This is a genomic window from Elizabethkingia occulta, from assembly GCF_002023715.1.
Taxonomy (GTDB): domain Bacteria; phylum Bacteroidota; class Bacteroidia; order Flavobacteriales; family Weeksellaceae; genus Elizabethkingia; species Elizabethkingia occulta.
The window spans coordinates 288,356-344,880 of sequence record NZ_MAHX01000005.1 but is presented as its reverse complement, the minus strand read 5'-3'; the positions used below and the strand labels follow the sequence as shown (position 1 = coordinate 344,880).

Here is a 56,525-nt window from a genome sequence, read left to right as displayed (position 1 = left end):
TAATGCAAGTCCAGCTATTTCTACCAATTCAATATCATGATATTTTAGAAAATCAGTAAGACCTGTTTTCATAAAGTGATTGTTGTCCTGGAATGCGCTATAGCTATCAATTTCAGGGTTTTTGCCTTTCTGAATAATATGTGTTGCCTTGGCACGATTTAATGCAGGGTGAAATTCTACACCAGAAGTTCCCTGTACACAGTGGTCAGGCCACATAAACTGAGGAATACCGTTTAATATAATTGTTTCGCCTATATTTCTGCTGTTGTTAGAAGCAAAGCTTTTATGGTTGGCTGGATGAAAGTCTTGTGTTAAGACAATTTGGTCGTACTGATCGCTGTCCATAAGGCCGTTGATGTATGGAATAATTTCGCTGGCTCCAGGTACAGCTAAAGAGCCTCCTTCACAGAAATCATTTTGTACATCTACTATAATTAATGCTTTTTTCATTTTGATGATTTAATTAACAAATTTATGGTAAATTTGATAGATAAACGAATTGCATGGATTTAGAGCAGAAAAAATATCCCATCGGAAGATTTCAGAAACCTGTGGAATTTGATGAAGGTAAAATAAAGGACTGGATTACAGTTATAAAGGAATTTCCTAATAAAGTAAAAGAGCTGACACAAAATATGTCCGATGAACAATTGGATACTCCATATAGAGAAAATGGCTGGACAGTACGACAAGTAGTACACCATTGTGCAGATTCTCATATAAATTCCTTTACAAGATTCAAGTTAGCGCTTACCGAAGATAAACCGGTTATAAAACCTTATATGGAAAATTTGTGGGCAGAATTAAGTGACACAAAACATCTGGCTATAGATTCATCATTATCCATATTGGAAGGCCTACATCATCGTTGGACGGTTTTGTTGGAAAGTATGACCACCGAGGATTATCACAGAATATTTGTGCATCCTGAGCATAATAATGAGATTACGCTCTATACAGCACTGGCAACCTATGATTGGCATTGTAACCATCATTTAGGGCATATACAATTAACATTACAAAAGTAAAATGGGAATATTTGATTTATTTAAAAATAAAGAAGAACTAAGGAATAGTCCGTGGCTTACCATAGAATCATCTGAAGATTTGGATAAGGTTGTTGAGGAGTCTAAGCATTCCAAAGTGGCAATTTTTAAACATTCTACAAGCTGTTTTATCAGTAAAATGGTTCTAAGAAATTTTGAAGCAGATCTTAACAAACATGCCCCGGAAGGATACAAGTTCTATTATTTGGATTTGTTGCGTTTCAGACCTATTTCCAATCAGATTGCCGAACAATTTATGATAAGACATGAAAGTCCGCAGATCATTGTATTGGAAAATGGAGCTGCCATCTACAAGGCTTCACATGAGAATATAAACCTGGAATTACTACCTTAGAAGAATGATAACAGAAAATTTTTCAAAATATATTCAACAGCTTTTTGGCATTCAGGATCAGCAGGTTTCGGTTTGCGAGAATCTCATAAAGCTAAAAACAGTTCCAAAAGGAAGAGTACTTGTGAGAGCAGGTGAAATTAATAAAGAACTTTATTTTGTAGAGCAGGGGCTTCTCCGTCAGTTTTTTACGGATAAAAACGGAAAAGAACATGTATTGTACTTTGCACCGGAAAACTGGCTGCTAGGGGACAGAAATAGTTCTTATTTCGGACTTGCTACAGACTTTACAATAGAGGCTGTGGAAGATACTGTTGTTGTAATCCTGGAACCTGAATTTTTTATTAATCTGAGTAAGGAGTACAAAGATGCGATTGAAAAATCTGAATTTTTGCTGCACCGTCACATTCGTCAGCTCCAGAAAAGAGTATCACAATTATTAGGTGCTACTGCAGAAGAGCGATATCTGGATTTTATTACGACTTATCCGAACCTTATGATGAGAGTTCCTCAGTGGATGATCGCTTCATATCTGGGGATAACCCCGGAAAGTCTTAGCCGTGTCCGAAGAGAACTGGCCAAAAAGAACTTTCTTCCCGGATAATTAGAAGGCTACAATTAATATCTAGTATCACAAAAATGAAAAAAATAACACTTCTGTTAGTTGTATGTGCAGGATTGCTTAGTGCTCAGAAACTAACTTCAAATGAAATTTCTATTATAAAACAGGGAGATATTCATACTGCATTACCTGTTTATAACGTAAGTGAGCCTGGACATAGTAAAACACTGCTTGGTATGTCTGCAGATATTGATCCAAAAGATCCGAATACGGCTATTCTGGTTGAACGGATGAAACTATCCCTGCTTTCTACAGGCAGCGGAGTTGGTATTGCTGCCCCTCAGGTAGGAATTAACCGAAAAATAATTTGGGTTCAGCGTTTTGATAAAGAAGGCAAGCCACTGGAATATTTTCTGAATCCTGTAATTCTGTGGAAATCACAATTGCAAAACCTTGGACCTGAAGGGGATTTGTCAATTACCGATTTCAGAGACCAATTCTACAGAAGCAAAGTTATACAGTTGGAATATTCGGATTTGAAAGGTAAAAAGCATACCGAAATAGTAGAAGGTTTTACTGCAGTTATTTTTCAGCATGAAATAGACCATCTTTCAGGTATTTTGATATCTGATAAAAAAGAAAAAGAAAAGAATGATCTTTATGAGAGAGCAGATGCTTTCATTAAAATAAAATAATAACATTTAAATTGATTATAAAATGGAAATAAAACACAAAAGAGAAGTATCAAAAGGAGTATTTGAAGCTATTGAATACGACAGAGTTGTTGGACTAATGACATACTCGGTAGCCGGAGAAGATAAAATTATTATTGATCATACCGAAGTGGACGAAGCCTTCGGAGGAAGAGGAATAGGGAAGCAGTTGGTAAATGCTGGTGTAGATTATGCACGTGAGAATAATATTAAAATAATACCATTGTGTCCATACGCAAACAGAGTTCTGCATAGTTCCGATGAGTACAAAGATATTTTAGCTTAGACTAAATGGATTTTTACTATCAGGAAAAGGCAGTTAAGGGTTTTAGCATGCAGCTGGAAACCATAGAACTTTCCTGGTGGTTCTACCTTATTACAGGGCTTGTTTCTATTGGACTAGCCCATAATTTTTTAAGGCTATCTCAGAAAGAGGTAACCAGACTTAATTATTTTTTTTCGCTGTCTTATGCATCAGCAGTCAGCTATATTGTGATTTTATTTACTGTTATTCTGACAGGAGCAGCTGTAAAGCAGATAGGTCATGAATTCTCTCTTCCGAAATATTCTGCTAAAGTAATTGATCCATCTTACAGGGTAGGTGTACGTGAAAAGAACCTGGGAGTTTCTGAATACAGACCTTTAGTAGGTTTTGCAGATAAGAATAACCAGATCATCAATATTCCGCTGAATATGGCTTCTGAAGAACGCTTTTCTGAAGGATCTTCTGTAAAAGTAGGTTATAAAGAAGGGATGAATTATGCTTATGCCTTCAATCCAAAGCGATATATCATCTATTTTGGAGAATTAGTATTCATGGCAGTCTTTTATTCCGGTTTACTTTTTATTCTTGGATATGGTCTGCGAAATCAGTATCTGAAAGATAAAGCGGCACTATTTGCAACAGTAATCTTTGGATACCTTGTTATTCCCGGGATGATGATTTTTATGGCATTATTGATGACAAAAGCCATGCTCGGTAAACTGGCCGGTGAATCGGATCTTAGCTGGGGAGGTTTCTTTATTTGCCTGTTTTTTGTTATTATACTGGTATTTAGTATTTATGGTTACTTCATATTTATTTTTAAGTCAACTCCCGCTGATTTATCAGGAAAAGTAAGGCAAAAGAAAAAGCCAGCTAAAAGCTGACTTTAATTATTGTTTAGAAGACCATTTCCGGGACATTCTCATCTGCATAAAGCTTTCCGGCTGTTGCTGCCTTTATTTCTTCCATACTTACCCCAGGAGCTCTTTCCAAAATTTTGAATCCGCCCTCAGGAAGTACTTCGTAAACACCAAGCTCTGTAACAATCTTCTTAATACATTTTACACCTGTTAATGGCAATGTACATTCTTGTAATAGCTTACTCTCACCATTTTTGTTTACCTGTTGCATTGCTACGATAATATTTTTCGCAGAAGCTACAAGGTCCATAGCGCCACCCATACCTTTTACCATCTTACCTGGAATTTTCCAATTGGCAATATCTCCGTTCTCTGAAACTTCCATAGCACCAAGAATAGTCAGATCTACTTTCTGTGCTCTGATCATTCCAAAGCTCAGTGCCGAGTCGAAAACAGCAGACCCGGGAAGGGTAGTGATGGTTTGTTTACCAGCGTTAATAAGATCCGGATCTTCTTCTCCTTCAAAAGGAAAAGGCCCCATACCTAATAAACCGTTCTCAGATTGTAACACAACATTTACACCTTCTGGAATATAGTTGGCCACCAATGTAGGAATCCCAATACCCAGATTAACATAACTGTTATTTTTTATTTCTCTTGCAATACGTTGTGCAATTTGTTCTTTTGTTAACATCTTTAATAATTTGAAAATTTGGCAATTTGGAAATTTGAAAATACATGTTTTCAGGATTTCTTTGAAGTTGCAATAATCTTTGTTAAGATACTGATTATTGATGTTAATTCTTCAAATAAATCCGAAGTAGGGCTTATTAAATGTGGAGATTCTTTACAAAGTAACAACCAGTATTCAAGTTCATCTGCTTCTTTTGCTGCAATCTTCATTTTGTGGATGAAGTCAGCTTTGCTTTCAGCATTTTGAGCCTCTCTTATATTGGCTCCTTGATGTTCCACTCCTGAATATTTGGCTGGCTAAGGAATATTTTTTTGCTGTTTCGATTTTGCTGGAAAAGTCAATGATTTTCAAAGCGAAACGGAATGATTTAGCAACAATAATATTTTCCTTATCATTTCTCATTAGCCCATTTTCAAATTTTCAAATCATTATTACTATTTTTTTCTTACCGTTCTTTGTTCAATTCTTTTTTCATAGTGATCCCCCTGGAATATTCTGTGAACATAAATTCCAGGAGTATGAATTTCATCGGGGTTAAGTTCTCCGACTTCAACCAACTCTTCAACTTCAGCAATAGTTATTTTACCTGCCATAGCCATTACAGGATTAAAGTTTCTTGAGGTAGAACGGAAAATAAGATTTCCGGCAGTATCACCTTTCCAGGCTTTTACAATTGCAAAATCCGCATCGAAAGCATATTCCAGTAAATAATCCTTACCATCGAAGTTGCGTACTTCTTTACCTTCAGCAACCTCAGTACCTACACCTGCAGGGGTATAGACCGCCGGCATTCCGTATCCTGCAGCCATACAGCGTGTAGCCAATGTACCCTGTGGGATCAGTTCTACTTCAAGTTCACCACTAAGCAACTGACGTTCAAATTCTGCATTTTCACCTACATAAGAAGAAATCATCTTCTTGATTTGTCTTTTATGAAGAAGTAAGCCAAGTCCAAAATCATCGACTCCGGCATTGTTAGAAATACAGGTAAGGTCTTTCACTTCCTTTTTTACTAATTCTGCAATACAGTTTTCAGGAATTCCGCAGAGACCGAAACCTCCAAGCATAATGGTCATGCCGTCCTGGATCCCGTCGCAGGCTTCCTGTACATTTTTAACAGTTTTATTAATCATTATTAGATTTATTTTTAGGGTTGATTTAGTAATACTTAAGATTCATATCAGGTTTTATCTTCAGTAATGTTTCATAAATAAGCTGAATCACATTCCCGACATCTTCTTTACTTACCATTTCTACAGTGGTATGCATGTATCGTAAAGGTAATGAAATTAATGCAGAAGGAACACCACCATTGGAATGAGCAAAAGCATCTGTATCTGTACCTGTTGCACGGCTGGCTGCGGCTCTCTGGAAAGGTATTTTTTTCTTTTTAGCTGTATCGATAATTAATTCGCGGATAGTATGATGTACACTTGGAGCAAAGAAAACGACAGGTCCGTTACCACATTTTTGATCACCTTCTTTTTTCTTTTCAATCATCGGAGTTGTCGTGTCATGGGTTACATCTGTAACAATAGCAATGTTTGGCTTTATGGTATCTGCAATCATTTCTGCACCATATAAACCTACTTCTTCCTGTACAGAGTTGGTAATGTATAATCCGAATGGCAATTTCTTTTTGTTTTCCTGAAGAAGTCTTGCTACTTCTGCGATCATAAATCCACCGATACGATTGTCCAGTGCTCTGCAGACAAAATACCTGTCATTGAGCTCAAAGAAAGTGTCTGGATAGGTAATCATACAACCTACAAAGATTCCAAGGTCTTCTACTTCCTGCTTGGAAGTAGCGCCACAGTCGATAAAGATATTGTCCAGTTTTGGTGTTGGTTCATTCTGATTTGCACGGGTATGAATAGCCGGCCATCCGAATACCCCTTTTACAACACCTTTCTCTCCATGAATATCTACTACCTTGGACGGTGCAATTACCTGATCGGAACCTCCGTTACGGATAACATAGATAAAGCCTTCGTCGGTAATATAGTTAACGTACCATGATATTTCATCAGCATGTGCTTCTATAACCACTTTGAATTCAGCTTCAGGATTTATAATTCCGTATGCAGTACCGTAGTTGTCGACTTCAATTTTGTCTACATAGGGTTTGATATATTCAGTCCAGGCTTTTTGTCCATTGTGTTCGAAACCTGTTGGAGATGAAGTGTTTAGGTAATTTTCTAAAAATTTAATAGAGGTCTTATTGAATTTCATGTATTAAGGTATGATTTTTGTTATACGTCATTACTCGTAAAATTATGAAAAAATATAGAATTTTTAGTCTGATTTGTTTCTTTATGGCAATTTTGGCATATAGTCAGAAGGTCGATACTATAGCAACTATAGGTGAATTGAAAGATGAGAGAAACGTCAAGATGCAGGTCGATAAAGACGGTCGCAAATACTATTGGGACGATAAATTACAAGCAAAAATATATACAGAAGATAATGGAGATAAGCTCATCGAAATGGATGAGATAAAGCTAGTTAATAAGCCTCATTTCAATAATCAGTTAGATAGAAATTATTTTGAATTTCTGAATAAGAAGCTTTTTAGAGTTTACCCATTATTTGTAAATGCTTTGGAGCAATATAGAAGTCTACAAGCTGATCTTGAAAAGGTAAATGAAGATGACAGAAGATCTTATGCCAGAAAAAGACAAAATGAATTAGCAGACCGTTATGAAGCAAAGTTAAGAGATCTTACTACGACAGAAGGTCAGGTTTTTGCCAAATTGATGAACAGAGCAACTGGTAAAACTGTATTTACAATTATCAGGGATTTAAGAGGTGGATGGAGTGCTTTCTGGTGGAATCTGAAAGGTAAAGCTGCAGATATTGAGTTGAAGAAAGAATATAATCCTTATTTGAACAGAGATGACGAATTTATTGAATCTCTGCTGCAATCCAATTGGAACTACGGATATTTGACTCCTTATCCCGGTTATAAAGATTTTAAAGTAAAGAAGTCGGTTGACTAAACTTATATACAAGCCTTTCATTTTTGAAAGGCTTTTCTTTTATATCTTTGCCAGCATAAATAATAATAGATAATTGTATGAAACGAATTTTAACAAGGCTGCTTTTTTGTGCATTTGCACTAAGCTCAATGCAAGCATTTGCGTGGGGACTTACAGGGCACCGTATTATTGCAGAGATTGCGGAGAATCATCTTAATGGTAAAGCGAGAAGACATCTTAAGCATATCTTTGGAAAAGAAAGACTGGCTTATTGGGCAAACTGGCCGGACTTTATCAAATCCGATACAACAGGTGTGTGGAAATCCACATCTACATGGCATTATGTAAATATAGACCCTCAGCCGGACTTTAAAGCTTTTAAAGAGAATCTTGAAGCACAGGCAGGACCTACAATGTATACCCAGATTAAAACACTTTCTGAGCAGATTAAAAATAAAAACACATCTGATAAAGACCGAAAAATTGCTTTAATGTTCCTTATTCACATCGTTGGTGATATGGCGCAACCAATGCATACGGGCAGAGCTGGAGATCTTGGAGGTAACAAGATTGACGTTATATATTTCGGTAAAAAGACCAATCTTCACAGTGTTTGGGATAGTGATTTGATCGATTCACAAAAATACAGCTATACTGAATTTGCTAAACTTATAGATATTAAAACTAAAGATGAAGTAAAAAAAGTACAAAGCGGAACTGTAGCAGACTGGATTTACGAAACACATAAACTGGCCAATAATATCTACGCAAATACTCCTTCCGGATCTAATCTTAGCTACGGATATGGTTATAAATACGACGGACTTTTAGAGCAGCAGCTGGTAAACGGAGGTCTTAGACTTGCTAAATTACTGAACGACTTATTTTAAAAGTTTCGTCTGAAGCTTTTCAAAAACCAAATGGTCTATGGGAAGCGGAAAAGGATTAGAAGCCGAAATGGGTAACCATTCGGCTTTTTCTATTTCTGTATCTATAATTCTGAAATTTTCCGGATCCGTAATTTTCACAAGATAGTATACTGTAAGAAGCTGTTCATTGCTTCTGAATCTGGACTGCATAAAGCCCTCCTGGGTATAGAAATGCTCCAGGATCTCTATTTTCACATTGAGTTCTTCCATAAATTCACGGTGAAGACATTCGGTGACTCCTTCACCGAATTCCAATCCCCCTCCGGGTAGTTTTATCAGTTTTTCTCCAGCGTAACTTTCAAAAAGCGTTAATATTTTCTGATCTTCTATGCATAAAGCATATACCCGTATATTGAATCTATCTATTTTTTCCATGCGTTAATCATTTCTCGTTTACCCTTTGGTCCTTCCAGTTTCTCAACTTCAAAGTTAAGTCCTTTTAGGATACGTTGTAAACTTCCTTTGGAAGAATAGGTAGTGAACAAACCTCCCGATGCCATTTTTTCAGCAACCATTTTTACCAAAGGCTCTTCCCAAAGATCAGGTTGCACACGTGCACCAAAGCAATCGAAGTACACCAAGTCTATAGGTGGCATTTCAATATCTTTAATATTATAAAAGTCTTCTTCCACTTTCTGAAGAAAGAAATCTTTTTCAATATTTTCTGATTTTCCCCAATCTGTACAGTGAATTGTGGTGAAAGCCTTCTTTACAATTTCATTTTCAAAGAATTTATCGTACTCCAGACTGGTTGCTTCTTCCAGTTTCAGTGGATATTTTTCTAAGGAGTAGTAATTAATTTTATGACAAATATCAGTTTTTAAATATTCATCTAATGTTACTAAAACGTTAAGTCCTGTTCCAAAACCAAGCTCTAGAATATTAATTTCATATTTTTTTAATCTGTTTATTCCGTTTTTAATAAACACGTGTTTGGCTTCCTGTAATGCACCATGATGAGAGTGGTAGGTTTCATCTAAGCTACTAACGTGCAGTGTTTTACTTCCGTCTTGCGTAGTTTTCAGACTTCTGAGCATGAATATTTTTTATCAAAGATAATTAAATTTCGGCTATTTGAAAAAATTGTTATATTTGTAATAATAATCTTTAAAAAATTAAAAATGATAATTCAGAAAACTTCGGCATCAAGAATCGATACTTTCGATAAAGACAATTTTTCATTCGGAACAACTTTTACAGACCATATGGTTATATGTGAATACGAGGATGGAAAATGGGGAGATGTAAGAGTTATGCCTTATGGTCCATTTCCTTTTACTCCAGCTATGATGGGTGTAAACTATGGACAGGCTTGCTTTGAAGGTATGAAAGCCTATAAAGACAAAGATGGAGATGTTTTCCTTTTCCGCCCGGAGAAAAACTTTGAAAGAATTAATAAATCTGCTAAGCGTTTAGCAATGCCAGAGGTAACTGAAGAAATGTTCCTTAAAGGACTTGAAGCTCTTATGGATATAGACAGAGCATGGATTCCTCAGGGAGAAGGATTTTCATTATACATCAGACCACTTATTTTCGCTACAGAAGAGGCGTTAAAGGCACGTAAGTCTGAAAAATATATGTTCGCAATTATAGCAACCCCGGCTAAAGCTTATTATACAGCTCCGGTATCTGTATTGATTTCTGATTTTTATTCAAGAGCTGCTAACGGCGGGGTGGGATCTGCAAAAGCTGCAGGTAACTATGCAGGTGCTTTTTATCCAACAGATCTGGCTAATGAGCAAGGATATGAGCAGATTATCTGGACAGATGATGCTACACACAGTTATTTTGAAGAAAGTGGTACGATGAATGTTTTTGTACGTGTAGGAGATACAATCTATACACCACCGACATCAGAAAGAATTCTGGATGGTGTAACACGTGACAGTTTTATCCAGTTAGCTAAGAAAAGAGGAATTGAAGTTGTTGTAGATAAAGTACCTGTAGACTTTGTAATTAATGCTCACAAAGAAGGAACATTAAAAGAAATTTGGGGTGTGGGTACTGCAGTTGTAACCAGCCAGTTTGAAGCTATTGGTTACCAGGGAGAAAAATTAATGCTTCCTAAACTTTCTGATGAAGAAAGTTATGCTGCAAGCCTTAAAAATGAATTAGTAGGAATCCAGTCTAACTTACTTGAAGATCCTTTCGGATGGAGAGTATTGGTAGCCGAAGGAGTAGCTGAAGAAGCCTAATAATAAATTACTATAAATGATAAAAAAATCTTCCGATTCCGGAAGATTTTTTTATCATTTATATGAGAAGATTTAAATTATTTTTTTTTAAACATGTGATCTATACTGTATGGATATTTTTTTTGCACAGCCAGTAAGAAAGTTCCCGCACATCCTACCCATACAGAATAATCCAGTGGCGCTTTGACTCCGAATGCTATTGTCATTGATAGAGCAAAAATGAGTAAAAGCATTCCAGATCCATAAGATGCAATTCTTATTTTATAGCCAATAATCAACATTCCAGAAAATAATATTTCCAAAGAGGTGGCTATATAGGCAGAGACAACACTTAAGGTCTCAGAAAGGAAAAAAGTGAGTTTTCTGGTGTAAATCTCAAAATTTCCCCAATTTCCCCATGTTGAGTTATTTCCCCAGAAACCGAATCTGTCCGCTACTGCAGAAAGCATTGTTACGGATAAAGTTATTCTTAGAAATAATTGTTGAAACTGATTTTTCATTTTCTTCTTTTTATGATATGGCAAAGTTCAGTTTTATATTTCGTAACCTTCTTAAACTGTTTTAAGAATATAGTACAAATGATATTTTAACTAAATGTATTTTATTTAGTATCAATTTAATATTAAAACAACAAGATAATAAATGTTTTAGCTTTATTTTTCATTTACTTTGTGGTTTTTATTATGTATAGTATACTTTATGTTATAAAAATTGTAATATAAATATATATGAATGCTTTTTTACAACTTGGAAGATTACAAATTAAATGAATATGATAAAACAACAATTATTTGGAGCGGGACGTATTATTGGAATGTCTGTCCTTGCTCTGTGGCTTACATCATGCAGAAGTGCCGAAACAGAAAGTAATATTACTGGCGGAACAGCTTCTGTAAAAATTAATCTCCAGGGAAGTACATACGAAAATGATTCTGAAGTAAAGCCAACTGCTTCTGCTGATCATAAAAATACAACTGTATTGACGGAGACAACTCAGGTACAGGAAATACCCTTCAGTGACAGATACAGTCTGCTGGCAACTTTTACAAAAGAATCTTTAACGCAGGCTGCTTCTTTCCAGGCTTCCTCTGGGAAGAATAATTTGATGGCCGCAACTGAATCTAAATCTCAGCAATTGGCAGATAATATAATGTACAAGATTGTAGTATATGATGCCAGTGGCAGATATGTAACAGATCGTAATTTTGTCCGGGGTAAAGAAGATAATATTTCCGTTACACCTGCTCTTAATCTTAATGGAGGTCAAAATTATACTTTTATAGCGTACTCGGTGAATAGTGCCACTGGGGTCCCGGATATATCAATCAGTTCAAGATTATCGGGAGCTTTTCTGTTAGTTATGGATATCGAAGACTTTATGTATTTTAGAAAAGATACTCCTGTTTCTGGAGAGGGTACAAATTATCTTAATGTTGTTTTAAAACATAAAACCAGTCAGGTTACATTAACGATGGATTCTTCATTAACCGGAAATAATATATCGGATATTTCTGCCTACTTCTCTCCTCATTATCCTAATACAGGTATATTATTGTCTAATGGCAGCTTACAGTATCCTCCTGGAACACAAGTGAACAAGAGTATTTCGTTTTCGGGGCTGGGAACTAATATAATTAGCGGTGGAATATCAAAGTTAAGTGCAGATACTACAACTGCCGAACTTACTATTGCTACTATGACTATAGGTGGAGTAACACAGACAAATCTAAAAATTCCAAATATTAAAATTATACCAGGTTTAAGGTATAATCTGAATATTCAGGTAAAGCCTAGATTGTAATTGTCAGAAAATACTTTAGAAAATAAAAGTGCAGAGGCTATGAAAGAATATAATTGAAATATAAAAAAGACTTACTATATTTTTTTATTAATTTGAGATGATTTAAAAGTAGTATTATAATCAGTGCTGTTTAAATAAAAAATAAAATACAATAATGAATAATCCACCAGATGATATTTTTCCTTTATCCGTTAAGGAAGCCCTTATCGGGTTTTACAAGTTCAACCGGCTAAATCTGTCTAAAGACTTTTCATCTCATTGTGTGAGAGTTTATATAGGTTGTATTTTGGCGCCTGTTCCAAATATAAGTGCAAGGCGGAAGTATTTAAAATTCCACGATATACATCATATTATAACAGAATATGGTATAGATAGAATCGGAGAAAGCGAAGTTAGTGCATGGGAATTGGGATCGAGAAGCTGCCGGAAGCCTATAGTTTCTGTAATGAATCTTTTCGCACTATCAACGGGCTTTATTTTGAGTCCAGCTAAAGTTACTAGTGCCTTTTATAGAGGGTGTAGAAGTAGAAACCTTTATTATATGGCAGAGTCAGTATCTGAGGCTGAAATCGACGCTATAGATTTTACTGATATAAAATCCGGGCACCTTGAAATAAAACAAAATATTAAATATAAGTTTCTGAGACAGGTTGAATTCTCGGGGTATTTATTTATATCGATGTTAATACATGTCTTTATGCTAATTGCAGGTAAAGCATTATTAATTGCCGAGAGTATCAAAAAGAAAATACAAAAAAGAAATAAGTAGATGGTGCTTATACCTAATACACACCTTATAGATTTTCGAAATCTATAAGGTGTTATTATTTATTTTCTTCCCCATATCATTCGGTCATTATCCGAAATATCTTTTAACAGGTGTGCTTCGGACAATTTATTTTTGTATAGTTTCAATGTTTCGGGTCCTAGTTTCTGATTAATTTCCAGAAAAATATAACCTCCATCTGCAAGCTTATTATCTGTGTCATTAGCAATCTTACGATAAAAAGCTAATACGTCATTTTGTGGTGCAAACAATGCCATCATAGGCTCAAAATCTTTTACACTATTTTCTATATCAACCTCCTCTTCAGTGCCAATATAAGGTGGATTGCTGATGATGACATCAAAAACTTCTGATAACTCTGTATTCAGATAATCTTGTTGAATAAAATGAATATTGACGTTGTGTAGTACTGCATTTTTCTTTACCATTTCCAGCGCTTTTTTGGAATAATCCAACGCATAGACATTTGCTTGTTTAAGGTGCTTGGCAATGGTGATAGCAATACAGCCGGAACCTGTTCCAATATCCAGAATTTTTAATTTTTTATCAGCAGGAAGTTTTTCTAAAATAAGTTCAATAAGTTCTTCTGTTTCCGGACGCGGAATCAGGACATTTTCATTGACGAAAAACTCTTCACCATAAAAATAAGCTTTACCAAGTATTTGCTGATAAGGTTTGCCTGATTTTAGCTCTTCCAATGCCTGAGTAAACTGTAACTTCTGTGCCTCCTCAACTTCCTGATCGGCATACATCTTTAGCTGAATACTGTTATACTGTAGATATTCTTCAGCAAAGTAGGTGAACAGTTTTTGGATTTCATTTTCCGAATATAGTAATGTCAGCTCTTTTGAATAAAGCTGTTGTAATTCCTGAATTTTCAATGCCTATCGGGTAAAAATAAAATGATGTTCGGTAGATAGCTTGTCATTGAAGAGATAACCTTCCAGATTAAATGCCTTTACATCGTCCAGTTTTTCAATATTGTTCAGTGCACAGAATCTTGATACAAGTCCTCGTGCGTGTTTGGTATAAACAACAATGTTTTTATTCTTCCCATCTCTTTCTTCATAGAAATCGAACTCTATAACGGGAGCTTTTAATTTCTTTTTGTTTACAACCTTTGAATATTCATTGCTGGCAAGATTCAGAACGAAGTCTTTTGCTTTAAGCTGATGATTGATTTCATCCGTAACTTTATCTGCCCAGAAGTCATAAAGGTTTTTATAGTTTTCAAAGCTGAAGCCGCAGCCCATTTCCAGCCTGTACAGCATTATTTTGTCCGAAGGTTTCAATAAACCGTAAAGTCCGGATAGCATCCTTAAATTTTTTTGCAGAAAGTCAACAGCATTTTTATCCAGTGTTTTTACATCTAAACCGCGATATACTTCACCTGCAAATGCAAACATAGCAGAAGTAGAGTTTTTGGTAGTAGGTTTTGGTGTCCAGTTTTGGTTTCTTTCCCAGTTTTCGTTGGCCAGCTTATCTGAAATATGCATAAGATCCTTAATGAATTTAGGATCTTTTTCTTTTAAATATTTCTGGATGTGTGCTGCCTCTTCTATAAACTTGGGTGTGCTGGCCTTTAGCATATCGGTTTTATTATCGATATTCATAAGCTTAGCCGGAGAAATAAGTATCTTCATGTTTGTCTTTAATCTTCAAAATTTCCTTTCCCTTCTCTTACAACTTCAGGGATGCCCTGTGTAAGGTCTACTATTGTAGATGCTTTGTTATCACCATATCCTGAATCTATAACAATGTCTACAAGATGATCATATTTTTCAGCTATTAACTCCGGATCGGTGGTGTATTCTATCACATCATCGTCATCTTTAATAGAAGTAGAAGCGATAGGATGTCCCAGTTTGGAAACAATAAGTTGTGGAATAGGATGATCCGGAACCCGGATTCCTATGGTTTTTTGCCCTTTATAGGCTAAGGGTAAGGTTTTGTTGGCTTCCAGAATAAATGTGAAAGGACCAGGTAAATAGTGCTTTAATAATCTGAATGTGGCCGTATCTATAGGTCTGGTAAATTCAGACAGATGGCTAAGATCATTACAGATAATGGAAAAATGAGCCTTTTCTAATTTAACTCCTTTTATCTGTGCCAGCTTCTCCATAGCTTTTATATCAAAGATATTGCAGCCCAAAGCATAGACAGTATCCGAAGGATAAATAATAAGGCCACCATTATCCAGGGTTTTTACAACTTCCTGAATAAGATTTTCCTGTGGATTTTCCGGATAAATTCTTAAAATTTTTGCCATGTAACAAAGTTAAGCATTTTTATTTCTCAAAAAGATAGCTCTTTTATTAAGAATATGTATTATTTCCTGTGTTTTCATCAATCATAGTACCTGTTTTTATGGGGAATTTCCTAATTTTAGCACTTTGTTAAAACTAATAGTGTTATAATATGAAATTAAAATTCATTCTCTCATCTGTATTGGTGGCGGGATCGGTCTGTACATTTGCGCAGAAGAAACCATTAGACCATTCAGTATACGATGGCTGGCAGTCAGTTGGCAGCCGGAAGATTTCTAATGACGGAAAATGGGTCGGGTACAATATTGATCCGCAGGAAGGAAATTCAAAATTGTATTTATCTTCTCCAAAATCTAAAAACTCACTTGAATTCCCAAGAGGCAGTAAACTATCTTTCACCAGCGATTCTAAATTTGCTTTATTCTCCATCAAGCCTTTCTTTAAAGATATTAAGGCTGTAAAGGATAAAAAGATGAAGAAAGATAAACTGGCAAAAGATACATTAGGTATTGTTAATCTGTCTACTCAGAAGATTGAAAAAATACCAAATGTACAATCCTTTAAATCTCCGGAAAAGGGAGGCGCATGGATGGCTTATCTGATGGAGAACATGAAAGATAAGACGGCTACACCAGATGCTAAAGACGATGATGCAGATGACAAGAAAGATGATGACGCGAATACAAAGCCATCTGATCTTATTCTTGTAAATCTTTTGACGGGAAAGAAAACTACGTATGAAAATGTAGTCCGTTATCAGTTTAGTGAAAACGGAAAACAGTTGATCTTTGTAACTCAGAAACCTGAAGATAAAGACAAGGATAAAAAGGACAACAAGAAGCCTGAAAAGAAAGATAAGTCTGCTCCTGTTAAATATGCTTTGCAAACAGTAAATTGGGTAGATGTTGAAAAAGGGACTGTTAACAAGCTGACAGAAGGCGAAGGTAATTTCTCTCAACTAACGTTTGATGAGTTAGGAAATAAGCTGGCTTTCATCGGAACCCTATCTGCTAAAAATGACCTGGTAAAAGATTATCAGCTGTACTATTTCTCTCAAAATGCAAAGAATACAGTTGTAAATAATAAGCATACTAGTTTGCCTAAAGGCTGGGTTGTTTCTGAAAACAGAGCGCCAATATTCAGTAAAAACGGAAAACAGCTTTATTTCGGGATAGCACCGAAGCCAATTGCAAAGGATACGACATTAATAGCTAATGATCATGCAGTGGTAGATGTATGGAATTATAAAGATGATTATATACAGACAACTCAGTTGAAAAATATGGGTAAAGATCTGAAAAAATCTTTCGGAGCAGTATTCCAAACAGACAAGCCAGAGGTATTCCGCAGTTTAGGTGATGATAACACAGATACGATAAGATTGGTTAATGAAGGTAATGCTTCTTATGTTTTAGGTTCTTCTAATAAAGGATCCAGAATCCAGTCACAATGGGAGGGAGCGGATAGAAAAACCTATTATCTTATTGATAACATCAACGGAAATACTACGGAAGTTGTAAAAGAGCTGAATGGTAATGCTGTTGCATCTCCTCTGGGAAAATACATCGTTTACTTTGACAGAGAGAAAGGAAATTGGTACAGTTATAGTGTGGCGACAAAAGTTACAACTCAGCTGAATAAGAACCTGAGTGTTTCTTTCACAGATGAAGAATTTGATATGCCGGATAAGCCGTATGCTTATGGGATAGCTTCATGGACAGATAATGATGAATCTGTTATTATCAAAGATCGCTATGACCTTTGGGAATTCTTCTTAAACGGTAAGAAAGCGCCAAGAAATATTACTAATTCTTATGGAAGAGCACATAAGATTACTTTTGATACTTATAATCTTGATAAGGATATAAAAAGCCTGAACAGGAAGAAGTCAATGTATATTTCGGCTTTTAACAATGTTACAAAAGCAGATGGTATTTACGAAACTTCAATATTATCGGGTAAAGATCCTAAAGAAGTATATATAGGGGATGTCTGGGGCTTTAAAACATTAGTGAAGGCTAAAGATGCAGACGAGTATATCTTTACTAAAGAATCTTATGTAAAGTCTCCTAACTTGTTTGCTACTTCAGATTTTAAAGAGCAAATTCAGCTTTCTGATACAAACCCTCAACAAGCTCAGTATAACTGGGGAACAGATGAACTTGTTAACTGGACAACACCAAAAGGCTATCAGTCTACAGGTGTTCTGTTCAAGCCGGAAAATTTTGATCCGAATAAGAAATATCCTATGATTGTTTATTTCTACGAGAAATTGTCTGAGAATTTAAACAGATATGTAGCTCCGGCTCCAACGCCATCACGTCTGAATATTTCTTATTTTGTAAGCAACGGGTATTTAGTATTTACACCGGATATATCCTATAATGAGGATGGACATCCTGGAAGATTCGCGGTAGAATATATTAATTCCGGGGTAGAGTACCTGAAGAAAAATCCTTGGGTAGACGGACAACACATCGGTATACAAGGGCAAAGTTGGGGCGGTTATCAGGTAACTCACCTTATTACTCAAACCGATATGTATGCTGCTGCGTGGGCTGGGGCTCCTGTAGCAAATATGACTTCGGCTTATGGTGGAATTCGTTGGGGATCCGGAATGAACAGACAGTTCCAATATGAAAAATCTCAAAGTAGAATAGGGAAGTCTCTATGGGAAGCAAGAGATTTATATATTGAAAACTCTCCTTTATTCCATTTCGATAAAGTAAATACACCTGTAGTGGTAATGGCAAATGACAAAGATGGTGCAGTGCCATGGTATCAGGGAATTGAAATGTTTACAGCATTAAGAAGATTAGGTAAACCGGTATGGATGCTTAATTATAATGGTGACGATCATAATCTGATCAAACGTCAGAACAGAAAAGATATTCAGATTAGAGAACAGCAGTTCTTCGATTATTACCTGAAAGGAGCAAAAGCTCCTGCATGGATGACGAAAGGTATTCCTGCAACAATGAAAGGTAAAGACTGGGGATTTGATCTGACAGATGAAAAGCCTTAATTAAAGGATTAAATAATATAAGAAAAGCTCCGATTTATATCGGAGCTTTTTATTGTGACGTTTAAATCGTTCTAAACTATATGATACAAAAAAAGAGAACTCATTTGAGTTCTCTTTTTATTTAGTAGCGGGGACACGACTCGAACGTGCGACCTTCGGGTTATGAGCCCGACGAGCTACCTACTGCTCCACCCCGCGATATTGTACTGCAAATATATAACGTTTTTTTCGAACTGGCAAGTATTAATCGATGTTTTATAGAAAAGCTTTCATTTCATCCTCAATACCAGTACGTAACGCCATCAATTTTTTTGCATAATCTTCCAATTGAAGCTCATGTTCTGTTTCCGGTTTCCATTGTGGCACCTTTATTTTGTTTCCATTTTCGTCTACAGCAACAAAAACAATGATACAATGTGTCTTCTTTTCATACTTTTTGGAGGTAACAGCTTTTGAAAAAACATCGATCATGATATGCATACTAGAAGAACCTGTATAAATAACCTTTGCATTAATCTTGATGAGTTCACCAATCTTTATAGGTTTCAGAAAGCGTATTCCACCGACATATACTGTTACAGCATAACTTCCGCACCAATTACTGGCACAGGCGTAGCCAACCTGGTCTATCCATTTCATTACACTACCGCCATGTACTTTGCCGCCGAAATTAACATCTGTGGGTTCTGAGATAAACTGAAACGTTGTTGGTGTATTATGCATGATTTAATAAGATTTATAAAGTAATAAAAATAGGTATATTTACGCTCATTTGGACATAATGAATGATAGAAAGTTCAAATGCACTCAATTAATATTAAAATAAATCCAAATACACCAAATAAGAACTAAATAACATATGAAACGTATATTCTTTACATTAATTGGGATCTTTTATGCAGGTATAACTTTTTCTCAAGTTAAAAATACTGAATCAGTAAATAAAATTGAAGCGACTGCTGATAAGCCGGCAGAACCTTTTATAAAAGAGATCAGAGATATTGTAAAACTAAACTCTCTTTTTAGAGAAAAGCTCAACTGGAATGATATTGATGGAAATATCAAAACACTTTCGGTTGGAATGAAAACAACAAACGATACAAAGCCAGTAATAGATTATATAATATCTGAACTTAGAAAAGTAGGAGACAAACATTCTTTTTTTATGTCTGTAGCTGCCACAACAAATTATTCCAGCCCGACAAAAAAATTAGAAGGAGCAACCAGTAAGTTATTGCCAGGTGATATTGGCTATATTAATGTTCCGCAATTCGGTTCTGTAAATGATTCTGCAATGACTGTGTATGCACAAAATATCCAGAATCAGATCAAAGATCTGGATATTAAAAATAATATAAAAGGCTGGATAATTGACTTCAGAAAAAATACGGGAGGTAATATGTATCCAATGATTACAGGATTGGGACCGCTTTTAGATAAAGGAACACTTGGTTATTTTGTTAGTAATAATAAAAAGAATCCATGGAAGCTTATGGAAAAAGAAGGGAAGGTGTGGAGTAATAATGCTTATGTTCCCAATGCATACAAACTAAAGAAAAGACCCGAGAGAATTGCTTTACTTGTAGGAGGGAGAACTGCAAGTAGTGGAGAGTTTACTGTTGTCTCTTTTATAGGTCAGGACAATACCAAATTATTTGGACAGCCTACAGCTGGATATACTACCGGAAACAGAACTTTTGTATTATCAAATGGCTCATCTTTGATGTTGTCCATTAGTAATGCTGCGGATCGTGATAAAAAGGATCATATAGGTTCTATCAATCCAGATGTATTAGTAGATCAGTCTACGAGTGTGGATGCAGATATAGAAGCTGCCAGTAAATGGATTCTGGGTTTTTAATAAATAATTATTTGTAATCCCGGCTTTTATTTCTCTCTTAAAGATGGTATTTTTGAATATTATATAAGAAATATACAAATGAAAAAAGTCTTCTACCTGAAAACATGTGGTACGTGTAAGAAAATTATGGCTGAGTTCAATCTGGATGGCTGGGAACTTAGAGAAATAAAATCGGCTCCTGTTACGGAATCGGAATTGGCAGAAATGTATAAACTGACTAATTCATATGAAGCACTATTCAGTAAGAAATCGACTCAGATTAAAGCCAGAGAAATATATGTTAAAAACCTTAAAGAAGAAGACTTTAAAGAATTAATTCTGGACCATTATAGTTTTCTGAAAAGACCAGTGTTTATTACGGGTAAAGAAATCTTTGCTGGCAGTGATAAGTCTAATCTGGAGAAGCTGCGCCAGTTCTTTTTGGCTTAGAATATAACTATACTTAGTGTTCAAAAAATTATTAAACGTCACAGATTTTTATTGTCTGTGACGTTTTTAGTTGTTAAATATCTTAATTTTATCGTTGTTACGGCATATTAACTTTAGTAAAACTTGTAATATTAGAACCTGTAGTACCTAGCCCCAATTGTCCGGAATCATTATATCCGGCAGTCCAGAAGCTGCCATCTGTTTTCATGATAACAGAGTGTTGTGCTCCTGCATTTATTAAGGCCACTTTATCGGTAACCTGAGTGAATTGATTACTATTAATTGTACTTCCTATGCCCAGTTGGCCATAGATATTAGATCCTGTGGTCCATAAGGTGTTATTCGTTTTGAGTATCATAGTGTGGCTTGTACCCAGACTTATAGCTTTTACCTGATCAGCAACCTGTACAAATTGGTTTAGCGGAGTATTGTTTCCTGTACCTAATTGACCAGCCAAATTAGCTCCTGTAGCCCAAACAGTGTTGTCTTTTTTTAGAATTACAGAATAAGTTTGGTAGCCTGTGGCTACAGCTTTTACATTATTAGTAATAAAGGCCGGATAAAGCTGATTACTGGTGTCACTTAATCCTAGCTGATAGCTGCTATTGGCTCCTGTTCCATAGACAGAACCATCCGTTTTTAGAATAAGCGTATGAGCGTAGGTAGCAGAAACAGCAGCCACATTATTGGTAACCATGGTCATAACATTGCGGTATTGCTGATTTCCAATTCCCAGCTGTCCAAACTGATTATTGCCGGTTGACCATAAAGACCCATCATTTTTAATAGCATAAGAAGAATTGACACCAGCAGCTATGGCTTTGACGTTATTTGTTATGAGAGCAGGTGTATTTAGAGTGGTGTTATTCCCGGTACCTAATTGACCGTCATAATTATAACCTGTAGCCCACAATGTGCCATCTTTTTTTAGTATTAAAGAATGTAAGCCGTTTGCGGCTACTGCCTGTACATTGTTCATTATAAATACAGGGGTATTTCGATTATTGTTGTCACCAAGACCTAATTGCCCATAGCTGTTTTGTCCTGTGCCGTACAGATTGCCTTCAGGGCTTACAAATAGGGTATGCCAGTTTCCAGAGGAAATTTGCCACTGTGCTTTTACCAACGTGTAAGAACTTCCCAGATAGGTAACTGTTATTATTCCATCACCTTCTTCAATACTAAATCCTGGTATACCCGATGGACCTTGTGGGCCTGTTGGACCGATAGGACCAGTTGGGCCCGATGGTCCGGTTGCAGGTACTGGGTTTCCTGAGGAGTCCCGCACAATCTGCCAGCTGTTTCCATTATCATAGCTTATCATCCATTGATTAGCTGTAGTATTCACCTGTAATAAAGGTGTTATACCATTTGTGCCATTACTGCCGTTACTGCCATTAGAACCGTTTTGCCCGTCTTTACCTGTAACCGGTAATTTATTACCGTTTTGTATTATAAAGTTTCCGTCCAAAGTCCAGTAGTAAAAACCGTCGGTATTTTGTTTCACTCCTATAGCCAGAGCATTTACACCATCTTTTCCATTTGTACCATTCGTACCGTTGGTTCCGTCTTTTCCATTGCTCAGGTTAATTGTAGTACCATTACTCATAGTAAGTGTATATCCTGTGGAGGTCGCTTTGTAGGATATAATACTTACATTTTGTTGCAATGCAGTGGTAATTGCTTTTAGGGCAGTAATATCAGTATTCATGAGTTTTACAGCAGCTTCCAGAGCTGCTATGCGTGCTGCCTGGCTGTCTAATTGATCTTGTTGCTGCTGTTGTTTGCGCATAATTTCATCGAAGTCTGTGCGCTGGCAGGAGGTGACAGACAGCAACAAAAACATCCATATAGAGAAAATAAATTTAGTGCTCATAATAGTATGGTATTGGTTACAAATAGTTTAATTATTATTTATTGAGTGTTTATATCGAAGCTAACGCCAATGGACGTATAAAGCATTAAATTTTCCTTCCATGCCGGATACGTAATAATCCCGTCGTATTTATCATCGTTTAACCAACTGAATGATGAGCGCAGAAACAGTCTTGTCTGTTTATTAATCCTGTAAGAGAAGCCAAGATCTCCGCCCACAGCGTAACTTAGTGATTCAGGTTTGACGCCGTTTGTTAGCTTTTGATTGGTGTTTATATTATAAATTCCCGTTGAAAAATCATTGAGAAAGAGATGGGGTGCTAGTTCCATGTTAAACTTCCCCTCATTTCTGAAAATGTTCAGAACCTGTACCGGGAATCGCACTCCATATCGGGATAAACGAACCTTACTGTAAATACCACCTAACTTATAATTCCCCTGCGTATAGCGTATGACTCCCTGGTTGTCTATAAAATCATTAGTTTGCCATTTGGAAGCACCTATCTTACCGGTCATATAATCTGTATTTACCTCAACAGCCAGCCAGTTTGTAAGTCTGTAACCGATAAATAAACCACCACCATAGCCGGGACGAAATTTTTCTCCCGTAGAAGAAAGATCTCCCCAAAATAATGGAGAACCGGCTTGCACCCCGATATAGACTTTAGACTCGGAAGGGTATTTTTCTTGGGCATATAATATTAGAGAACCAGAAAAAAATAAAACCAGAAAAAAATATATTTTGATCATAACAGAAAGGTATCTGCTAACAAAATTAATTTAGCAGAGAAGAGATGACAATACCCAAAAGCAGGTATCAGTTAGCTATGCAATTTTGTATATTTAGAGTAACTTTAATAATAATCTTACCTACCTGTTTTTGGGTAATAGATATAATCTGAAATTTTATCAACTTTACAGAATATGAAGTTGTTATACCATAAATATTTAAGTGCTGTTCTTCTGCTTTTATGTTGTTGCATAAATCAGCTGGTATATGCTTCATCTGTGAATGATACTTTAGCTGTAACAGGAATAGACAGATATCCTGTTAATAATTATTTATATTGGTTTCAGACAAAAGAAAAATTATCGGCAGATAAAGCTTATCAGTTACTAAAAAATGGAAAAGGACAAAAACTTGCTCCTGAAGTCAGTATAAATTCAGGAGTGGCCGGAAACTATTACTGGCTTACATTTACAATAAAGAATACATCCGGATCGGAGAATAATCTCTTTTATAAATTCAATTACCCTTTTCTTAATAATGTAGAAGCCTACAGGCTTACTTCATCGGGATTTAAAAGGTTTATGAAAACTGGCGCCGAATCAGAATTTGATACACGGGATTACCCTTATCATGACTTTGTTTTTCCTATTAGATTAGAAACCGGAGAGTCTGCTGTTTTTTTAATTATGGCTGAACGAATAGGAGAGCGGTTCAGTACAACTCCGGAGTTAATTAGCAATAAACTTTTTAAAGAAGAAGAGCAGCGGTTGTATATTATCATAGGTGTGATTGTCGGTATTATGTTTTTTAATACGGTAATCAATTTGTGCCTTGGAATTTCTCTGGGGGACAGAATACATTATTTGTATGCCGCTTATGTAATGGCTGCATTGTTTTGGGTACTTAGTAGTGTTGGTGCAGATTATCAGTTTCTTTTCCCCCATTGTCCGCTAATATTCAGTATATCTCAGTTTTCTGCCGGTGCAGTAACCATGATTTTGATGGCACAATTGGGTATTGCTTTTTTGGAACTGAAAAGAAATAGCATCAAGTCATATTATATACTAAACCTTTTTAAATGGCTTTTAATTTTTTCACTGATCTCAAAAATTTTATTAGATTTATGGTCTTCTGAACAACAGAAAGCAATCAAAATAACGGGTAATCTGTATCTGATTTCAATTGCCGGAATTGCTATCTCTATAATATGGGCTGCTATTTTACGGGTAAGACAGGGATTCCGGCCAGGATGGTTTTATTTGGCTGCAGTATGTTTTCTGGCAGGCAGTATTTTCAAAACCTGTTATGTTATTCTTACCACTAATGATTTATCCGTTTTGGTATCTCCACCAACAAGTATTCAGATTGGGTTAATTATAGAATCACTGATTATTTTTGCAGGTATTATTTACCGATATTCTGTTCTGAAAAAAGAGAAAAAAGAGCTGGCAATAAAACTGACAAATCAGAAACTTGAGATGACACAAAATATAATTGCTGCTCAGGAAGAAGAACGTAAAAGACTAGCGCAGGATTTGCATGATGATTTAGGAGCTACCCTTAGTACTTTATTGCTCCATATTACCAATCAGCATGATACAATAAATAATCCCTATAATGAACGGAGCATTGAAATTACACAGAAAGCATTGGCTGACCTCAGAAATATTTCTCATGATTTATTACCCAAAGATTTTTCGACAATTGGTCTATTCCAGACTTTAAAGAACAGAACCGATGAACTCAATAGTTTTGCTCTTACAAGATTCTGGCTTAATACAGACGGAGAAGATGAACAGTTGAATGAAATACAATCTGTCATATTGTACAGGATAATAAATGAATTAATTAACAATACTATAAAGCATGCAAAAGCATCTCAGGCTAATATTGACCTGATAATCGCTGATGAAAACATAACACTGATTTTTGAAGATAAGGGAATAGGCTTTAATGATCACAACAATTTTAAAGGGATAGGTTTAAAAAATATACACTCCCGCGTAGTATTTCTGGGAGGACAAATAAATACTGATCACAACAAACAAGGAACAACTGTCATTATCGTTGTTCCGTTAAAAAGCACACAGTAATGAATATTACAAACGTTATAATCGCAGATGATCATGCACTTTTTGCTGACGGGCTGGAGCAGCTTGTGTACTCTTTAGAGGGCTTCAGAGTTACAGGGAAAGTTACCGACGGCAAAATGCTTATGCAGAAATTAAATACAGTTTCTGCAGATATTATTCTGATGGATATTAATATGCCTTACTTAAACGGTATAGAAGCAGCACAAAAGGTTTTGTCTTTATATCCGAAGATAAAGATTGTATTTATCAGTATGTATTACAATCTTCAGTTGATGACCCAGGCGAAAGAAACAGGAGCTACAGGGTTTATCATGAAAGATGTTACGGCTTTAGTATTGAAAGAAGCTATTGTAAATGCCAAGAACGGAGTTCAGACCTTTTTACCTCCCGTAGCTAAAGATACTTTGCTAAATGATATGATGAAGGATCAGGATCCTTTTGTGATGCATCATAAACTGTCTCCAAGGGAAATGGATATTATACATTTGATAAAAGAGGGAAATGCAACCAAGCAAATAGCAACATTGCTTGAATTAAGCGTTTTTACGGTAGAAACTCATAGAAAAAATATCAACCGGAAACTGAAAGTCCAGAGTACAGCTGAACTTGTTGCACTCATGTATAAGTTTAATCTTTGATTTTCTGATAATAAAATACCCGGATAATTCCGGGTATTCTTATTTATGACCTTTTCAGGTTATTTATATTCCATTATACAAAAGGAAGTTTTACAACTTTTGCAGGGATATCTTTATTACGAATTCTGATGAAAATGTCAGATCCTAATTTGAAGTGAGGTTTTGCAACATAAGCTAATCCAACTCCAATTTTTTTCATTGGGGACATTGTTCCGGAAGTTACTTTACCAATAACATTACCTTCAGCATCTACTACTTCATAATCATGTCTTGGAATAGCCTTTTCCTGCATTTCAAAGCCTACAAGTTTTCTGGTAATGCCTTCTTCTTTTTGCTTTGCAAAAACTTCTTTAGAAACAAAATCTTTATCGAATTTAGTAATCCAGCCAAGGCCAGCTTCGATAGGAGAGGTTGTGTCATCGATATCATTACCATACAGACAGAATCCTTTTTCCAGTCTTAATGTATCTCTGGAAGCTAATCCGCAAGGAATCATTCCGAATTCTTCTCCAGCTTCTGTTAATGCATCCCACAATTTTACAGCATTTTCGTTTTTGAAATAAATTTCAAAACCTCCTGATCCGGTATAACCTGTATTGGAAATAATTACATCCTGAACACCAGCTACAGCACCAATAGTGAAGTTGTAGTAAGGGATATCAGTTAACTGAGTATCTGTTAACTTCTGTAAAATTTCAGTCGCTTTAGGCCCCTGAATAGCAATAAGAGACATATCATCTGATGCATTCGTCATCTTAGCGCCAAAAGTGTTGTATTTAGAAATGTGATTCCAGTCTTTATCAATATTGGAAGCATTTACTACAACAAAGTATTTCTCATCAGCAATCTTGTATACAATAAGATCATCTACAATTCCGCCATTTTCATTCGGAAGGCAAGAATATTGTGCTTTACCATCCTCTAATGTATCTACATTATTAGTGGTAACTTTTTGAAGAAGTTCCTTACTTCCCGGTCCTTCAATAAAAAATTGTCCCATGTGACTTACGTCAAACATACCGGCCTTTTCACGTACCGCAAAATGTTCTTCAGTAACTCCGGAATACTGTACAGGCATTTCGAAGCCAGCAAAAGGAACGATCTTGGCACCAAGAGAAACATGCTTGTCAAAAAGTGCTGTTCTTTTCATTTTAAAATATTATTTCGATTTATAATTTTGTTGATTGTCTATTACAGGTGGTGTCTGTACTCGTCCCAGATAATTTTAAACCATTCTGTAAAAAGTTCAGGCTTATTAGCGATCTCTTCATCCAGCTCTTCCATGGTAACGAAACGGATAGCAGATACTTCATCGGGGTTTAACTGGTATTCACCATTATAAGTTCCGATAAAAACGTGATCCAGTTCGTGCTCCCACAAGCCTTGTCCTACATCTGCCTTATAAATAAAATGGAATTTTTCTTCCAGTTCACATTTGATCCCCAATTCTTCATGAATTCTCCTTCTGGCACCGTCTAAATAAGTTTCATTTTCACGCGGATGCGAGCAACAGGCATTGGTCCATTTGTCTGGAGAGTGGTACTTAGTTGAACTTCTTTGCTGTAAAAGCATTTTGCCTTCCTGATTAAATAAAAATACTGAAAAGGCCCTGTGTAATAGCCCGTTCTGATGGGCTTGCATCTTTTCCATTACACCCAGTACATCATCGTTTGGGTTTACAAGTACAACTTTCTCTTCCATTTAGGAGCAAAAATAGCTATAATCAATTGATTTTCCTAATCAAAATATTCGTTAAACTTATAATTTTTGGATGTTTTTTTAATAAATTTGTTTGCTTGAAAACTAATATTTATTATGACGATAAAGAAAAATACACTTATCGCAGCATCAGGTTTGTTTTTGTTAACACTGAATGTTTCTTGCGGTAAAGGGGACCCAAAAGCGGCTGCGGCACAGCAGCAACAAAAACCTCAACCATACCAGTTTATAACAGTAGAACAAGGACCAGCCACAGTCTATGAAGAGTTTCCTGCACGTTTGCAGGGAAAACAAAATATTGAAATACGTCCGAAAATTGATGGATTTATAGAAGATATTTATGTAGATGAAGGTGCATATGTGAAGCAGGGACAGGCCCTCTTCAGAATCCGAAATCCACAGTATGAGCAACAGGTAAGGGTTGCAGAAGCAGCTATAAGAAGTGCACAGGCAGATGTTGCTACAGCTCAGATGCAGGTAACTAAGACCAAACCATTGGTAGATAAAGATATCATTTCCAAGTACGAACTTCAGGCAGCTCAGCTGGCATTGCAGGCAAAACAGGCTAACCTTGCACAGGCACAGGCTAATTTGACAAATGCAAGAGTTAACGAAGGTTACACAATGATTTCCAGTCCGGTAACAGGTTATGTCGGAACATTGCCATATCGTCATGGTAGTTATGTAAACAGCGCTACACAGGAGCCATTAACTACGGTATCTAATATCGGAAGTATCTATGCTTATTTTTCAGCTAACGAAAAAGAAGTATTAGAATTCCTAAAGCATTCAACAGGCGGAAGTATTACAGAAAAACTTAAGAATGCACCTAATGTTAGTTTAGTTTTATCAGATGGTAGTGAATACAAAGAAAAAGGAAGAATCGAATCTATGAGTGGTCAGGTAGATCCTCAGACCGGATCATTTATGATGCGTGCTACCTTCCCTAATGAGAATGGGCTTATCAGAAGCGGATACAGTGCTACGTTAAAGCTTCCTACCTATCTGGAGAAAGTAATTATTATTCCACAGAAAGCTACTTACGAAATGCAGGGTAAAACCTTTGCTTATATAGTAGGAGCAGACAACAAAGTAAAATCAACAGAAGTTAAAGTAGTTCGTCTTCCGGATGGTGTAAGCTATGCCGTAGAATCGGGACTGAAAGCTGGTGATAAAGTTGTTGTGGAAGGAGTTGGTATACTGAAAGACGGAACTGAAATTGTTCCTAAACAAACCAGTCTTACTGCTGTTACTCCAAAAGCTAACTAGTATTAATCATAAGGGATAACCCTTATAATCTCATTTAAAATTATGTTTAGAAAATATATAGAAAGACCGGTACTCTCTACCGTAATATCTATTATCATTGTGATATTAGGTATTTTGGGTATTGTGAGTCTGCCGGTATCTCAATATCCTGACATTGCTCCGCCTACTGTAGTGGTAAATGCCAACTATATGGGGGCAAATGCGGATGTGGTACTAAAGAGTGTTATCATTCCGCTGGAAGAGCAGATTAATGGTGTGGAAGGGATGACCTACATGTCTTCCTCAGCAACCAACGAAGGATCAGCTTCTGTTTCTGTATTCTTCAAGCAAGGGGTAAATCCTGATATTGCTGCGGTAAACGTACAAAACAGGGTTTCCCGTGCCAACAGCTTACTTCCCCGTGAAGTAACGCAAGCCGGAGTAACAGTTGTAAAAAGGCAGAGTTCCAACGTATTAATTTATACACTGAAGAGTGATAATCCACAATACGATCAGGTATTCTTACAGAACTACATCAACATCAATATTATCCCCAGAATGAAAAGGGTAAACGGGGTTGGAGATGTAACCGTATTCGGAACAAAAGATTACTCTATCAGAATCTGGTTGGATCCTGATAAAATGGCTGCTTACGGTTTGGTTCCAAGTGATATTGGTGCAGTCCTTAACGAGCAAAACATTGAAGCCGCCCCAGGTAAAATGGGAGAGCAGGGAAAACAGAGTTTTGAATACACACTAAAATATAAAGGTCGTCTTACCAGTACAGCTGAGTTTGAAGATATAGTATTAAAAGGAAATATTGGCGGACAAGTCTTAAGACTTAAAGATGTTGCCAAAATAGAATTAGGAGCTCAGGATTATTCAGGAAATACCTTTACAGACGGACAGGCAGCGATCGGAGTTGCTGTTGCACAGACAGCAGGTTCCAACGCTCAGGAAGTTATCAATGGTTGTGTAGCCGTATTAGACAATGCTTCAACATCTTTCCCTAAAGGGATTACCTATACAACAATGGTAAATGCCAATGAATTTCTGGATGCTTCAATTGATAAAGTACTTCATACTTTATTTGAAGCCTTCATCCTTGTATTCATCGTTGTATTTATATTCCTTCAGGACTGGAGATCTACATTGATTCCGGCGATTGCTGTACCAGTAGCTATTATCGGTACATTCTTCTTTCTGAATCTTTTCGGGTTTACAATTAACCTACTTACCCTGTTTGCATTAATTCTTGCAGTAGGTATTGTGGTGGATGATGCTATTGTCGTCGTCGAGGCTGTCCATTCCAAATTAGAACAAGGTGAAAAGTCGCCTAGGCGTGCAGCTATTTCTGCAATGAATGACATCTCCGGAGCTATTATCAGTATTACACTTGTAATGTCTGCCGTATTCGTACCGGTAAGTTTTATTAGTGGTTCTGCAGGGGTATTCTATAAGCAGTTTGGTTTAACATTGGCAATTTCCATTGTATTATCAGCAGTAAATGCATTAACGCTGAGTCCGGCACTTTGTGCGATATTCCTAAAGCCCCATACAGAGCATGGTGAAGGGCATAAAAAGAATATTATGCAACGTTTCTTTGCCAACTTCAATACTGCGTTCACAGCAACGACAATGAAGTATACCCATGGTGTTAGTTTCCTTTTGAGGAGAAAATGGCTTACACTGGTAGCTTTATTAGCCTTCGCAGGATTATTTGGCTGGCTGATGGTCTCTACACCAAAAGCTTTTGTGCCGAGTGAAGATATGGGTGGTATATTCTCGGATATAGCATTACCATTGGGTGCTTCACAGGAGAGAACTGAAGAAGTACTATCACAGATTGAGAAAGTAGTATCAAAAATGCCTGAAGTAGATCATATTATGAAAATTTCCGGAAGGGGGATGATTAGTGGTACAGGTAGTAACTACGGAATGGTAATTGTAAAGCTGAAACCATGGGCACAGAGAACTGGTAAAGGTGAGTCTCAGGATGCTGTACTTGGTAAATTGTATGCACAGACAGCGGGAATAAAGGATGCACGCATTATTTTCTTCGGAAGACCTACGCTTCAAGGGTTTGGTAATGCTGCAGGTTTCGAAATGCAGCTTCAGGATCAGAAAGGAGGTACAATTGATGATCTGAATAAAGTAACCAATGATTTTATCGATGCTCTAAAGAAAAGACCAGAAATACAAAATGCTTATACCTCATTTAACCCGAACTTCCCGCAATATCTTATCGATGTGGATGTCGCATCTATTAAGAATGCAGGTTATTCGGTATCAGATGTACTAAGCGTTATTCAGGGATACTTTGGTGGGGTATATGCTTCCAATATTAACCTATTCGGAAAACAATACCGTGTAATTTATCAGGCACCACCTAACCAAAGAGCAAACGTAGAAAGCTTTGATGTTATTAAAGTAAGAAGCAGTACTGGCGCTATGGCTCCTGTTAGCAGATTTGTTACCCTGAAAAGAGTATACGGGCCACAGAGTATAAGCCGTTTCAACTTATTTACATCAGTTACGGTAAATGGTACACCAAATCCGGGATATAGCTCTGGTGATGCTATCCAGGCTGTTCAGGAAGTTGCTGCACAGGTAATGCCTTCTGGTTACGGATATGAGTTCTCTGGTTTAACAAGAGAAGAGATGAGTGCAGGTAGCCAAACGGTTATCATCTTTGCACTATGTTGTATCTTCGTATACTTCCTTCTTTGTGCTCAGTACGAAAGTTATATGCTTCCGTTTGCTGTAATGTTGTCATTGCCATTCGGTTTGGCTGGAGCATTATTCTTTACCTGGATTACCGGAACATCAAATAACATTTATACTCAGATCTCCCTTATCATGCTTATCGGGCTACTGGCGAAGAATGCGATTCTTATTGTAGAATTTGCCCACGCAGCCAGATTGAAAGGATTATCAATTGGTAAAGCTGCATTGAGAGGAGCGCAACAAAGATTACGTCCGATCCTTATGACATCTTTCGCTTTTGTATTTGGTCTTATACCATTGGCTATTGCGGCAGGAGCCGGAGCAGTAGGTAACAATGCTATTGGTATTGCGGCGATCGGAGGGATGCTTTTCGGAACAATCTTCGGGGTATTCTTTATACCAGTATTATTTGTCGTATTCCAGTTCTTACACGAAAAGATTTCTATTAAGAACGAAGAAAGTGCGGATGTACCAAAACTAACAGATTAAAACATGAAAAGAATAAATAATATATGGCTTTTTGCAGGTGCTGCGTCGATGCTGGTTGTTTCATGTAAAGTAACCGATCCGTACCATAAACCTGAAATTTCAAATGAAAAGCTAAACCGATTATATGGTAAAGAAATCAATGCTCAGGATAGTTTGTCTACTGCAAACGTATCCTGGGATAAGATTTTCACGGATGCCAATCTACAGAATATTATCAGAAAAACAGTTCAGAATAATCTGGATCTGAAAATTGCAATTTCCAGAATTCAGCAATCTGACGCTTATTTCAAACAAAGTCAGATGGCCTTTTTGCCAACTATAAACGGAGGTCCGACAGCTACGATCTCAAAAAATAGTCCGGCAGCACAGGTTAATCCGCTTTTCCCTACACATCATATTGAAAACTTTCAATTAGGTATTAATACCGGTTGGGAAATCGATGTTTGGGGTAAGCTGGCTTCTGCTAAAAGAGCTGCTTATGCAACACTTTTATCCAGTGATGCATCCAAAAGAGCTGTTCAGACCCAATTGGTAGCACAGGCAGCTACGCTTTATTATCAGTTGTTGGCTTTTGACAAGCAGCTTGAAATAACCAATCAGACTATCGATATCAGAAAGAAACAACTTGAAACCATTAAGGCACTAAAAGAAGGTGCAATCTTAACGGGAGCAGATGTTGCTCAGAGTGAGGCCAATTTATATGCTGCACAGGTTTCGGTTCCGGATATTGAACTGAATATTAAAACCACCGAAAATGCGCTGTCTCTGCTGATGGGTGAGCCGCCTTTGGAAATTGAAAGAAGCAGCATAGACGGGCAAGCTGTTTACTCAGATCTGAAAACAGGAGTTCCTTTACAAATGGTAAGAAACAGACCGGATGTACAGATGGCAGAGTATAACTATCAGCAGGCATTTGAAGCTTTAAATGTGGCTAAAGCTGATGTTTTTCCTGCACTTAATATTACTGCAGCATTTGGTTTGTCTTCTTTGAAAATAAAGGATTTATTCAGAGACTCATTTATGTATTCAGCCAGTGGGGCTCTTAGCCAGGTTATTTTGGGAAAAGGAACCAAAAGAACACAGGTTAAGGTTTCTGAAACTCAGAAAGAACAGGCTTACCTTACTTATGAGAAAAGTGTGATTACAGCCGGAACTGAAGTATCTAATGCACTGTATTCGTACCAGATGGCTGTAGCTAAAGAAAACACCAGAAAGCAACAGATTGAAACACTTGCCAAGGCAGTAGATTTCAATATGGAGTTGCTAAAATATACTTCTAAAACTAATTATACCGATGTATTAACGTCTGAGCAGAATTTACTGGCAGCACAACTTGCCGGAGTAAATGATAAACTGCAACAGTTGGTGGCTTCTGCTAATTTTTACAGAGCCGTAGGAGGAGGACAATTTTAAGCGAGATATGAACGTTAAACTAAAACTATGGAACTAGAATTCAAAGACCATCTTAGCCCGATGCTGAAAGATGGAGTAATCAATTATCTTATTGATATTGACGGAACAATTACGGACGATGTCCCTAATGAGGAACCGGAGAGGATGAAAACATGTAAACCATTTCCGGATGCACTTGCAACTATCAACAGATGGTACGATGAAGGGCATCAGATTTGCTTTTTTACATCCAGAACCGAGGACTTACGGGAGATTACCGAGACATGGCTGAGAGATAATGGATTTAAGTTTCATAGTGTTCTTTTGGGCAAGCCGAGAGGTGGAAATTACCACTGGATAGATAATCACCTGGTAAAGGCTACACGCTACAAAGGAAAGTTTACAGATATGATAGAAAAGAAAGTGAAAATAAAAGTTTTTAAAGATTAATATGAAAAAGATTTTAGCCAACGACGGGCTTTCAGGGAGTGGAATAAAAAAACTAATTAATTATGGCTTTCAGGTCATCACAGATAAAGTTCCGCAAGAAGAACTAATCTCCTACATTAATACCAATCAGATGGATGTTTTATTAGTGCGCAGTGCTACAAAGGTACGCAAGGATATTATAGACAATTGCCCTTCTCTTAAGATTATTGGCAGAGGAGGGGTCGGAATGGATAATATAGATGTAGAATACGCCAGAGAAAAAGGAATAAAAGTAATTAATACTCCGGCTGCATCTTCTGAATCTGTTGCCGAGCTGGTATTTGCTCATTTATATTCCGGAATTCGTTTCCTTTATGATTCCAACAGAAAAATGCCGGATTCAGGAAATACTGAATTCGAAAAGCTTAAAAAAGCTTATGCTGGTGGTATAGAGTTGCGTGGTAAGACAATAGGAATTATTGGTATGGGCAGAATTGGTATTGAAGTAGCGAGAATTGCTCTTGGACTTCGTATGAAAGTTATTGCTGCCGATACATTTGTAGGAAAAGCAAATATCGAAGTAGATTTCTATAATGGTCAATCTATTAACGTAGATATTATTACCGAACCGATTGAACAAATATTAAAAGAAGCAGATATTATCACATTGCACGTTCCTGCGCAGAAAGGTTTTGTAATCGGGAAAGAGCAACTTGACATGATGAAAGATGGTGTAATGCTTATAAATTGTGCCAGAGGTGGTGTTATAGATGAAGAAGCGCTGATTGAAGCTTTGGATTCAGGTAAAGTACGCTTTGCCGGTCTGGATGTATTCGAAAATGAGCCAGCTCCTTCAGATAAGATATTAGCACATTCTAAGATTTCTTTGTCTCCGCATATCGGGGCAGCTACATTAGAAGCTCAGGATCGTATTGGAGAAGAATTAGCGGATCAGATCAACGAAATTCTATCTTAAATACATTCAGTATAAAAATACAAAAGGCCGGAAGTTTTCTTTCGGTCTTTTTGTTTTAAAAATTAAAAACATACAAACCTTATAGGTTTCCAAAACCTATAAGGTTTATTTAAAAGAAAGTTAGGATTTATTTGCTGTTTAAATTTTTTGAACTTTTGTATTAGTTTTATAGCCCTCACCATTAATAAAACCACACACAAAAAAGGCCGGAATATATTCCGGCCTTTCTTTATCTGATAAGAAGAATAAATTAGTTCTTCTTTAATTGATCGCGAATTTCCATCAATAACTTGTCAGTAGAAGATGGTTCTGCTGCAGGTTCGTCTGCTTGTTTCTTTTTCATTTTATTAATACTCTTGACCATTAAGAATACTACAAAAGCTAATAGTAAGAAATTGATAGCAACAGTAATAAAATTACCATAAGCAAAAATTGCTGCATCCGGAGCTATTTCTTTAGCCTTAGCCAAAGTAGCGCCTGCAGGGATGAGCTCGGAGCCTTTTCCCATTGCAAAATAAATACTGCTGAAATCAGGTTTGCCTGCAATAGCAGCAACAATTGGCATTACAAGGTCATCGATTACACTGGTAACAATTTTACCAAATGCTCCACCAATGATTACCCCTACTGCCAGATCAAAGGCATTGCCTTTAATTGCAAATTCTTTAAATTCTTTTATAAATCCCATAGTGCTTTGTTTATTATTTGTACAACAAAAGTAATGAAAAATTATTTTTCCAGTTTATTTTTTTTAGAATAAAGCATAATGGCAAAGCCTGCAAGCATAAACGGAATACTTAATACCTGTCCGGTATTAAGACCTGCAAACTGGATAAATTCATCTCCCTGAGGTTCCTTAAGGAACTCTACAAAGAATCTGATAGCCCAAAGGATAATGAAAAATAAACCAAATAACCATCCTTGCTGATATTTCTTATCAGTCTTACGGTAAAGGTACCAAAGAAGGATAAATAAAAGAACATAGCCTATAGCTTCAAATAACTGGCTAGGGTAGCGTGGTACTGTAATACCATATTCGCTGCTTTGCTGTGGGAATAGTATAGCGAAAGGAGAATTTGGGGCTACCTGCTTCCCGATAATCTCAGAGTTGAAGAAGTTACCCATTCTTACAAAAGCACCACCTAAAGCAACTACAATACCAAGCCTGTCATAAACCCAGAAAGGATTCTTTTTGATAATTTTATAGGAATAGTATAGTGTTGTAAGGATTAGGGCTATTGTAGCACCATGGCTGGCAAGACCGGAGAATCCGGTAAATTTGAATTCCGGCTTTGTCTGGATAGGCAAAAATACAGACCAGAAGTCTTGTTTGAATAATTCTGGCTGATAGAAAATGACGTGTCCTAAACGAGCTCCTAGTATGGTACCAATTAAAGTCCATGTGAAAAGAGGATCCAGATATTTCTGGTCTACACCATCTATCTTGAATATTCTCTTCATCAGGATATAACCAAATCCAAAGGCAAAAACGAACATTAAGCTGTAGAAGTGTAATGTAATAGGGCCTAACTTAAATCCTACAGAAGGATCCCATATTTTATATGGAGTTTCCAATTCAGCTTTTGCTCCTTCTTCTATGTCATTCTGTGGATTTAGAGGCTTATAGAAATATTTGTAATCCTTTGGATTACTGTTGTCTGCTGGCTGGAATTTTTTATTTAAAAGCTTGTAGCCTTTAATTTTATATTCCTCGAAAACCGGAGTAGAAGCATACTCATTTATAGAGCTGTTCAGAATAATCAGAATGTTACTGTTTTGGGTTTTCTGAGCGAAACTTCCGAAATCTCTGCCGGATGTAGTGGCAAAGATTTTCACAGGAATTTTTTTCTCTTTATTTACAATCAGTGTTCCGTCGGATAATCCGTCAGTGTGATTCTGAGAGAATAACCCCTGAGCGAACAACGCAAAAACGAATAAGTAGATTCTTAGAAGAATATTGTTCATTTATAGATAGTTTATTATTAACATTTATGTTTCTTGGGAACAGGGTCGTAGCCACTGCCGCCCCATGGATGGCAACTTAGTATTCTTTTGGCACCCAGATAACCTCCTTTAAACAGGCCGTGTATCTTTAATGCTTCAAGTGTATATTGCGAGCATGTAGGGGTATATCTGCAGTTTTTTCCCAACCATGGTGATATAGCATACTGATAAAATCTTATCAGCATAACGAAAGGGAAAATCAGTATTTTATTTAACATTCTCGACTTTAATACTCACAAAAATAGGCGAAATTTCTGTAAATTTGGAAACTTAAAGCATTAAATATTATGCTTTCTATTCTGATTTCATGAGCACAAATATCCCTTTAGCAGAAAAACTGCGACCAAAGAATTTAGATGAAGTTATCGGGCAGGAACATTTAACCGGTCCAAACGGTCCTATACGTAAAATGGTAGAGCATGATACGCTGAATTCTATTATATTCTGGGGACCTCCGGGAACAGGAAAGACAACACTTTCAGAGATTATTTCTGAGAATTCCGGAAGGAAATTTTTCAAACTTAGTGCTGTGTCCTCTGGTGTTAAAGATGTACGTGAAGTTATAGAGCAGGCCAAGCAGCAGAATCTTTTCTCAGGCAAAAGTCCAATTCTGTTTATCGATGAGATCCACAGGTTCAATAAGAGTCAGCAGGACAGTTTGTTACATGCCGTAGAGAAAGGTTGGATTGTTCTGATCGGAGCAACGACTGAAAATCCTAGCTTTGAAGTAGTCTCTGCATTGCTGTCAAGAAGCCAGGTTTATGTTTTAAAGGCTTTAGACTATGAAAAGCTTGAAGGCCTTGCAGATGTTGCTGTTGAAAGATACAATAAGGATTCCGGAACAAAATTCAGCTTAAAAGATAAAGCTGCATTTATCCAGTATTCCGGTGGTGATGCCAGAAAGCTTATTAATTCTGTCGAAATCGTACTAAATCAGTTTCTCCATAGTAAGAAGACAGAAATTGAAAATGAAGATGTACTAAGTGTCCTTCAGGAAAGTATGGCGCTCTATGATAAAAATGGAGAGCAACATTATGATATTATCTCTGCCTTTATAAAATCGATAAGAGGTTCTGATCCTAACGGAGCTGTCTATTGGTTGGCCAGAATGTTGGTAGGAGGAGAGGATATTAAATTCATTGCCCGCAGAATGCTTATTTCTGCTTCAGAAGACATAGGTTTGGCAAATCCTAATGCTCTTATTATGGCTAATAATTGTTTTCAGGCCATCAATGTCATTGGTAATCCGGAAGCGAGAATCCTTCTAAGCGAATGTGCGGTATATCTGGCAGTGTCGCCAAAGAGTAATTCGGCTTATATGGCAATTAATGATGCCATGAGCTTGGTGAAACAAACTGGAAATCTTCCGGTGCCACTACATTTGAGAAATGCACCTACCAAATTAATGAAAGAAATGGATTACGGAAAAGAATACAAATATGCTCATAGTTATGAGGGTAGTTTTGTAGATCAGGAGTTTCTACCTGAAGAGATTTCCGGAACGAAATTCTATAATCCGGGAAATAACTCTACCGAGAAGAAAATAGATGCAGAGCAGGAAAAGAAGTGGAAAGGGAAATATAAATAAATTTAGAAGTTAGAAGTACGAATTTAGAAATAAGAATATTCTTGACTTCGTACTTCTAACTTTGTCTTTCCTACTTACACTAGCTTTCCAGCATGTATTCTGAATAGTGGCCTAACGGTTTTATATTAGCACCAATACTTTCCAGTTCTTCAAACGAATTTTTAATCAATACCTCCTTCCAGGGACCATCGATATTGATGAAGAAGAAGTAGTTTCCTAAACCAGTCTTAAGGGTTCTGGATTCTATCTTGCTAAGGTTTAGTTTTCTCCATGCAAAAACAGACAATACCTGATGCAAGCCTCCGGCATGATCTTCAGGAAGTGTTATTAGAAGACTTGTTTTCTCTGTTACCTTTGGCAGTTCGGTTACCCAATCAGCTTTTTTCTTAGAAATAACGATGAAACGGGTATGATTTTGTTCAAAATCCTGAATGTTGCTATTGATGATTTTTAAACCATATAATTTTGCTGCAAACGAATTTGCTACCGCCGCAATTTTGCGTTCGGGAGTTTCTGAAACTTTTTTAGCTGCAGCAGCTGTTGATGCAAATTCCTGTTTTACTACTTCAGGATAATTCTTATTCAGAAAGTGATAAGACTGTGCAAGTGCCTGCGGATGTGAATAAATCTTCTCAATTTCTTCACTGTTATCATGAGAAGGATGAATCATAAGCTGGTGCGAGATTGGCATTACAGCTTCAGCTTCTATAACAATATTACTGGTGTCATACAGATAATCCAGAGTCATAGAAACAGTTCCTTCAATAGAGTTTTCCAAAGGAACTACAGCCTTGTCTACCAAATCATTTTTAACCGCCAGAAAACAGTCCAGAATACTGGATTGTGGAATTAGTTCTTCATTTGGAAAAATTTGGGTAGCAGTTAACTGAGTAAATGATGCTTGAGGCCCGAGGAATGCTATTTTCATAGGACAAATGTATGGATTTATCTGTTTTTTCAGAAAACTTTAGGGTAATTTATTTAACTATTTACTTTTATGTAAATCAAAATGTTTGTTTTTAATTATTTGCATCTCCTTTCTCCAAACCGTCTTCAATTTTTTCCTGTGCTTCTGCATGATCTTCAGCACTAGCATCAAATTTTTCACTCTTGTCCTGCGATCTTATGACCAAAGAAAGACTAATAGGAAAGTGATCGGAGTCAACAGATTTTTCGACTTTCATATTGACTAAACGGAAATGTGGACTAATAAAAAAGTGGTCAAGAGGCCATCTCAGAAACCAGTATTTTGCATGAAAAGTATTGTACATTCCACGGCCTCTGCGGGCATCTAATAATCCACTTGTTTTTAGGAACAGTTTTGTAGTGTGCGACCAGGCAACGTCATTCAGATCACCAAAGACAATAGCAGGTTTTGCATACTCTTTTGCCTGTTTACCTACCAGAAGAATCTCGGCATCTCTTTCAGTACTTTCTTCATTTTCCTGCGGAACCGGAGGAGTGGGATGTATACCATAAAGTCGTACCACATTGTTGTTATATTCTACATCTGCAATGATCGAAGGAATCTCTTTACTGACCAGATATTTGACTTCTGAATATAATAATTTTAACTTCGAGTAAAACAATAGACCGTAAGTGTTATCTAACGGTACTTCAATTTTATAGGTGTATTTATCTGTGGCTTTTTTCAGGCCGGTTTTCCAGTGGTTATCTGTTTCCAAAAGAAATACAATATCCGGATCTTTAGACTCAATTAGTTGACAAAGCTTTGCGTGATTGGTGTTGTCCTGATAGACATTACAAACCAATAAATTCAATGGCTTTTCTTCAGGCTTCGGAATTGTTCTGTTAATCATTTTCTTGCCTAAAAAGGTATAGGGAAGAATGAGATAAACGAGATAGAGAATACATAAAATCTGAAGTCCTAAAAGGACTTTCTGAAAATTATTAGGCTCCCGAAATATGAAAAACCAGGCTATTATAAGGATAATAAGAATAACGAATTTTTGAAATCTTGGGTAATCAAAAATCCGAAATGTCCAGTAATCATTTTTAATAAACGGAATCAGCACGCTTGCAACTGCCAATACCGATAAGATTTCTAAAATTATCTGTAATATAGCCATTGTCTATTCCGATTTCATTACCGGAGTTCGTTCCGAAATACCATTAGCATTAAAAGCTTCAATTTGGAAGTAATAAGCATCACTCTTATCGGCTCCAGTAAAGTAATATTCATTCTTACCATATACCATAATACTTCCGTATAATTTGTCCGGAGATTTACCAAAATAAATAACATAACCATCTGCCAGATCATTCTGTTTCCATTTAAACCATACGCTTCTTCTGTCAGCATTTTTTCTTGGTTCTGCACGCAGCGCAACAAAGTTTTCTACTGCCGATGGTTTTTCTCCGGTACCTTTACCAAACACCCGGAATCCACTTAAGGCAAACTTTCCGGTAGGCATTTTCAGGTTTTCCATTTTCAGAAAACGTGCTTTCACCGGAGTTTCCAACTCAACATAATCGTGCGGTACATCTTTTTGATTTTTACTTTTGTCTACAATTGTTTTCCAGGATTTTCCATCATTAGAAGCATAAATTTTATACTGATGCATCTTGTTCAGTGTTTTACCTAAAAACTCTGCATCCTGATCGGCATAATTGATCTGTATGGCGTTGACTGTAGAGATATCACCTAAATCTGTCTGGTACCATTCTCCTGCATTCCCGGTTTTTGCACTCCAATAGGTTTTAATGTCTTCATCTACTGCAAGATTTGGCTGGAATCCACCTAAAGTCGAGGAAACCTGAACGGGTTTCTGGTAATTTAGCAGCATCCATCCGGCAAAAAGTCCTTTGCTGAAGTCTTTTCCCTGTGCGTATTGTGGAAGGTAAGTAGGATAGTCACCATAGGCTGTATTGGTATACATCACATCATCTTTGTCGAATCCGGCAGGCCAGATACCCATTCTCCTTTCAAAGTTATTTTTGGTTGATATAACTATGGTAGAAATATGCCACCAGTTTTTGTAATTATCCTCAAATGTAGCTCCATGTCCGGCTCCTCTGGCAAATCCGCCAGGTTTGTAAGAAAAAGGATTATGGCTTTGGTAGGTGAAGCCCTCTAATGGTTTGTCACTTACATAAACACCATCTCCGTAACCACTGAATTCCGTTCCCGGAGCGCCATATTGCAGATAATATTTTCCATTATGCTTGGTCATCCATGCACCTTCTATAAAAGGTGGTAAAAAGGTATTGTCATTATATTCTCCAAATCTTTCCCAGCCATGTTCTGATGGTTCTAATCCTAAAAGAGGTTTTACATAACCTTCAGATTGTAATGTTTTGGTGTTAATCTCTGTTCCCAGAATAGGATAGGCATTACTGGAGCCCCAGTATAGATAAAGTTTGTCTGTATCTTCATCATAATGGAAGGCAGGATCCCATGCACCTACTTTAAATTCTTTTACGGCAATTTCCCAATTGTCTTTAGTGGGATCTGTACTTTTCCAGATAGGGAAATCAGGATTGTGGGTCGAGCCAATAACATACATAGCATCTTTCATTACAAAGACAGCCGGTGCACACAATTCGTCATATACTTTATGTTGTGGAAGAAGGAATTTACGGGAGACAAATTTCCAGTTCAGCATATCGTCACTCCACCAGTAGCCCCACTGGTTTGTAGAAAACATAAAATATTTTCCTTTGAAAGTTACAATTACAGGATCGGCAGTAGCCCTGTGTTTTCCCTGTGTTGCAAAATTAGGAATAGGCGTGTAACCATAATCTACATTTACAGGATTGGCATAGGTTTTTTGCTGGGCTTTGGATATAAATACTGAAAGTATTGCTGCGCCGAAAAGAATCTTCTTCATAAAACTAGTATATGCAATCAAAGATAAAGGAAATCAGAATAATGTAAAGTATTAAAAATGCTGATACATGAATTTTGTTGTTAAATAGAATGTTCATAAACAAAAACCGCAGGATTTTTCCTGCGGAGTAGTTCATTAAGAGTAGTAAAAAAATTAAGATTTAACTTCAGATCCCATCCCTTCACTTGAAGATTTAAACTTAAGATCGGGAAAGCTATGAATCTGATATTTATTTCTTACATCGATTTCTTTTTTCAGATTTTCATAACTTTTAGCTTCATCTATGGTCATATTTTCAAACCAATAAACTTTTAGCACATTATTCTGATCGAAAACCTGTTTAGCTTTTTCAGCATCACTGTCGGTTCTGATCACAACGCTGGCCATATAGTTAGCATTCACATCTTCGTTCAGATATACAATATAATCTGAATTACTAAATCCGGAGTTTTCCAGATCGGTCTCCAGTTTTTTGTAGTCGCGTTGATTATTAAATAATCCGGTTATGATATTAGACATGGCAAAGATTTTTTTAATCCTCTATAAAGTTATTAAAAAATATTATATAATAGTAATAAAATATTATTCAATACGTTCGTTCTTTATTTCTTCTACAATTTCAGGATTTAATAGTGTTGAAATATCCCCAAAATTGCTGAAATCCCCTTCGGCAATCTTTCTTAAAATCCGTCTCATAATTTTTCCTGAACGGGTTTTCGGAAGTGCAGATACAAATTGAATTTTGTCCAGTTTGGCAATTGGACCAATGCTATCAGCAATCAATAAGTTGATTTCTTTTTTAAGATTATCCTTATCGCGATTTTCACCAGTTTCCTTAAGGATTACATAGCCATAGAGAGCATTTCCTTTAATATCATGAGGGTAACCGACAATTGCAGATTCTGCAACTGCGGGGTGAAGGTTGATGCTGTCTTCAATTGGAGCGGTGCCCAGATTGTGCCCCGATACGATAATAACATCGTCTACACGTCCTGTAATACGGTAATAGCCAACTTCATCTCTTAATGCACCATCACCTGTAAAATACTTACCAGGGAAAGCTGAGAAATAAGTTTCTTTATAACGTTGGTGGTCTCCCCAGATTGTACGCGCGATTCCGGGCCAGGGGAATCGGATACAAAGATTACCGGTAACCTGGTTTCCGGTAATTTCGTTACGCTTATCATCCATTAGTACTGGCTGAACTCCCGGAAGTGGCAAAGTTGCGTAGGTAGGTTTAGTCGGTGTAACAAATGGGATAGGGGATATCAGAATGCCTCCAGTCTCAGTTTGCCACCAGGTATCTACAATCGGGCATTTTTTCTTTCCTACATGGTCATTGTACCAGTGCCATGCTTCATCGTTAATTGGTTCACCAACAGAACCTATAACTCTTAGGCTGCTAAGGTCATGTTTGTCCACCCATTCGGAATTTTCTTTGGCCAAAGAACGTATAGCTGTTGGCGCTGTATAGAATTGTGTTACTTTATGCTTCTCCACTACCTGCCAGAAACGGTCTGCTTCCGGATAGCTGGGAACTCCTTCGAAAATAATAGTGGTGGCACCATTACACAAAGGACCATATAATATATAAGAGTGTCCTGTAATCCAGCCTATATCTGCTGTACACCAATAAATATCATTTTCCTGATAATCGAATACATTTTTGAAAGTATAAGCAGTATATACCATATAGCCGGCACATGTATGCAGCATACCTTTAGGTTTGCCTGTTGAACCGGATGTATAAAGTATAAATAAAGGATCCTCAGCATCCATTACTTTAGTAACAAAATCTGAAGATGCTTTTTCATAATAATCATCTAACCAGAAATCTCTTCCTTCTTTCATTTTAACTTCAGTGTTGGTGCGTTTTACCACCAATACTTTATCAATGTCTGTTTCATGATTATCCAAAGCCTCATCCACAATACCTTTAAGGTCAAGTGCTTTGTTTCCTCTGTAACTGCCATCCGAACATACAATTACTTTTGCACCACAATCCTGTGCTCTGGAAGCTATAGCTGAAGAGGAGAAGCCTGCAAAAATAACAGAATGCACAGCGCCCATCTTTGCACAAGCAAGCATTGTTACTGCCAATTCCGGAATCATAGGTAAGTATATGCATACACGATCGCCTTTTTGTACTCCCATTTCAGTTAGCACATTGGCCATTTTGCATACTCTTTCATGTAAATCTTTATAGGTAATATGCTGAGCCTCTTCTTTAGGATCATTGGGTTCCCAGATTATAGCTGTTTTGTCTCCTCTTTCATTAAGGTGTCTGTCCAGACAGTTTTTGGTAATATTTAGTTTTGCATTTTTAAACCATTTGATGTCGGCCTCTTCCATATCGTATTCCAGAACCTTGCTCCATCTTTGGTACCACACGAAGTTTTCGTCAGCAATTTTGTCCCAGAATTTTTTAGGGTTTTTAATGGATTTCTTATACTGTTTAAAATACTCAGGAAGGTTGTGCACCTTATAGTTGTTACTCATGGATTATAGATTTTTGTTTTTAATCAATTCGAAGAAGAAAGTTAGTGATTTTTCAGTAATTCCAGATATAACTTTTCTGTTAATATGCCTTTCAAGCGGATAAATCTTTTATAGCCAATATTTATGATAAAATTTAACCTTTTTTAAGGAGTATTATTTGTTTAGCATTAAAATTTTGTTGTATATTTGCACCCAATGGAAACATTGCACCCTACTATACAAGTACAAAACGTGAAATTTGATGGCTTACCAGCCATAAAGATATTTATTTTTTAAAACGAAGGCTTTTTGGTCTTCGTTTTTTTTATGTTTAAACTATAGATAATATGCTAACAATAACCGAACTAAGTACAGAAAAGATTGAAAAAATTCTCGAAGAAGCTGCTGAATTTGCTAATGGTAAACAAGCTAAAATTGTAGGTGATTGCTTTTGCGCAAATATGTTCTTCGAAGACAGTACCCGTACCAAAACAAGTTTTGATATGGCTGAAAGAAAACTAGGGCTACAGGTTGTACCTTTTGAAGCAATGACAAGTTCGGTCAATAAGGGAGAAAGCTTATATGACACTGTAAAAACAATGGAATCTATAGGTGTAAACCTTGTGGTAATTCGTCATAAAGAAGATCATTACTTCGATCAGTTGGAAAATATCAATATTCCGATTATTAATGGGGGAGATGGTAAGGGAAATCATCCGAGTCAGTCAATGCTGGATTTGTTAACAATCAAGCAAGAGTTTGGAAGCTTTGAAGGATTAAAGGTTGGTATCGTAGGTGATGTAAAGCATAGCCGTGTTGCTAACTCAAATGCTCAGGCTTTAAGGAAACTGGGGGCAAGAGTTAGTTTTTCAGGTCCATCCAAATGGTTTGATGAAGGGGCTATTATCAATGGTACTTATCAACCCCTGGATGAGCTTATAAAAGATGTGGATGTACTAATGCTTCTTAGGATCCAGCATGAAAGGCATGATGATAAGATGAGCTATACAGATGCAGAATACCATAAGAGATATGGATTGACATTAGAGCGTGAGAAAACAATGAAGCCTGATGCTATTATTATGCATCCGGCTCCAATCAACAGAGGTGTTGAAATAGATGATACATTGGTAGAATGTAAACGTTCCAGAATTTTTACTCAGATGAGGAATGGTGTTTTTGCAAGGATGGCGATTTTAAAAAGCGAACTTGAAGCGAAAGGATACACATTCAAGACTATATAAAAACTAAGGAGATAATTTAATATAAAAATATAGTGTACAGCAGACATTGTACATTATACAGGAAAATAAAATGAAGAAAAAGCTAATATTAGAAAGCGGCGAAGTTTTCCACGGGGTGGGATTCGGTGCCAATGTAGACACAGAAGGAGAAGTAGTTTTTAATACCGGTATGTCCGGCTATCAGGAACTTATTTCAGACCCTTCATATTGTGGTCAGATCGTATGTATGACATATCCGTTAATTGGGAATTACGGTATCAACAGAGACGATTATGAGTCTATCGAACCTGCTATGAAAGGATTAATTGTGAAAGAAGTTTGTGATTTCCCTTCTAATTTCCGTAGCCAAATGGATCTGGATGAATTCTTTAAGCACAAAAACTTAAGCGGAATTTCCGGAATCGATACCAGAAAGCTAACGAGACTTATCCGTAGCAAAGGGGTTGTTAAAGGAAAAATCGTAGATGAGAATGCAGATGAACAAGCTGTTGTTGAAAAGCTAAAAGCAACAACATTCCCAACTAACCAGATTGAAGCTGTATCTACCAAAACCAATTATGCAAGCCCGGGACGTGGATTAAAAGTAGTTTTAGTAGACTTTGGAGCAAAACTGGGAATTCTTAGAGAACTAACTCAGAGAGATTGTGATGTAACAGTAGTATCTCAGGATATCACAGCTGAAGAAATCATGATGATTAACCCGGATGGGATTATGTTGTCTAACGGTCCTGGTGACCCGGAAGATGTACCACATGCTCTTGAAATGATCAGAGGTCTTTTAGGAAAAGTTCCAATCTTCGGAATTTGTATGGGACATCAGCTGATAAGCTTAGCTTGTGGAGCGAAGACATTCAAATTAAAATTTGGTCACAGAGGAGGAAACCACCCTGTATTAGACCTTAAAACAAATAAAGTAAGCATTACCTCTCAAAACCATGGTTATGCTGTAGATCAGGAATCTTTAAAGAATACTGATCTTGAAGAAACTCATATAGCACTAAATGACAGAACCAATGAAGGTGTAAAACACAAAATACACCCTTGCTTCTCGGTTCAGTACCACCCGGAAGCTAGCCCAGGTCCTGAAGATGCAAACTATCTATTTGATGAGTTTATCAGTATGATGTACCAATTTAAAAATGTATCAGTTTAACAATAATTAAAATGATTAATTTCGAAAACAATCCTTTAATTGAAAAGACAGTTAAATTCTCTTTAGATATTATAGAGTTCTGTGAGTTATTGGAAAGTAAAAAGAAATTTGTTATTGCTAAACAATTATTACGTTCTGGAACAAGTATTGGCGCAAATTCTTTCGAAGCGCAAAATCCATATAGTAAAAAGGATTTTGTCAATAAGATGAAATTAGCAGCCAAAGAGCTTGAAGAAACAAAATATTGGCTATATCTGTGTAAACACTCTGAACATTATCCATTCAATGAAAATTTAGAGACGCAGATTATAGAAATTGGAAAAATTATTTATAAAATTTTAAGCACAAGTTTATCAAAAGAAAATGGTGAATAAATACTGTTACACTGTTAGATTGATAGATTGTTACATTTTAAACCTATGAAAAGAAACGATATAAAAACTATTTTGGTAATTGGTTCCGGACCTATTATCATCGGACAGGCAGCAGAATTTGACTATGCAGGAACGCAGGCTTGTTTGGCACTAAAAGAAGAGGGGTACCGAGTAATATTGGTAAACTCTAACCCTGCAACAATTATGACAGATGTAGAGATCGCAGATAAAGTATATATTGAGCCTATCTCTCTGGAATTTGTAAGCAGAATTATCCGTAAAGAAAGACCAGACGCTTTACTTCCTACTTTAGGAGGTCAGACAGGTCTTAACATGGCGGTAGAACTTGAGAATTCAGGAATCCTGGAAGAATGCAAAGTAGAAGTTTTAGGAACTAAACTTTCAGCTATTAATCAGGCTGAAGATCGTGACTTGTTCCGTGAACTAATGAGAGAACTGAATGAACCAGTTCCTGAATCTGAAATTGTAACAACAATACAAGGCGCATTAGAATTTGCTCAGAATATAGGCTACCCGGTAATTGTAAGACCTGCCTTTACACTTGGAGGAACAGGAGGTGGTATTGCATCTAATGCTGCAGAGCTAAAAGAGATTACAGCTAATGGTCTTAAATACAGTCCTGTTACGCAGTGTCTTATCGAGAAATCTATTGCCGGATTCAAGGAAATAGAATACGAGGTAATGCGTGATGCAAACGACAACGCCATCGTAGTTTGTAACATGGAGAATATCGACCCGGTAGGTATCCACACCGGAGACTCTATCGTAGTTGCACCATCTCAGACATTATCCGACAGAGAATATCAGCTTCTTAGAAATGCTTCGCTGAAAATTATCCGTGCCCTTGGAATTGAGGGGGGATGTAATGTACAGTTAGCTTTAGATCCGCATTCATTCGACTACTATATTATCGAGGTTAACCCAAGAGTTAGCCGTTCATCTGCCTTAGCTTCAAAAGCAACAGGATATCCGATTGCTAAGCTTGCTGCAAAAATCGCAGTTGGTCTTACACTGGACGAAATGATGAACCCGGTTACTGGTAAAACTTATGCCTGCTTCGAACCAGCACTAGACTACGTGGTAACAAAGATTCCTCGCTTTCCTTTCGATAAATTCGAAACGGCGGACAGAAAGCTTTCTACACAGATGAAGGCAACAGGAGAGGTAATGGCTATCGGAAGAAACTTTGAAGAGTCTATTATGAAGGCTATTCGCTCTCTGGAAACAGGGCTTCAGCACTTAGGACTAAAAACTAAAGCAGCAGAAGCATTAACTCCGGCTGATATCGAAAGAAGAATTCGTGTAGCTGATGACGAGAGAATGTTCATTATAGGAGATGCTTTAAGAAGAGGTTACTCTTGGGAGCAAATTGTAGAGTGGAGCAAAATAGATAAGTTCTTTGTATGGAAATTCAAAAAGCTTATAGACTTTGAAAAAACAATTGCTGAGAATGTTAAAAATGCTGAAGTTCTAAAAGAGGCTAAGAAACTTGGATTCTCTGATGTGAACATCGCTCACCTTTGGAATGTAACTCAGGATGAAGTTTACAAATTCCGTAAGGAAAACGGAATCATCCCGGTATATAAAATGGTTGACACTTGTGCAGCAGAGTTTGAATCTGAAACACCATACTTCTACGGAACTTATGAAGAGGAAAACGAAAGTGTTGTAACAGATAAAGAAAAGATCATCGTATTAGGTTCAGGACCTATCCGTATCGGACAAGGGGTTGAATTCGATTACGCAACGGTACACTCTGTATGGGCGATTAAAGAGATGGGTTACGAAGCCATCATTATCAACAACAACCCGGAAACAGTTTCTACAGACTTCTCTATCTCGGACAAATTATACTTCGAACCATTAACGGAGGAAGATGTAATGAGCATTATAGATCTTGAGAAGCCTAAAGGAGTTGTAGTACAGTTTGGGGGTCAGACAGCAATTAACCTTGCTGATAAATTAGCTAAACATGGTGTTCAGATTCTGGGAACTTCGTTAGAAGATCTTGACAGAGCTGAAAACAGAGATAAATTCGAACAGGCACTTCAGGAACTTGGAATTCCACAACCACTAGGAAAAACATGTTTCTCTAAAGAAGATGCAGTTAAGATTGCTAACGAAATAGGATATCCGGTTTTAGTACGTCCAAGCTATGTATTGGGAGGACGTGCAATGGAAATTGTATACAAGCAAAGCGAACTGGAACATTACATGGAATTTGCTGTAGAAGCAAGCCCGGAGCAGCCGGTTCTAATCGACCGTTACTTAACTGGTAAAGAGGTTGAAGTAGATGCTATCTGCGACGGAGAAACAGTTGTAATTCCGGGGATCATGGAGCATATTGAAAGAGCAGGTGTCCACTCCGGAGACTCTATCGCAGTTTATCCGCCACAAAATATCTGCCAGGAAAATCTTAATGATCTTGTAGACTACACCATCCGCCTTGCAAAAGGACTTAAAGTAGTTGGATTAATGAACATCCAGTACGTACTAAGCGAAGGAAATGTATATGTAATCGAGGTTAACCCAAGATCCAGCCGTACAGTACCATTCTTAAGTAAAATTACCGAAGTACCGATGGCAAATATCGCTACAAAAGCAATCCTTGGTAAGAGTCTTAAAGAACAAGGTTATGAAAATGGTCTGGTCCCAAACAAAGAAGGGATCTTTGTAAAAGTACCGGTATTCTCTTTCAGCAAGCTTCACAAAGTAGATATTACCTTAGGACCTGAGATGAAGTCTACAGGTGAGGTAATGGGGAAAGATATTACTCTGGAAAAAGCACTGTATAAAGGTTTAATCGCTGCAGGAAGAAAAGTGCCGTTACATGGAGCAGTATTGTTCACTGTAGCTGATAAACATAAGCCTGAAGCATTTGATTTAGCTTCCAGATTTGCGAATATTGGATACAAGATTTATGCAACAAACGGAACAGCTAAATACTTCGAAGAAAACGGAGTACGTGCTGAAGTAGTAAATAAAGTAGACGATTCGGCTGAAGAAGATTTAATCGACCTGATCCAGAAAGGCGGAATTCAGTTTGTAGTAAATACGATGACTAAAGGAAAAGAGATCGAAAGAGATGGTTTCCGAATCCGTAGAGCAAGCGTTGAAAACGGTGTACCATGTCTAACATCCATGGATACTGTAGAAGCTTTGGTAAAAGTAATAGAATCTATGACTTTCCAAATGCAGGAAATGTAATCAACAACTCATTGATAAATAAAAAGCTGCTAAGAAATTAGCAGCTTTTTATTTTAATAAACTTCTTTATTATTTCAATGACCAATAGAACATTTCTTCGTCCATTTCTGTTTCTACGAAATTTAATTTTGTAAGTAATAATGCAGAAGCATAATTATCAATATAGCTTCGTGCAGTTATTTCTTTAATGATTCCGGTTGAAAAAGCCCATTGGATAAGAGCATTAACAGCTTCTTCTGCATAGCCTTGTCTTCTTTCCTCTTTTTTTATTCCATAACCTATATCTGCATTTTGCTCTGCACTGTTGTAGCCTTTAAAACCAGCATCACCAATTACTTCTTTGGTATCTTTTCGAATAATCATCCAGGATTCAAATCCGGTAGGTCCATTCACTAAAGATAAATTATTCAGGATTCGGGGAAGTGTTTCCAGAAAATCTGTATCGGGCCAGTTTATTCCTCTCTTTATGTTTAATGTATCCAGATCACAGTAGTTATTATTCAAAATATTTTCACACATTTCTTTTGTAAACGGAATAAGGATTAATCTGTCGGTTGTAAGTTGTTCAATCTGTAGTTTTTTGGCTTTCATAAATTACTAAAATACGCTTTATAACGCGGTTCAAAACTACTCATTTAATTTTAAGATAAATAAAGGTATTTTGTAATTTATATTTCAATAAAAGAAAACCTGTTTTTATTCGGGCGTTTGCAAAATGTTTTTTACTTTTAAATAAAAATTTCCTAATGAAAAAACTCGCCTTTAGTTTAGCCTTATTTACAAGTGTTCTGGCTTATTCACAGTATACTTTACCTGTTGCCAGCCCAAGAGCCGCTACAGAACAACAGTTCTCAGTTTCTAAAATCAAAGTTGATTATGGAAGACCTTTTCTTAATGGAAGAAAAATTTTTGGTGGTTTAGAACCTTATGACAAAGTATGGCGTTTGGGAGCTAACGCTGCAACCTTAATTTCATTTGGGCAGGATATTTTATTTGGTGACAAATACATAAAGGCAGGTACTTATGCTTTTTATGCAATTCCTAAAGCTAAAGAGTGGGTTCTTATCCTGAATAAAGGAGTAGGTAACTGGGGTGCTTATGATTATAAAGAGGGCGATGATGTTGCAAGAGTAACGGTTCCTGTGAAAACGCAGACAACTAAAACTGAAGTTTTCACAATTAACCTTACACCAGTTAATGCTGCGCAGACCGATATTGAAATTTTATGGGATGATGTTCAGGTAAAGCTGCCTGTAAAAGTAGCCAATGAATCGGCTGTTAATCTGATTGCAGAACAACTGAAAAGTATTAAGAAAATTGACAGTGACGCAAGAAAAACTGCAGAGAAAAAATAACACATACAGGCGGGCGAAAGCCCGCTTTTAACTTTAAAAATAATGACAAACCAAATGACAACTGTACCTATTCCTGAAGTTTTAGAAAATGATGATGTAAAACTTGTCCTGGTTAATGAATCGGACTTTGAGAAAATTTATGAAGTTGGTTCTGATCCTAAAGTATGGGAACAGCATCCAAATCCTACACGTTATCAGAAAGAGATATTCAGAACCTTTTTTCAGGGAGCTTTAGAAAGCCACGCGGCTTATCTTATCTATGATAAAAAATCCGGAGAACTGGCGGGAAGCACTCGCTTTTATGATTATAACGAAGCTGATAACAGTATTTTTATAGGTTATACTTTTTATGCTACCAAATTCTGGGGAACAGGTATCAACCCAAGAGTAAAACATCTGATGATGGATTATATCTTCCAATATGTAGACAAAATAAATTTCCATGTAGGTGAAGACAATAAGCGTTCACGTATTGCTATGGAAAGATTGGGTGCTAAGCTGAAAGAAATTGTCAGAGTTGCCTATTTTGGAGAACCAGACCGCATTAATGCATGGTATGTAATAAACAAGCCTGCAGACAATCAGTAATTTTATTCCCTGTAATTTATAATTCTAAAAGTGGATTTTCGTTTAAAGATATTTTGTTCAGCTGCTCAGCACAACAGCTTTACTAAAGCAGCACAACTCAATTTTATTACACAGCCTGCCGTTACCAAAAACATAAAAGAACTGGAGAGCGAATTGGGTGTAAGCCTTTTCGAACGTAAAAACGCAAGAGTAGGACTTACCGAAGCCGGAAAGGTATACTATGAATATGCACAGCAGCTGCTGAAAGTATATGAAGAAGCTCAGTTTAAAGTAGATGAACTGAGAGGCAGCTTCAACGGAAGACTGAACATCGGAGCGAGTACCACAATAGGACAATATATACTTCCCAAAGTTCTGGCTGTTTTCAAGCAAGAGCATCCTTATATTACTATACAGATGCTGAATGCAAATACAGAAGAAGTAGAAAAAGAATTGCAGGAAAATACAATAGATTTGGGTTTTATTGAAGGACATTCCGGAAAGTCCAGCTTAAAATATGAGCCAGTAATGGATGATGAGATTGTCGCTGTTGTCCATCAGAATCATCCTTTATTTGCTCAGGAAGAAATTAATATTAGTGAACTGAAAGAACAGAATTTTGTTCTTCGTGAGAATGGCTCCGGAAGCCTCGATATAATAGCTGATATTTTTAATAAGAATCATATACGGTTAAAAGATCTGAAAGTTGAGGCTCAGTTGGGAAGCACAGAGAGTATTAAGACCTTCCTGGAATATAGTAATTGTATTGGTTTTTTATCAATTCATGCCCTCCGAAATGAATTGTTATCGGGTAAATTTAAAGTATTGGATATAGAGAAGTTCAGTATTAAGCGTCAATTTAATGCTGTCTATTCGCATGGGAACTTCGATGGTATTCCAAAATTGTTTTTAGATTTCTTTCATAATCATAAACAAAAGTTATAGTATATAATATTTTTTGATTAGTTTTTGGAATGTTTAATTCCGAGCTTTGCTTCATGAAATTTAAAATTATGAAACAAGCAACACTACTTCAGAAAATACTATTCTTTGTATTGCTTATCTTTTGCGTTACACCATTTGTGGAACCACCATTGGCCTTAATATTAGGATTCGTAGTAAGTTTTTTTATCGGTCACCCTTATATAAAGCACAATTCTGTTGCTGCTAAATATCTATTGCAATTTTCGGTTGTGGGTCTTGGTTTCGGAATGAACCTGACAGAAGCCATAAAAGTAGGGAAGGAGGGATTGATATTCACCGTAGCTTCAATATTTTTCACCCTTATAATAGGCCTTATTATAGGAAGATATCTGAAAATTAATAAATCTACAAGTACATTGATCTCCGGAGGTACAGCCATTTGTGGTGGTAGTGCTATTGCAGCATTGGCTCCCGTTATCAATGCCAAAGATGAGGATATTTCGATTGCTATGGCTTGTATTTTTATTCTAAATGCACTGGCATTACTTATTTTTCCGGTTATTGGCCATCAGCTTAATATGAGCCAGGATCAGTTTGGATTATGGTCTGCTATTGCGATACATGATACAAGTTCTGTTATTGGTTCTGCTCAGAAATATGGAGAGGAGGCTTTGAAAATAGCTACTACTGTAAAACTGGAACGTGCTTTATGGATTATCCCGGTTTCTATTTTGCTATCAGTATTGAATAATGGTTCTGTGAAAAAAATTAAAATACCTTATTTTATTCTTGGATTTATCGGAGCAATATTACTGGCATATTATTTCCCACAGATCAAACCATTTGGTGAAGTAATGGTTTTTATGGCCAAAAAAGCATTGAATATAACATTATTCCTAATCGCATCCGGACTAAGCATTAGCTCAATAAAAAAAGTAGGTGTAAAACCTTTGGTACAGGGTGTACTTCTCTGGATATTTATCTCAGTAGGTTCTTTGTTGGTAATAATGGAAGTGGCATAAGTTATTTTGTATGCCTATTTAAAGCATCCTTTCAGTGCATCTGCTCCAAAGTAGAAAACTACCAGCCATACAAGCCCCTTCACTGTAAAGAAGATTAAACCTGCCCAGCCAACTCTCTTAAACCATTTTTTAAACCTCGATTGATTCTCTTGTGGTAAATTCTCCATGTTAATAATACATTGAGAACAAAAATAAGCAAATATTATAATATTTGCTTATCTTATTTGTATTAATTCTAATTAAGATAATGAGTTTAGTCTAATAAATGAAAAAGACTATCTGGAATTACATATAATAGTTGTTTTAGTAACTAAATCCGGAAGGATAATTAAAGTTTTAAATTGATTTTTTTTTTAGAAAATTGAAATCTATAAATAAAATAAGCATGCTCTTTTATGACTGCAAAATATAGCTGATAATTGGTATTGTACCATTCTCTATTTCTCTTTAATATTGACAAGATATGATGAATAAAATTTCAAAATCTAATTAAAAAGTATAATTTAAACATGTTGTCATCCGCAGATTTACACTTGGAAAGAGCTTTGGTTCTTACCGCTTTGGCTTTGTTTTTGGGAGCAGGAATTTCTTTTACACTCATTATTTTCATCATTAATTCTATACGAAAAAAACATAAAAAGGCACTTTACTACGTCCTTTCGTTCCTCATTTTCGGAATTATTGTAGTAGTTTTAGCAGCATTATATTTCTACAACATTTTAATTGAACATCCTGGTTACTAAAATTGAGATAAACCAGAATATATAAAACCAATTCAGAAGAAGGATAAAAGCGTAATTAAACAATACACTCAAAATAATATACACTATGATTTTCAGAAAACTATTACCTGTTGCTGCCTTTATGATAAGCATATCATCTTTTGCACAAATAAGAACAGGAATATATTTTTCTTCAGATAAAAAATACAAAGAGATTATTGAGGAACTAGGAAATCCATTAGAAGGAAATCCTGTGATGATCGTAAAATCCTTTGTTCCTAACCATGGAAGTTATGTTTGGTATCTTAATGAAAAAAAAGTTGAAAAAGGCACGTATTTCGAAGGCACTCCCAAAGATTTATACTCAGGGATTTTTCTGGAAGATCATGGTGGATTGATTTCACAAATAACCTTTAAAGATTTTGCGAAAGATTTGGGACAACCGATGTACCTCATTAACTATTGCGAAGTAGGTGATGCAGACAAAGATGGTTTTCCGGAGTTTTATCTGACTTATTTTGGAGAATCGGATGGATTAGATGCCAAGCCATTGAAAGTTATTGTTTATACCAAGAGAGGTCAAAAGACACTTTCAAAATCAAAAATTACAGGATGGATTCCATATCAGGAAGAAGATCAATATCGCGAAGAAAGTGATACAAATTTCAAGTTATTACCAAAAGCAATAAGACTGAAAGCTGAAAAGATATTGAAAGACGCCAAAAAAGGAATACAATAGAATATGGTCAGTGGTGGAATTTTATAAAACCACCATTTTCAGGGATATTTTCATACAACAGCTTTGATTATCTTTAAATCGAAGATTTATTAAAAATAAAGTGGTGAAACAACTCATGATTTTAGCTTCATTCCTGACTTTGTTTGGCTGTGAAACAAATGCTCAGAAACTGAATGTTACGGCTATTTACTCAGAA

The 56,525-nt window shown here is 36.5% G+C and carries 60 protein-coding genes and 1 tRNA gene (2 of these 61 running past the window's edge); 33 read left to right on the top strand and 28 right to left on the bottom strand.

Annotated elements, in window-relative coordinates:
- A protein-coding gene (pncA, locus tag BAZ10_RS03795) for a bifunctional nicotinamidase/pyrazinamidase (RefSeq protein WP_078770912.1) crosses the window boundary here: on the bottom strand, positions 1-450 show its 5' portion. 156 nt of this gene lie to the left of the window's left edge; only the first 450 of its 606 coding nucleotides appear in the window; its start codon is at positions 448-450; its stop codon lies beyond the left edge, outside the window.
- 53 nt (positions 451-503) lie between these two features.
- Between pncA and BAZ10_RS03790 the strand changes: the two genes are divergently transcribed.
- Genes BAZ10_RS03790 through BAZ10_RS03765 form a run of 6 tightly spaced genes read left to right on the top strand, consistent with a single transcriptional unit; the run spans position 504 to position 3,822 of the window.
- Positions 504-1,028: a YfiT family bacillithiol transferase gene (locus BAZ10_RS03790; protein WP_078770911.1), complete on the top strand. Its 525-nt coding sequence runs from the start codon at positions 504-506 to the stop codon at positions 1,026-1,028.
- Between the two features lies 1 nt (position 1,029).
- Positions 1,030-1,401, top strand: a complete 372-nt coding sequence (ytxJ, locus tag BAZ10_RS03785) for a bacillithiol system redox-active protein YtxJ (protein ID WP_078770910.1) — start codon at positions 1,030-1,032, stop codon at positions 1,399-1,401.
- A gap of 4 nt (positions 1,402-1,405) precedes the next feature.
- Positions 1,406-2,002 (top strand): Crp/Fnr family transcriptional regulator, encoded by a 597-nt coding sequence (locus tag BAZ10_RS03780; protein ID WP_078770909.1) that lies wholly within the window; start codon positions 1,406-1,408, stop codon positions 2,000-2,002.
- A 35-nt stretch (positions 2,003-2,037) separates the two neighbouring features.
- Positions 2,038-2,655 (top strand): peptide deformylase, encoded by a 618-nt coding sequence (locus BAZ10_RS03775; RefSeq protein WP_078770908.1) that lies wholly within the window; start codon positions 2,038-2,040, stop codon positions 2,653-2,655.
- 22 nt (positions 2,656-2,677) lie between these two features.
- Positions 2,678-2,959, top strand: a complete 282-nt coding sequence (locus BAZ10_RS03770; RefSeq protein ID WP_078770907.1) for a GNAT family N-acetyltransferase — start codon at positions 2,678-2,680, stop codon at positions 2,957-2,959.
- Between the two features lie 5 nt (positions 2,960-2,964).
- Positions 2,965-3,822 (top strand): hypothetical protein, encoded by an 858-nt coding sequence (locus BAZ10_RS03765; RefSeq protein WP_078770906.1) that lies wholly within the window; start codon positions 2,965-2,967, stop codon positions 3,820-3,822.
- 13 nt (positions 3,823-3,835) lie between these two features.
- On the opposite strand, the gene BAZ10_RS03760 is transcribed toward BAZ10_RS03765, so the two are convergent.
- From BAZ10_RS03760 to BAZ10_RS03745, 5 genes are read right to left on the bottom strand one after another with little or no spacing between them, the layout of a single operon-like run.
- The gene (locus BAZ10_RS03760; RefSeq protein WP_059324330.1) at positions 3,836-4,492 is read right to left on the bottom strand and encodes a 3-oxoacid CoA-transferase subunit B; all 657 of its coding nucleotides are present in this window, start codon (positions 4,490-4,492) and stop codon (positions 3,836-3,838) included.
- A gap of 50 nt (positions 4,493-4,542) precedes the next feature.
- Positions 4,543-4,770 (bottom strand): four helix bundle protein, encoded by a 228-nt coding sequence (locus BAZ10_RS19430; protein ID WP_311316303.1) that lies wholly within the window; start codon positions 4,768-4,770, stop codon positions 4,543-4,545.
- Positions 4,727-4,894: a four helix bundle protein gene (locus BAZ10_RS19425; RefSeq protein ID WP_311316302.1), complete on the bottom strand. Its 168-nt coding sequence runs from the start codon at positions 4,892-4,894 to the stop codon at positions 4,727-4,729. Before BAZ10_RS19425 ends, BAZ10_RS19430 begins: the two co-directional genes overlap by 44 nt.
- A 32-nt stretch (positions 4,895-4,926) precedes the next feature.
- Positions 4,927-5,625 carry a CoA transferase subunit A gene (locus BAZ10_RS03750; protein ID WP_034867286.1) on the bottom strand — a complete coding sequence of 233 codons (699 nt, stop codon included), beginning with the start codon at positions 5,623-5,625 and terminating at the stop codon, positions 4,927-4,929.
- 25 nt (positions 5,626-5,650) lie between these two features.
- Positions 5,651-6,724: a M28 family peptidase gene (locus tag BAZ10_RS03745; protein WP_078770905.1), complete on the bottom strand. Its 1,074-nt coding sequence runs from the start codon at positions 6,722-6,724 to the stop codon at positions 5,651-5,653.
- 44 nt (positions 6,725-6,768) lie between these two features.
- On the opposite strand from BAZ10_RS03745, the gene BAZ10_RS03740 reads away from it, so the two are divergent.
- Positions 6,769-7,491 carry a DUF4294 domain-containing protein gene (locus tag BAZ10_RS03740; RefSeq protein ID WP_078770904.1) on the top strand — a complete coding sequence of 241 codons (723 nt, stop codon included), beginning with the start codon at positions 6,769-6,771 and terminating at the stop codon, positions 7,489-7,491.
- 77 nt (positions 7,492-7,568) lie between these two features.
- Complete coding sequence (locus BAZ10_RS03735; RefSeq protein WP_078770903.1) at positions 7,569-8,360, top strand: S1/P1 nuclease; 792 nt, start codon at positions 7,569-7,571, stop codon at positions 8,358-8,360.
- Here BAZ10_RS03735 and BAZ10_RS03730 read toward each other — a convergent pair.
- On the bottom strand, positions 8,352-8,774 hold the full coding sequence (locus BAZ10_RS03730; RefSeq protein ID WP_078770902.1) for an NUDIX domain-containing protein: 423 nt from the start codon (positions 8,772-8,774) through the stop codon (positions 8,352-8,354). The genes BAZ10_RS03735 and BAZ10_RS03730 overlap by 9 nt on opposite strands.
- Positions 8,762-9,436, bottom strand: coding sequence for a tRNA (5-methylaminomethyl-2-thiouridine)(34)-methyltransferase MnmD (gene mnmD, locus BAZ10_RS03725; protein WP_078770901.1), 675 nt, complete (start codon positions 9,434-9,436; stop codon positions 8,762-8,764). Before mnmD ends, BAZ10_RS03730 begins: the two co-directional genes overlap by 13 nt.
- Before the next feature lie 84 nt (positions 9,437-9,520).
- On the opposite strand from mnmD, the gene BAZ10_RS03720 reads away from it, so the two are divergent.
- Positions 9,521-10,594, top strand: coding sequence for a branched-chain amino acid aminotransferase (locus BAZ10_RS03720; protein ID WP_078770900.1), 1,074 nt, complete (start codon positions 9,521-9,523; stop codon positions 10,592-10,594).
- Between the two features lie 77 nt (positions 10,595-10,671).
- Here the strand turns inward: BAZ10_RS03720 and BAZ10_RS03715 are convergent, their stop codons facing one another.
- Complete coding sequence (locus BAZ10_RS03715) at positions 10,672-11,094, bottom strand: DoxX family membrane protein (RefSeq protein WP_078770899.1); 423 nt, start codon at positions 11,092-11,094, stop codon at positions 10,672-10,674.
- Between the two features lie 272 nt (positions 11,095-11,366).
- Between BAZ10_RS03715 and BAZ10_RS03710 the strand changes: the two genes are divergently transcribed.
- Together BAZ10_RS03710 and BAZ10_RS03705 are read left to right on the top strand one after the other, a co-directional pair.
- Positions 11,367-12,395 (top strand): hypothetical protein, encoded by a 1,029-nt coding sequence (locus tag BAZ10_RS03710; protein WP_078770956.1) that lies wholly within the window; start codon positions 11,367-11,369, stop codon positions 12,393-12,395.
- Positions 12,396-12,549: 154 nt separating this feature from the next.
- The gene (locus tag BAZ10_RS03705; protein ID WP_059155748.1) at positions 12,550-13,164 is read left to right on the top strand and encodes a hypothetical protein; all 615 of its coding nucleotides are present in this window, start codon (positions 12,550-12,552) and stop codon (positions 13,162-13,164) included.
- 59 nt (positions 13,165-13,223) lie between these two features.
- On the opposite strand, the gene prmC is transcribed toward BAZ10_RS03705, so the two are convergent.
- Genes prmC through BAZ10_RS03690 form a run of 3 tightly spaced genes read right to left on the bottom strand, consistent with a single transcriptional unit; the run spans position 13,224 to position 15,451 of the window.
- Positions 13,224-14,063 (bottom strand): peptide chain release factor N(5)-glutamine methyltransferase, encoded by an 840-nt coding sequence (prmC, locus tag BAZ10_RS03700; RefSeq protein WP_078770898.1) that lies wholly within the window; start codon positions 14,061-14,063, stop codon positions 13,224-13,226.
- Positions 14,064-14,066: 3 nt separating this feature from the next.
- Positions 14,067-14,825: a peroxide stress protein YaaA gene (yaaA, locus tag BAZ10_RS03695; protein WP_078770897.1), complete on the bottom strand. Its 759-nt coding sequence runs from the start codon at positions 14,823-14,825 to the stop codon at positions 14,067-14,069.
- A gap of 8 nt (positions 14,826-14,833) precedes the next feature.
- Positions 14,834-15,451, bottom strand: coding sequence for an L-threonylcarbamoyladenylate synthase (locus BAZ10_RS03690; RefSeq protein ID WP_058879036.1), 618 nt, complete (start codon positions 15,449-15,451; stop codon positions 14,834-14,836).
- A 149-nt stretch (positions 15,452-15,600) separates the two neighbouring features.
- Here BAZ10_RS03690 and BAZ10_RS03685 point away from each other — a divergent pair, with 149 nt between their 5' ends.
- Positions 15,601-18,474 (top strand): alpha/beta hydrolase family protein, encoded by a 2,874-nt coding sequence (locus tag BAZ10_RS03685; RefSeq protein WP_078770896.1) that lies wholly within the window; start codon positions 15,601-15,603, stop codon positions 18,472-18,474.
- Between the two features lie 125 nt (positions 18,475-18,599).
- On the opposite strand, the gene BAZ10_RS03680 is transcribed toward BAZ10_RS03685, so the two are convergent.
- Together BAZ10_RS03680 and BAZ10_RS03675 are read right to left on the bottom strand one after the other, a co-directional pair.
- Positions 18,600-18,672: transfer RNA gene (locus tag BAZ10_RS03680), tRNA-Met, on the bottom strand.
- A gap of 57 nt (positions 18,673-18,729) precedes the next feature.
- Positions 18,730-19,197, bottom strand: a complete 468-nt coding sequence (locus BAZ10_RS03675; protein ID WP_021346919.1) for an acyl-CoA thioesterase — start codon at positions 19,195-19,197, stop codon at positions 18,730-18,732.
- A gap of 136 nt (positions 19,198-19,333) precedes the next feature.
- On the opposite strand from BAZ10_RS03675, the gene BAZ10_RS03670 reads away from it, so the two are divergent.
- Both BAZ10_RS03670 and BAZ10_RS03665 read left to right on the top strand, forming a co-directional pair.
- A complete protein-coding gene (locus tag BAZ10_RS03670) occupies positions 19,334-20,335 on the top strand; it encodes a S41 family peptidase (RefSeq protein ID WP_078770895.1) in 1,002 nt (333 codons plus the stop codon).
- 78 nt (positions 20,336-20,413) lie between these two features.
- A complete protein-coding gene (locus BAZ10_RS03665) occupies positions 20,414-20,764 on the top strand; it encodes an arsenate reductase family protein (RefSeq protein ID WP_078770894.1) in 351 nt (116 codons plus the stop codon).
- 97 nt (positions 20,765-20,861) lie between these two features.
- Here the strand turns inward: BAZ10_RS03665 and BAZ10_RS03660 are convergent, their stop codons facing one another.
- Both BAZ10_RS03660 and BAZ10_RS03655 read right to left on the bottom strand, forming a co-directional pair.
- Entirely contained in the window at positions 20,862-22,640 is a 1,779-nt protein-coding gene (locus tag BAZ10_RS03660; protein WP_245803736.1) for a PL29 family lyase N-terminal domain-containing protein, read from the bottom strand.
- Positions 22,641-22,678: 38 nt separating this feature from the next.
- Positions 22,679-23,389 (bottom strand): porin family protein, encoded by a 711-nt coding sequence (locus BAZ10_RS03655; RefSeq protein WP_078770893.1) that lies wholly within the window; start codon positions 23,387-23,389, stop codon positions 22,679-22,681.
- A 174-nt stretch (positions 23,390-23,563) separates the two neighbouring features.
- Between BAZ10_RS03655 and BAZ10_RS03650 the strand changes: the two genes are divergently transcribed.
- Both BAZ10_RS03650 and BAZ10_RS03645 read left to right on the top strand, forming a co-directional pair.
- The gene (locus tag BAZ10_RS03650) at positions 23,564-25,462 is read left to right on the top strand and encodes a sensor histidine kinase (RefSeq protein WP_245803735.1); all 1,899 of its coding nucleotides are present in this window, start codon (positions 23,564-23,566) and stop codon (positions 25,460-25,462) included.
- Complete coding sequence (locus BAZ10_RS03645; RefSeq protein ID WP_078770892.1) at positions 25,462-26,100, top strand: response regulator transcription factor; 639 nt, start codon at positions 25,462-25,464, stop codon at positions 26,098-26,100. Before BAZ10_RS03650 ends, BAZ10_RS03645 begins: the two co-directional genes overlap by 1 nt.
- Before the next feature lie 73 nt (positions 26,101-26,173).
- On the opposite strand, the gene gcvT is transcribed toward BAZ10_RS03645, so the two are convergent.
- Positions 26,174-27,250, bottom strand: a complete 1,077-nt coding sequence (gcvT, locus tag BAZ10_RS03640) for a glycine cleavage system aminomethyltransferase GcvT (RefSeq protein ID WP_078770891.1) — start codon at positions 27,248-27,250, stop codon at positions 26,174-26,176.
- A 41-nt stretch (positions 27,251-27,291) separates the two neighbouring features.
- On the bottom strand, positions 27,292-27,801 hold the full coding sequence (gene idi / locus BAZ10_RS03635) for an isopentenyl-diphosphate Delta-isomerase (RefSeq protein WP_078770890.1): 510 nt from the start codon (positions 27,799-27,801) through the stop codon (positions 27,292-27,294).
- Positions 27,802-27,915: 114 nt separating this feature from the next.
- Here idi and BAZ10_RS03630 point away from each other — a divergent pair, with 114 nt between their 5' ends.
- From BAZ10_RS03630 to BAZ10_RS03610, 5 genes are read left to right on the top strand one after another with little or no spacing between them, the layout of a single operon-like run.
- A complete protein-coding gene (locus tag BAZ10_RS03630) occupies positions 27,916-29,088 on the top strand; it encodes an efflux RND transporter periplasmic adaptor subunit (RefSeq protein WP_078770889.1) in 1,173 nt (390 codons plus the stop codon).
- A 42-nt stretch (positions 29,089-29,130) separates the two neighbouring features.
- Positions 29,131-32,283, top strand: a complete 3,153-nt coding sequence (locus BAZ10_RS03625) for an efflux RND transporter permease subunit (protein ID WP_078770888.1) — start codon at positions 29,131-29,133, stop codon at positions 32,281-32,283.
- A 3-nt stretch (positions 32,284-32,286) separates the two neighbouring features.
- Positions 32,287-33,696, top strand: a complete 1,410-nt coding sequence (locus BAZ10_RS03620) for a TolC family protein (RefSeq protein WP_059155759.1) — start codon at positions 32,287-32,289, stop codon at positions 33,694-33,696.
- A gap of 27 nt (positions 33,697-33,723) precedes the next feature.
- Positions 33,724-34,125: an LNS2 domain-containing protein gene (locus BAZ10_RS03615; protein WP_009084664.1), complete on the top strand. Its 402-nt coding sequence runs from the start codon at positions 33,724-33,726 to the stop codon at positions 34,123-34,125.
- 1 nt (position 34,126) lies between these two features.
- The gene (locus BAZ10_RS03610; RefSeq protein WP_078770887.1) at positions 34,127-35,080 is read left to right on the top strand and encodes a D-2-hydroxyacid dehydrogenase; all 954 of its coding nucleotides are present in this window, start codon (positions 34,127-34,129) and stop codon (positions 35,078-35,080) included.
- Between the two features lie 250 nt (positions 35,081-35,330).
- Here BAZ10_RS03610 and mscL read toward each other — a convergent pair whose 3' ends face one another.
- The 3 genes from mscL to yidD form a co-directional block, all read right to left on the bottom strand.
- A complete protein-coding gene (mscL, locus tag BAZ10_RS03605) occupies positions 35,331-35,768 on the bottom strand; it encodes a large conductance mechanosensitive channel protein MscL (protein WP_078770886.1) in 438 nt (145 codons plus the stop codon).
- Between the two features lie 41 nt (positions 35,769-35,809).
- Positions 35,810-36,655: a prolipoprotein diacylglyceryl transferase gene (gene lgt, locus BAZ10_RS03600; RefSeq protein WP_375600849.1), complete on the bottom strand. Its 846-nt coding sequence runs from the start codon at positions 36,653-36,655 to the stop codon at positions 35,810-35,812.
- Between the two features lie 407 nt (positions 36,656-37,062).
- Entirely contained in the window at positions 37,063-37,302 is a 240-nt protein-coding gene (gene yidD / locus BAZ10_RS03595) for a membrane protein insertion efficiency factor YidD (protein ID WP_059155761.1), read from the bottom strand.
- 89 nt (positions 37,303-37,391) lie between these two features.
- Here yidD and BAZ10_RS03590 point away from each other — a divergent pair, with 89 nt between their 5' ends.
- On the top strand, positions 37,392-38,672 hold the full coding sequence (locus BAZ10_RS03590) for a replication-associated recombination protein A (protein ID WP_078721663.1): 1,281 nt from the start codon (positions 37,392-37,394) through the stop codon (positions 38,670-38,672).
- A gap of 79 nt (positions 38,673-38,751) precedes the next feature.
- On the opposite strand, the gene pheA is transcribed toward BAZ10_RS03590, so the two are convergent.
- From pheA to acs, 5 genes are all read right to left on the bottom strand, one after another.
- Positions 38,752-39,600: a prephenate dehydratase gene (gene pheA / locus BAZ10_RS03585; RefSeq protein WP_059324305.1), complete on the bottom strand. Its 849-nt coding sequence runs from the start codon at positions 39,598-39,600 to the stop codon at positions 38,752-38,754.
- Positions 39,601-39,691: 91 nt separating this feature from the next.
- Positions 39,692-40,762 (bottom strand): endonuclease/exonuclease/phosphatase family protein, encoded by a 1,071-nt coding sequence (locus tag BAZ10_RS03580; protein WP_078770883.1) that lies wholly within the window; start codon positions 40,760-40,762, stop codon positions 39,692-39,694.
- Between the two features lie 3 nt (positions 40,763-40,765).
- Positions 40,766-42,523 carry a discoidin domain-containing protein gene (locus BAZ10_RS03575; RefSeq protein ID WP_078770881.1) on the bottom strand — a complete coding sequence of 586 codons (1,758 nt, stop codon included), beginning with the start codon at positions 42,521-42,523 and terminating at the stop codon, positions 40,766-40,768.
- Positions 42,524-42,676: 153 nt separating this feature from the next.
- Positions 42,677-43,042 carry a hypothetical protein gene (locus BAZ10_RS03570; RefSeq protein ID WP_078770880.1) on the bottom strand — a complete coding sequence of 122 codons (366 nt, stop codon included), beginning with the start codon at positions 43,040-43,042 and terminating at the stop codon, positions 42,677-42,679.
- A gap of 63 nt (positions 43,043-43,105) precedes the next feature.
- Complete coding sequence (gene acs, locus BAZ10_RS03565) at positions 43,106-45,022, bottom strand: acetate--CoA ligase (RefSeq protein ID WP_078770879.1); 1,917 nt, start codon at positions 45,020-45,022, stop codon at positions 43,106-43,108.
- A 326-nt stretch (positions 45,023-45,348) separates the two neighbouring features.
- Between acs and BAZ10_RS03560 the strand changes: the two genes are divergently transcribed.
- The 4 genes from BAZ10_RS03560 (at position 45,349) to carB (ending at position 51,000) form a co-directional block, all read left to right on the top strand.
- Positions 45,349-46,245 (top strand): aspartate carbamoyltransferase catalytic subunit, encoded by an 897-nt coding sequence (locus tag BAZ10_RS03560; RefSeq protein ID WP_078770877.1) that lies wholly within the window; start codon positions 45,349-45,351, stop codon positions 46,243-46,245.
- A gap of 70 nt (positions 46,246-46,315) precedes the next feature.
- Positions 46,316-47,398 carry a carbamoyl phosphate synthase small subunit gene (locus BAZ10_RS03555; RefSeq protein ID WP_034868226.1) on the top strand — a complete coding sequence of 361 codons (1,083 nt, stop codon included), beginning with the start codon at positions 46,316-46,318 and terminating at the stop codon, positions 47,396-47,398.
- Between the two features lie 11 nt (positions 47,399-47,409).
- Positions 47,410-47,772, top strand: coding sequence for a four helix bundle protein (locus BAZ10_RS03550; RefSeq protein WP_078721666.1), 363 nt, complete (start codon positions 47,410-47,412; stop codon positions 47,770-47,772).
- A 45-nt stretch (positions 47,773-47,817) separates the two neighbouring features.
- Entirely contained in the window at positions 47,818-51,000 is a 3,183-nt protein-coding gene (gene carB / locus BAZ10_RS03545; protein WP_078770876.1) for a carbamoyl-phosphate synthase large subunit, read from the top strand.
- 69 nt (positions 51,001-51,069) lie between these two features.
- Here carB and BAZ10_RS03540 read toward each other — a convergent pair whose 3' ends face one another.
- The gene (locus tag BAZ10_RS03540; RefSeq protein ID WP_078770875.1) at positions 51,070-51,591 is read right to left on the bottom strand and encodes a GNAT family N-acetyltransferase; all 522 of its coding nucleotides are present in this window, start codon (positions 51,589-51,591) and stop codon (positions 51,070-51,072) included.
- 155 nt (positions 51,592-51,746) lie between these two features.
- Between BAZ10_RS03540 and BAZ10_RS03535 the strand changes: the two genes are divergently transcribed.
- The 4 genes from BAZ10_RS03535 (at position 51,747) to BAZ10_RS03520 (ending at position 54,868) form a co-directional block, all read left to right on the top strand.
- Positions 51,747-52,355: a DUF2911 domain-containing protein gene (locus BAZ10_RS03535; RefSeq protein ID WP_078770874.1), complete on the top strand. Its 609-nt coding sequence runs from the start codon at positions 51,747-51,749 to the stop codon at positions 52,353-52,355.
- Positions 52,356-52,397: 42 nt separating this feature from the next.
- Positions 52,398-52,943, top strand: coding sequence for a GNAT family N-acetyltransferase (locus tag BAZ10_RS03530; protein ID WP_185116400.1), 546 nt, complete (start codon positions 52,398-52,400; stop codon positions 52,941-52,943).
- 30 nt (positions 52,944-52,973) lie between these two features.
- Positions 52,974-53,867: a LysR family transcriptional regulator gene (locus BAZ10_RS03525; protein ID WP_078770870.1), complete on the top strand. Its 894-nt coding sequence runs from the start codon at positions 52,974-52,976 to the stop codon at positions 53,865-53,867.
- 68 nt (positions 53,868-53,935) lie between these two features.
- The gene (locus tag BAZ10_RS03520; protein WP_078770953.1) at positions 53,936-54,868 is read left to right on the top strand and encodes a YeiH family protein; all 933 of its coding nucleotides are present in this window, start codon (positions 53,936-53,938) and stop codon (positions 54,866-54,868) included.
- A 14-nt stretch (positions 54,869-54,882) separates the two neighbouring features.
- Here BAZ10_RS03520 and BAZ10_RS18965 read toward each other — a convergent pair whose 3' ends face one another.
- Positions 54,883-55,035 (bottom strand): hypothetical protein, encoded by a 153-nt coding sequence (locus tag BAZ10_RS18965; RefSeq protein WP_165689656.1) that lies wholly within the window; start codon positions 55,033-55,035, stop codon positions 54,883-54,885.
- Positions 55,036-55,377: 342 nt separating this feature from the next.
- On the opposite strand from BAZ10_RS18965, the gene BAZ10_RS03515 reads away from it, so the two are divergent.
- The 3 genes from BAZ10_RS03515 to BAZ10_RS03505 form a co-directional block, all read left to right on the top strand.
- Entirely contained in the window at positions 55,378-55,611 is a 234-nt protein-coding gene (locus tag BAZ10_RS03515) for a hypothetical protein (RefSeq protein ID WP_078770869.1), read from the top strand.
- A gap of 85 nt (positions 55,612-55,696) precedes the next feature.
- Complete coding sequence (locus tag BAZ10_RS03510; RefSeq protein ID WP_078770868.1) at positions 55,697-56,329, top strand: hypothetical protein; 633 nt, start codon at positions 55,697-55,699, stop codon at positions 56,327-56,329.
- 103 nt (positions 56,330-56,432) lie between these two features.
- Positions 56,433-56,525, top strand: partial view of a hypothetical protein gene (locus tag BAZ10_RS03505; RefSeq protein ID WP_245803734.1) — the 5' end (the start) only. It continues 435 nt past the right edge of the window; 93 of the gene's 528 nt are visible here — the first part of the coding sequence; the start codon lies at positions 56,433-56,435; its stop codon lies off the right edge, out of view.

Excerpts from the sequence above, each read along its gene's own strand:
- BAZ10_RS03560 (WP_078770877.1), top strand. The coding sequence starts at position 45,349 with ATGCTAACAATAACCGAACTAAGTACAGAAAAGATTGAAAAAATTCTC.
- BAZ10_RS03765 (WP_078770906.1), top strand. The coding sequence starts at position 2,965 with ATGGATTTTTACTATCAGGAAAAGGCAGTTAAGGGTTTTAGCATGCAG.
- BAZ10_RS03720 (WP_078770900.1), top strand. The coding sequence starts at position 9,521 with ATGATAATTCAGAAAACTTCGGCATCAAGAATCGATACTTTCGATAAA.
- BAZ10_RS18965 (WP_165689656.1), bottom strand. The coding sequence starts at position 55,035 with ATGGAGAATTTACCACAAGAGAATCAATCGAGGTTTAAAAAATGGTTT.
- ytxJ (WP_078770910.1), top strand. The coding sequence starts at position 1,030 with ATGGGAATATTTGATTTATTTAAAAATAAAGAAGAACTAAGGAATAGT.
- BAZ10_RS03555 (WP_034868226.1), top strand. The coding sequence starts at position 46,316 with ATGAAGAAAAAGCTAATATTAGAAAGCGGCGAAGTTTTCCACGGGGTG.
- BAZ10_RS03660 (WP_245803736.1), bottom strand. The coding sequence starts at position 22,640 with ATGAGCACTAAATTTATTTTCTCTATATGGATGTTTTTGTTGCTGTCT.
- acs (WP_078770879.1), bottom strand. The coding sequence starts at position 45,022 with ATGAGTAACAACTATAAGGTGCACAACCTTCCTGAGTATTTTAAACAG.
- mscL (WP_078770886.1), bottom strand. The coding sequence starts at position 35,768 with ATGGGATTTATAAAAGAATTTAAAGAATTTGCAATTAAAGGCAATGCC.
- BAZ10_RS03655 (WP_078770893.1), bottom strand. The coding sequence starts at position 23,389 with ATGATCAAAATATATTTTTTTCTGGTTTTATTTTTTTCTGGTTCTCTA.
- BAZ10_RS03740 (WP_078770904.1), top strand. The coding sequence starts at position 6,769 with ATGAAAAAATATAGAATTTTTAGTCTGATTTGTTTCTTTATGGCAATT.
- BAZ10_RS19425 (WP_311316302.1), bottom strand. The coding sequence starts at position 4,894 with ATGAGAAATGATAAGGAAAATATTATTGTTGCTAAATCATTCCGTTTC.
- pheA (WP_059324305.1), bottom strand. The coding sequence starts at position 39,600 with ATGAAAATAGCATTCCTCGGGCCTCAAGCATCATTTACTCAGTTAACT.
- BAZ10_RS03650 (WP_245803735.1), top strand. The coding sequence starts at position 23,564 with ATGAAGTTGTTATACCATAAATATTTAAGTGCTGTTCTTCTGCTTTTA.
- BAZ10_RS03745 (WP_078770905.1), bottom strand. The coding sequence starts at position 6,724 with ATGAAATTCAATAAGACCTCTATTAAATTTTTAGAAAATTACCTAAAC.
- BAZ10_RS03580 (WP_078770883.1), bottom strand. The coding sequence starts at position 40,762 with ATGGCTATATTACAGATAATTTTAGAAATCTTATCGGTATTGGCAGTT.
- yidD (WP_059155761.1), bottom strand. The coding sequence starts at position 37,302 with ATGTTAAATAAAATACTGATTTTCCCTTTCGTTATGCTGATAAGATTT.
- BAZ10_RS03730 (WP_078770902.1), bottom strand. The coding sequence starts at position 8,774 with ATGGAAAAAATAGATAGATTCAATATACGGGTATATGCTTTATGCATA.
- BAZ10_RS03645 (WP_078770892.1), top strand. The coding sequence starts at position 25,462 with ATGAATATTACAAACGTTATAATCGCAGATGATCATGCACTTTTTGCT.
- BAZ10_RS03690 (WP_058879036.1), bottom strand. The coding sequence starts at position 15,451 with ATGGCAAAAATTTTAAGAATTTATCCGGAAAATCCACAGGAAAATCTT.
- BAZ10_RS03610 (WP_078770887.1), top strand. The coding sequence starts at position 34,127 with ATGAAAAAGATTTTAGCCAACGACGGGCTTTCAGGGAGTGGAATAAAA.
- BAZ10_RS03790 (WP_078770911.1), top strand. The coding sequence starts at position 504 with ATGGATTTAGAGCAGAAAAAATATCCCATCGGAAGATTTCAGAAACCT.
- BAZ10_RS03530 (WP_185116400.1), top strand. The coding sequence starts at position 52,398 with ATGACAAACCAAATGACAACTGTACCTATTCCTGAAGTTTTAGAAAAT.
- mnmD (WP_078770901.1), bottom strand. The coding sequence starts at position 9,436 with ATGCTCAGAAGTCTGAAAACTACGCAAGACGGAAGTAAAACACTGCAC.
- BAZ10_RS03620 (WP_059155759.1), top strand. The coding sequence starts at position 32,287 with ATGAAAAGAATAAATAATATATGGCTTTTTGCAGGTGCTGCGTCGATG.
- BAZ10_RS03625 (WP_078770888.1), top strand. The coding sequence starts at position 29,131 with ATGTTTAGAAAATATATAGAAAGACCGGTACTCTCTACCGTAATATCT.
- BAZ10_RS03685 (WP_078770896.1), top strand. The coding sequence starts at position 15,601 with ATGAAATTAAAATTCATTCTCTCATCTGTATTGGTGGCGGGATCGGTC.
- BAZ10_RS03630 (WP_078770889.1), top strand. The coding sequence starts at position 27,916 with ATGACGATAAAGAAAAATACACTTATCGCAGCATCAGGTTTGTTTTTG.
- BAZ10_RS03515 (WP_078770869.1), top strand. The coding sequence starts at position 55,378 with ATGTTGTCATCCGCAGATTTACACTTGGAAAGAGCTTTGGTTCTTACC.
- BAZ10_RS03540 (WP_078770875.1), bottom strand. The coding sequence starts at position 51,591 with ATGAAAGCCAAAAAACTACAGATTGAACAACTTACAACCGACAGATTA.
- BAZ10_RS03575 (WP_078770881.1), bottom strand. The coding sequence starts at position 42,523 with ATGAAGAAGATTCTTTTCGGCGCAGCAATACTTTCAGTATTTATATCC.
- BAZ10_RS03510 (WP_078770868.1), top strand. The coding sequence starts at position 55,697 with ATGATTTTCAGAAAACTATTACCTGTTGCTGCCTTTATGATAAGCATA.
- BAZ10_RS03570 (WP_078770880.1), bottom strand. The coding sequence starts at position 43,042 with ATGTCTAATATCATAACCGGATTATTTAATAATCAACGCGACTACAAA.
- BAZ10_RS03615 (WP_009084664.1), top strand. The coding sequence starts at position 33,724 with ATGGAACTAGAATTCAAAGACCATCTTAGCCCGATGCTGAAAGATGGA.
- BAZ10_RS03675 (WP_021346919.1), bottom strand. The coding sequence starts at position 19,197 with ATGCATAATACACCAACAACGTTTCAGTTTATCTCAGAACCCACAGAT.
- BAZ10_RS03775 (WP_078770908.1), top strand. The coding sequence starts at position 2,038 with ATGAAAAAAATAACACTTCTGTTAGTTGTATGTGCAGGATTGCTTAGT.
- yaaA (WP_078770897.1), bottom strand. The coding sequence starts at position 14,825 with ATGAAGATACTTATTTCTCCGGCTAAGCTTATGAATATCGATAATAAA.
- BAZ10_RS03760 (WP_059324330.1), bottom strand. The coding sequence starts at position 4,492 with ATGTTAACAAAAGAACAAATTGCACAACGTATTGCAAGAGAAATAAAA.
- BAZ10_RS03780 (WP_078770909.1), top strand. The coding sequence starts at position 1,406 with ATGATAACAGAAAATTTTTCAAAATATATTCAACAGCTTTTTGGCATT.
- BAZ10_RS03550 (WP_078721666.1), top strand. The coding sequence starts at position 47,410 with ATGATTAATTTCGAAAACAATCCTTTAATTGAAAAGACAGTTAAATTC.
- BAZ10_RS03670 (WP_078770895.1), top strand. The coding sequence starts at position 19,334 with ATGAAACGTATATTCTTTACATTAATTGGGATCTTTTATGCAGGTATA.
- idi (WP_078770890.1), bottom strand. The coding sequence starts at position 27,801 with ATGGAAGAGAAAGTTGTACTTGTAAACCCAAACGATGATGTACTGGGT.
- BAZ10_RS03705 (WP_059155748.1), top strand. The coding sequence starts at position 12,550 with ATGAATAATCCACCAGATGATATTTTTCCTTTATCCGTTAAGGAAGCC.
- BAZ10_RS03535 (WP_078770874.1), top strand. The coding sequence starts at position 51,747 with ATGAAAAAACTCGCCTTTAGTTTAGCCTTATTTACAAGTGTTCTGGCT.
- BAZ10_RS03750 (WP_034867286.1), bottom strand. The coding sequence starts at position 5,625 with ATGATTAATAAAACTGTTAAAAATGTACAGGAAGCCTGCGACGGGATC.
- BAZ10_RS03710 (WP_078770956.1), top strand. The coding sequence starts at position 11,367 with ATGATAAAACAACAATTATTTGGAGCGGGACGTATTATTGGAATGTCT.
- BAZ10_RS03770 (WP_078770907.1), top strand. The coding sequence starts at position 2,678 with ATGGAAATAAAACACAAAAGAGAAGTATCAAAAGGAGTATTTGAAGCT.
- BAZ10_RS03665 (WP_078770894.1), top strand. The coding sequence starts at position 20,414 with ATGAAAAAAGTCTTCTACCTGAAAACATGTGGTACGTGTAAGAAAATT.
- carB (WP_078770876.1), top strand. The coding sequence starts at position 47,818 with ATGAAAAGAAACGATATAAAAACTATTTTGGTAATTGGTTCCGGACCT.
- BAZ10_RS03590 (WP_078721663.1), top strand. The coding sequence starts at position 37,392 with ATGAGCACAAATATCCCTTTAGCAGAAAAACTGCGACCAAAGAATTTA.
- BAZ10_RS03715 (WP_078770899.1), bottom strand. The coding sequence starts at position 11,094 with ATGAAAAATCAGTTTCAACAATTATTTCTAAGAATAACTTTATCCGTA.
- gcvT (WP_078770891.1), bottom strand. The coding sequence starts at position 27,250 with ATGAAAAGAACAGCACTTTTTGACAAGCATGTTTCTCTTGGTGCCAAG.
- BAZ10_RS03520 (WP_078770953.1), top strand. The coding sequence starts at position 53,936 with ATGAAACAAGCAACACTACTTCAGAAAATACTATTCTTTGTATTGCTT.
- BAZ10_RS03735 (WP_078770903.1), top strand. The coding sequence starts at position 7,569 with ATGAAACGAATTTTAACAAGGCTGCTTTTTTGTGCATTTGCACTAAGC.